Source organism: Mesorhizobium sp. ESP7-2, assembly GCF_020164715.1.
In the GTDB taxonomy this organism is placed as follows: domain Bacteria; phylum Pseudomonadota; class Alphaproteobacteria; order Rhizobiales; family Rhizobiaceae; genus Mesorhizobium.
Genome location: NZ_JAIUGQ010000003.1, coordinates 1 through 57671 on the forward strand (window position 1 = coordinate 1; position 57671 = coordinate 57671).

Genomic DNA, 57671 nt, shown 5'->3' on the forward strand with positions numbered 1-57671 from the left:
GTACAAGTTTCCCGAGACCCACCCCCAAAAGATTGCAACAAAAGCTGCGTCTCGGCAAACTTGTACTTGCTGAATGCAACGCCGCCATCGCCATAGATAAGCACCCGATCGATTGCGTACCCAAGGCGTCCGCGCACCGAACCCAGATAGTCCTGCTTGGTTTGGCAGACCGACCCAGGCGTGGCCGGACATTGACTATCGCCCTTTACGGTAGAGCCTGCGAAGTTGCCCTCAATGCCAATGACGAATTGGTTGATCTGATAGTTGTAGCCGATCTGCCCGCCGTACACGGCTCCGGACCCGTTTGTATTAAAGGGAACGAAGCCCGGAGAGCTTGCCGGCGACCAACGGCTGTCATTCCAGGCGCCACCGACTTGAGCGCCGACATAGAAGCCTGTCCACGAGTACGGCATGGCGGCCACTGGCTCAACCAAGTCGGCCGCCAGGACTGGAGAAGAGGCTGCCAGAAACGCCGCGGAACAGATGAGCCTGAGTTTCATGCCTTCGTCTCCAAATCGTCAACTTCCAGTTTGGCGCATTTTCCCATGAAAAGTCTGCGCTACTTTTGCAACAAGGTGAAATATTTACCGCCGGGGCCACGCACCGGCCGGGCGTCGCTCCGTCGCCAGGCCTTTGATCTCCTTCAATCGCATGCTTCGCCCATATTAGCGGAAGCGCATAAGGGTTGCAGCCGACGCGACTAGGCAACAGCGCCGGTTAGGCCCGGTATTTGCTGGCCGCCCCCGCTCGCGAGTGCCGGGCCGCTGCAGAGGTGACACTATGGGAACGTCGGCTTCCAGTCGCGGTTGAGCGCCTGCTGCTAGCCTTCGTAGTCAGGAGTGAGTGTGAAGAACACCGGCCGGCGGTCACGGCCCGCAGCCCTGCAATCCGAGCAGCCGAAGAGCCCGACGATCCGCGCTTGGACGAAGCGAGTACCGCGCCTGGAACGCCAGCAATGCTCCCCTTCGCAAACCGCGGTTTTGGCAACGAACTGTTCCGTAGCATACCTTGATGAGCAGCCCCTCTCCGCACATGCGGGCGAGGTAGCAGCGAGGAACGCCGATGTCGGTCAGGTCTTTTGTCCGGACTTGGCCCTTCTCGACAGCGAGCAAGACGGCGCGCTCTCAATGTCGGCTTCGGACCACCGGCAAGCCGGGTCCGCTCGGCGAGGTCGCGATCACGCTTCCCAACCCGCACGGAGGGCTTTGGCGTAGTTTTGAGGAGGATCGGCAAAGCATAGTTCGCAGTTTCCCGGCCCGGGGAGCCACTTCGAGTTGAACCTCGAACGCCGTGGGCCGCCTCTTACCCTCTCGTTTCCTCCAGACGTCCAAGAGCCCGCTGGAGCCTAGTTGTTCATCTGTACAAAACTGGCCGGTGGCGAACAGTGGATAGGCTAGCGCAAATGATCGCTCGGCAAGCGCGTATGCAATAGGGCGCGTTGAGCGGCAACTCGGCTAGTCTGTCGCAAGAACGAAAATGGAAGAGAAGCAGAACTTTCGTGTGCGATTTTTGCACACGACCTTCCGCAACCATCTGATATTACTTATCTATCTGCCCTGTCCATCATCGGGGCGATTGCGAGTTTTGCATTCAACATGTTGTTCGGATTGGTTTTCCAGGCGATCCGTCCAGGCGGATCGGGTTCTGCCGCGACATGTAGCGTATTTATTGCCGCAATCAAACTGTCTGCCGTCCTTGGTCATCAGCGTAGGTGCGGACGATTGCTTGCTGAACCAAGGAATCCTCGACCTGCCGGGTATGTCTGAGCCAATTGCGCCGGACCCCGTCTCAACAATGGAGTTACGGCGATGAGCGACCCGAGTCTGAGAAACCCGGTCTACGATCCGCAGGAGCCGTTGCTGATTGCGCGGCAACATGCGGGCGACGTCGATGGTATGACGGCGCTGTTCGAACCGGATGGGGTGATCGACTGTGGCGGTGGATGGTTTCCGCGCGGCCACGAAGCCATTCGCAGCTACTATGCCGATGTCATCGCCTCCGGCCGCAGGTTTGCCGGGGACGGCTTGCCCCGAAGCGCAGCGCAAGCGACATCGCGCCCGCAACGGGCGCGATCCACCAACAGTAAAGGCCGCGGCGGCTACCGCCGCAGCGCGTGTATGCTTGCCTTGCTGTCGCTGCCCATCGGCAGAGCCGTGTCATCGTCGAGAAGCCGCGTGATCCGGGCAAAGCCGGTGAACGCCTTTCTTGCTTCCTCCGCCGACATCTGTCCCGACAAGGCGGCCGAGCAGCAATTCAGCGCGCACTGATACACAGGCCCGCGCCGTCCTGTCGGCCATTTGCGCAAGAAAACCATCGCCTCGGCGACGCTGTCCACTTCTTCTACAGGGTACCCCTGCCCGCGCGATATTCGCACGGGCGAAAAGAAATGCAGGTAGTCCATTGTTTCCTCCGGTCGATCGAGATGCGCTCGACCGAACCCCATATAACGCGCCGCCCGGCGGTTGGTTCCATGCGAAAAACTGAATTTTTGAAGAATCTGGCGGTCGGATGGATGAGCGATGTCGCCTATACCGTCGGAAAGTGGCACGCCACCTTGCGGCCGGGCCTATACTCCCTCAGCTCCGGCCGCTCTGTGCGGCAGCGCTCAACCGCTATTGGGCATCGGGGATGGAACCGGCAGCCGGATGGCGGCTTGAGCGGGCTCGGTACGTCGCCTGTCAGGATGATCCGCTTGCGCGTCCCGCCGGGCGTAGTCTCGACGACGGGAACAGCCGAGATCAGCGCCTGGCTGTAAGGGTGGGCCGGGGCTGAAAACACCTCTTCCGCGGCCCCCTCCTCGACGATCGAGCCGAGATACATGACCGCGATGCGGCTCGAGACCTGACGCACCACGGACAGGTCGTGGGCGATGAAGACATAGGTGAGGTCCAGCTTCTCCTGAAGGTCGGCAAGCAGGTTGACGATCTGCGCCTGTACGGACACGTCGAGCGCGGAGACCGGTTCGTCGAGAACGACGAGATCGGGATTGAGGGCGATGGCGCGCGCTATGCCGACACGCTGGCGCTGCCCGCCCGAGAATTCGTGGGGAAAGCGCATGACATGGTCCGGCAACAGTCCGACGAGGTCGAAGAGTTCCGCGACGCGGTTGGTGATCTCGCGCGATGAGAGCCTGCCATGGATGCGCAACGGTTCGGCCACGAGATCGCCGACGCGCCGGCGCGGATTGAGCGAGGCCGACGGGTCCTGGAATACCATCTGCAGGCGCCGCCGCAGGGGCCTCAGTTCAGACAGCGACTTCGAGGTGATGTCGTCGCCTTCGAACAGAAGCTCACCGTCTGAAATGTCGTAGAGTCTAACCAGACAGCGCGCCAGCGTGGACTTGCCACATCCGGACTCCCCGACCAATCCGACGGTTTCTCCGCGCCGCACCGTCAGGGAGACATTGTCGACCGCGTGGACGGTTCGCCTGCCTTCGGCGGAAAAACGGGTGCCGATCGAGAAGCGCTTACCGAGCGAGCGCGTTTCGAGGATTGGACGGTCGTTGTCGATCATCGGTCCGCTCATGTCTGCGCCACCCGAAAGCAGGCCGCCGCGTGCGTGGCGGCGCCAAGCTCGGGCTTGCCGGTTAGACAGGGCTCGTACCGGACCGGGCAACGCGGGCCGAAGGCACAGCCTTGCGGCAACCGCAGCAGCGATGGCGGTGACCCGGGGATGGCTGGCAGGCGGCGGGGTTTCGCACCAGTCAGCGGCGGGATCGAACCAAGCAATGCACGCGTATAGGGGTGTCGCGGGTCGGAAAACAACTCCGTGCGGCTGCCGCGTTCGACGATGCGGCCGGCATACATGACCATGACCCGATCGGCGAGTTCGGAGACCACGCCCATGTCATGCGTGATGAAGACGACGGCCGATTTGTGCGTGGCGCGCAGCTTGCGCACGAGATCGAGAATGCCGGCCTGCACGGTGACGTCGAGCGCCGTGGTCGGCTCGTCCGCCACCAGCAGCGCCGGGTTGCAGGACAGCGCCATCGCAATCACCGCCCGTTGGCGCATGCCGCCGGAGAGCTGATGCGGATAGCGCGACATCGCTTCGTGGGGGTTGGGGAAGTTCACCTCGGCCAGAAGTTCCTCCACCCGCTCCATTGCCTTCGATTTGCTGATGTTGCGATGCGCGCGGATCTGTTCGGCGATCTGCCAGCCGATGGTGTAGACCGGCGTCAGCGCCGTCATCGGATCCTGGAAGATCATCGCGATCTCGTTGCCCCGCAGGCGCCTGAGTTCGCGCGGCGGCAGTCCGACCAACTCGCGGCCCTTGTAGCGGATCGAGCCTTCGATGATTGCGTTGGGGTCGGTGATCAGGCCCATCACCGCAAGCAGCGACACTGTCTTGCCGGAGCCGGACTCGCCGACGACACCGAGAATTTCGCTTTCCGCGAGATCGAAGGAAACGCCATCGATGGCCCTCACCAGGCCGTCATCGGTCCGGAAGGATACCCGGAGATCACGCACCGACAATATCATGATGTCCTCAGGCGCGGATCGAGAAGGATGTAAACGAAATCGACAACCGCGTTGGCGATCACCACGAACATGGAAGCGTACATCACCGTCGCCATGATCATCGGCAGATCGAGGTTCTGCAACGCGTCATAGGTGAGCTTGCCAATGCCGTGCAGGCCGAACACCACCTCGGTCAGCAGGGCCGAGCCGCCCACCAGCGCTCCGAAGTCGAGGCCGAACAAGGTTACGAAGGCGATGAGCGACGTGCGCAAGGCATGGCGCAGCAGGATGCGGGTCTCCGACAGGCCCTTGGCCCGGGCCGTGCGGATATAGTCTTCCTGCAGGGATTCGATGATGGCCGCTCGCAACACCCGCCCATAGATGCCGATGTAGAGGATGGCCAGCGTGATCCAGGGTATGACCAGCGTCAGGAACCAGCCTTTCGGATCGTCGGAAAAATTCTTGTAGCCGAGCGGCGGCACCCAGGAGAACGCCCAACTGTCGTGGTAGCGGCTCTGGGTGATCAGGTTCATCACCTCTCCCAGCCAGTAGACCGGCATGGAAATGCCGAGCAGACCCAACGCCATCAGCAGCTTGTCCAGCCAGCTGTCACGGCTGGCGGCGGCGACGATGCCGATCATGATCGAGACAACCACCCACAGGATCGCCGCTCCGAACACCAGCGAGAGTGTGACAGGGATCGAATCCATCACCGCCGGCACCACCTTCCAGCCACGATTGACGAAGGAGGTCAGATCGCCCGTGACGAAGATCTTCTCCATCATTTTCACATATTGCACGTAGAGCGGCCGGTCGAAGCCGAAGCTGTGGCGCACCGCCTCCAGCACCTCCGGGGACGCATTGCGGCCGGCGATGCGCGCCGCCGGGTCGGCCCCCGGCGTCGCGAAGAAGATCAAAAAAACGATGACCGAGATGCCGAACATCACGAACAGCATCTGACCGAAACGGCGCAGGATGGCATAGATCATCAGTCGCGCCCCAGCCGAACCTTGGAGCGTGGGTCGAGCGCGTCGCGCAGGCCGTCGCCGAAGACATTGAGCGCCATCACGGAAACCGCGATCGCCAGGCCCGGTACAAGCGCCACCAACGGCCTGGTGTAAAGCAGCGCCTGGCCGTCCTGGATGATGGTGCCCCAACTCGCCGCGGGCGGCTGCACGCCGATCGACAGGAAGGAAAGCGCCGATTCCGTCAGCATGTTCAGTGCCATCATCAACGGCACGAAGACGATCAGCGTGGTGGTGATGTTGGGCAAGATGTCGCGCCACAGGATCCGCGGCCCCGGCACCCCCAGATTGATCGCGGCGAGCACGAACTCGCTGTGGCGCAGCGACAGGACCTGCCCGCGTATCGGACGCGCCACGTAGGGTATGTAGACGATGCCGATGATGATGACCGGCAGCCACAGACTGCCGGACTCGATCTCGATCGGCCCGATCGAGATGCCTTGCGCGATGGTGACGATGGAAAGCGAAATCGCCAGGAGATAGATCGGAAACGCCCACAGCACATCCAGCAAGCGCGACAGCACCGTGTCGGTGAAGCCGCCGAAATATCCCGCGATCAATCCCGCCGCCGTGCCTAGAATCAGGGTGAAGATGGTGGCCGCCCCGGAGATCAGCAGCGAGCTCAGCCCGCCATAGAGCATCCGGGCCATGACATCGCGCCCCTGGCTGTCGGCGCCTAGGAAGTAATTGCCGAGCCGCCATGTCGGCCCGAGCGGCGTGTAGCCGAGCCCGAGCCCCTCTGTCGATTGTTCCATCACCGGAACGTCGGCGCCGTCGATCTGGATGACGGCGTCGAGCGTCGAGGCGAAGGGGTCCACGCCAGCCCATTTCGCGTAGAGAGGCGCACTAAGGCAGGCGAGGACGATGAGGAGGAACACGGCCAGGGATGCCATGGCAGCCCTGTCCGTTGCCAGCTTCGCAAACGCGACGGCCCAAGGCCCTCGCGTCTTGCGCGGCATGGCGACAGCTTCGTTCGACACGGACGTGCCCCTCCGCGGTTCGTTACTGCACCCAGGCCATTACTGTACCCAGGATTGGGTGATCATCCAGTTGAACTGCCGGTTGAACTTGAAATTGCCAACGCGCTTGCTGACGAAGTCGAGCCGCTTCGGCGTGAAAAGGCCGACGGCCGGTGCCTCGTCCGTGACTTGCCTGTCGATTTCGGCCCACAATTTGTCGGCGGCTTTCTGGTCGGTCACGCCGAGGTCCAGTGCCTTCTGCATCTTGGCGTCGATATCCTTGTCGCAGAAGCCGGCGATGTTGATCGAAGCGTCCGAACCCTCGCGGAAGGAGGCGCAGCTGAACAGGATGTTCAGGAAGTCCGAAGCCGCGGGATAGTCCTTGTACCATTGGGTGACGGACATCTGCACTTTGTTGTTGGTGTTCTGAATGTAGGTGAACTGGATGTTGGAAGAGATCGGCTTGACGTCGGCGACATAGCCGATGGTGGTCAGCACGCTCTGCAGATAGACGCCGATGGACCGTGAAATGGCCGTGTCCTCGACGATGATGGTCACCTTTTGGCCCTTGGTGCCCGATTCCTCGACGAGCTGCTTTGCCTTGTCGAGGTCAGGCGCCGACCATTTGGCGCCGGGGTTCTTGGTGAAGGGGCAGTAATCCTCGTGGCCGGGGAAGTCCGGAGGCAGGACCTGGCATACCGGCGAAGCGAGCACCTTGCCGCCAAACAGCTTGACCAGCGTGTTGCGGTCGACGGCGTAGGCAACGGCCTGGCGCGCCTTTTCATTGTCGAACGGTGCCAGCCGATTGTTGAGCGGCGCATACCACCAGGCCGAAAGCGGCGAGATGTGCAACTGGTCCATGGCCTTGGTGCCAAGTTCGCCAAGGCGATCGCTGGGCAGTGCGTCGAACATCCAGTCGGCTTCGCCGTTCTGGATCGCGGTGACGGCAGCTTCCTCGGAGAGGCCGAAATCATACTGGACGACATCAGGATAACCGTCCGGCTGGGCTTCCTCGCTCCACTGTTTGAAGTTGGGGTTGCGGGTCACCGTCATGCCTTTGTTGGGATCGAAGGCGGAGATCATGTAGGCACCGGTGCTGGGAATGGGCTTGGAGCCCATGTCTTCCGCGGGCGTGTCCGCCGGCAGCACCACGGCGTGCGGCAAGGCGAGCTTGTAGAGAATCTCGGCGTCCGGCTTGGTGAGGTTCAACGTGACGGTGCCGGCCGCTTCGTCGCCCACAACCCCGCCTTCCAGCGTGCAGCTCTTGGTGTCGGCAAGGCATTTGTCGGCGCCGACGATGCCGGCATAAAAGGTACCGGAGGTCGGTCCGGAGACCTTGAAGATGCGCTGGAAGGAAGCAACGACGTCCTTCACGCCGAGATCCTTGCCGTCGGAGAACTTGATGCCCTTGCGCAGCTTGAAGGTGAAGGTCTTTCCGTCATTGCTGACCTGCGGCAGCGCCTCGGCCAGATCGGGAACGATGGTGAAGCCGTCCATGCCCTCGGCCTTGCGGAAGGCGACCAGGCCGTCATAGATCGGCTGATACATTTGCCAGCCCTGATCGGTGTAGTTGATATGCGGATCGAGCGTTCCGGCGGCCGAGCGGGCCAGCAGGCGAATAGTGCCGCCTCGGTGTTCTTTGACATATTCGGCCTGTGCCGGAGCCAGCCACATGCCGGCCAGCAATGCCGCGGCCGACGCCGCCAAGAGCAATTTCTTCATGTCGTAGTTCCCCTTTTCTCAGTTGTCGTTGTCGTCCAGGAAGTCTCCCACCACCCGCATGCATAGATCCTGCTCTTCGACATGCGGCATATGGCTGGAATGCTCGAATATCTGCCAGCGCGATCCCTTGATGCCGTCCTTGAAGGGCTGCACTGTCGCAGGCGTGGCCTCGTCGTAACGGCCGGAGATGATCAGCGTGGGAGCATCGATGGCTGGCAAGCGGTCGATGATGCTCCAGCTCTTCAGCGTTCCGATGACGTGGAATTCGTTCGGACCGTTCATGACGTTGTAAACGGTCGGATTGCGCACGACCTGGGCGAAAGTCTCAGTCACTTCGGGCGGGAACGGCACGACCCGGCAGACATGGCGCTCGTAGAACACCATCGTCGCTGCCTGGTAGTCCGGATGATCCGTCGTGCCGGCCTGTTCGTGCCGGGTCAGCGTCTCCTGCACGTCCTTGGGCAGGTCGGCGCGTAGCCGGTTGGCCTCCTGTACCCATAGCGTCATGGACGCCGGTGAGTTTGCGATGGTCAGCGACTTCAGGCCCTTCGGTCGCGTCACCCCATATTCAGCGCCCAACATGCCGCCCCAGCTCTGTCCGAGCACGTGGAAGCCGCCTCGGATCCCGAGATGATCGACGAGGTTTTCAAGTTCGTCGATGAACAGCCTGGGCGTCCAGAAATCGGCGCCTCTGTCAGGCAGCAAGGTTGAATTGCCGCAGCCCAATTGGTCGTAGTGGATGACGGCACGGCCTGTTCGGGCAAGAAGCTTGTAGGCATCGACATAATTATGGGCGGCGCCCGGCCCGCCATGCAGGATAACGACCGGAGCCTTGCCGGCATCGAGCTCGCCGCTGACCCGATACCAAGTTTCGTAGCCGCCGAATCCGGCCCGCCCTTCCCTGGTGACGATTTCTGATGACATCCCCGCTCCTTGCGCGGTTGAAGACATGTTGCTTGTCACTAGTTCGCCTCCCGGCTGGACCGAACCCATTCTTCCAGCATCTGCACGCCGAACGCCGTGGCGCCTTGCCTGCCAAGGGGCCGATCCGTGTCGGCCAGTTCCTTGCCGGCAATGTCGAGATGCACCCAGGGCCGATCCTCGGTGAAGTGACGCAGGAACGCCGCGGCGTAGGGAGCGTCGCCGTCTTCCATGTCCTTGGCGTGATGCCGCAGGTCCGCGAACGGCGATTGCAGCCCCTCGTCATAAGCCCGGTCGAGCGGCAGCCGCCAGAACCGCTCGCCGACCGCTTCTCCGGCCGCGATCATCCGCGAGGCGATGGCATCGTCGGTGCTGAAGAGGCCGGCGAATACCGATCCGAGACCGCGCATCACCGAATAGGTCAAAGTGGCGAGGTCGACGATCACCGACGGGTTGAAACGCGAGGCGGTATAATAGAGGCAGTCGGCCAGGATCAGGCGCCCTTCCGCATCCGTGTCGAACACTTCCACGGTCTGCCCGGACGCTGTCGTGATGATGTCGCGCGGCTTGAGCGCGGTGCCCGACGGCATGTTCTCGGCAATGCCGAGCACGCCGACCACGTGCACCGGGCTGCCTTGCCGGGCCAGCGCGATCAGCAGGCCGACCACCGCGGCCGCGCCGCCCATGTCGGCCTTCATGTCGAACATCTGCTCGCCGCGCTTTATGCAGAGACCACCGGAATCAAAACAGACGCCCTTGCCGACGAAGGCCAGCGGCTGTGCGGGGCCACCCTTGCCGCGATAGCGCAGGACCGCGACGCGCGGCGGTCGCACCGAACCTGACCCCACGGCCAGGATCGCGTTCATGCCGAGTTCCCCGAGCCTTGCCGTATCGAGTATCTCGACGTCGATGCCAGCTTCGTGCAACGGCTCCAGATGATCGTGGAAATTGTCGGGATGGAGATGGTTCGGCGGCAGGTTGACCAGCGTGCGCGCATATTCGACGCCATCCGCGATGGCATTGATCCGCGCCAGTGCCGAATTCAGCTCCGAACCGCCGGCCCCGACCAGTTGCACCCGCAGGGTCCGATCCGCCCCCGCCCTTTGGCGCCGGTTGCGCATGTCGAAACGATAGCGCCGCAGCCGCATGCCAAGCGCTATTCTTGCCAGGATTTCCGCTCCCGGCAGACCTATGCCTGCAATAGGGTCCAGGACCAGGGTAGCCGCGCATTCCCCTTTGCCTTCCAGATGCGCAGCCAGCAGGCCGCCGGCGTGCGCCAAGGAGAGCGCGGTGACGGCCTCGGCCTTGCCCAGGGCAAGTACGATCACGCGACGGGCCGATACCGTCTGGGGGGCAATGACATCGATACAGGTGCCGGATTCGGCCAAGACGGTCGTATCGGCACATGCCCGGGAGAGGATCCCGCCCATTTCGGTATCCAGTGCCATTGCCCGCGGACCAAAGCCTGTCTGGGCAGTCTGCAAGATCACGACGACGGAGGTTTCCGCGGAAATCTCTTCCGCCGTTTCAAAGACCGGCACTGGCGATTGAGGCATAAGTGGGCGTTCTCCTCATTGTGGGCTTTGGCCGAAGCGCCGATTGCAGCTTGCGCAATGCTTCGCCTGCCACCGGTGGAAGCCGGTCAAGCCGGTCGCCGCCGTTGGTGGAATGGTGCCGAAGTCCCCAAATAGTCGTTTTCGTAAGAAGACTTAGTTGCTCTTCCCTCTTGGGTATCCCTGAACCGGCCAAGCGATCAAACGCCAATTTTGTCCATGTCGATTGACAAAAACTCAACTGACAATTCATGATCGGCCAATGGCCCTACCCTCACTCAATGGCATGCGCGCTTTCGAGGCCGCCGCACGTCTCGGCAGCGTCAAGGATGCAGCGGAAGAACTGCATTTGACGCCCTCTGCCATCAGCCGTCACATCCGTGCGCTTGAAAGGAATCTCGGTCAGGATTTGTTCGAGCGCGGCTTTCGTCAGATAACGCCGACCATCCGGGGCTCTTACTATGCACGCAGCCTCTCCGAGGCGTTCGAGGCCATCTGGCGCGCTACCGACGATGTCAGTCTCGCCAACGGCCCGAGCCACGGCAGGACCCAGCGTGTCCGGGTCCTGTGCGTGCCGGCAGTTCTGAACCTTTGGCTGGCGGACCGGTTGCCGAGCTTTCGCCGGCAGCATCCGGCCGTGGATCTGGAGATATCGACATCGGGCAAGCGGGCCAATTTCGATCTGGCCATCGTCGACGAGTTCGTCTACAAGGCCGGCCCGGCGCTGACGCTGCTGATCCCGCTGGTTCTGACGCCGGTCTGCGCGCCCTCGCTGCTCGACGGGCCGATGCCGCTGCGATCGCCCGCCGATCTGGTCAATCACCATCTGATCCACGAATGCGAGACCATGCGATGGAAGCGCTGGCTGGAGCAGGAAGGCGTCTTGGACACGACGCCGAAATCCAGCACGACGCTGGATGATTGCACGCTGATCATGCGCGAGGCGATCAATGGCGCTGGAATAGCGCTTGCCGACACGATGATGGCCCAGGATCTGCTGCAGCAGGGCAAGCTGGTCGCCCCGTTCAGCGCCCGCCACACCTATCCGGCCGGCATCTACCTGCATCAGCGTCGCAGCATAGGCAACAAGCCGGGTACCGGCCTGTTTCAGGATTGGCTGCTTTCCGAAGTCGAGGACCACAAGCGGGTCATGGCCATCGCCTAATGCATGTCGCGCGGAAGCGTCCTCGGTTCCGGGATTACGACATGCATAAAATCAGAAGCTTACAGCAGGTCAGGCGAATCCTATTCGCCGCGACATGCTGTAAGCAGCCGCTCTTGCCGACAGATGTTGTGAACGCGGGTTCATCCAGCCTGAAGCCGTGGATCGAAAATTCGAATCGACAGGCAGGCCTTTTGAAAAGCGGCTCACCATCATGGCCCGTCGATAATCGCGGTTCGTATTGAATATCTTTAAGGCCAAAGCCGGCAAATAGCTTGCTTGTCGGTTCCCCCGCGTCAGGCGTAACCTCTGCGGTCAACGCGTGAGGGCGCGTGATGCAAGAAGGGGACATTGCAATGACGATACAAGGCGCATCGCCTGACCTGTATAATGAAGACCTCGCTCCCGCCAAGGTTCGAAACTGGGGACCGTTCTCGATCTTCAACGTCTGGACGTCGGACGTCCATAGCCTGTGGGGCTACTACCTCGCCGCCAGCCTGTTTCTGTTCTGTGGCGGCTTCGTCAATTTCATCATCGCCATCGGCATCGGCTCGCTGATCATCTACGCGCTGATGAACATGGTCGGCTACGCCGGTGTGAAGACCGGTGTGCCCTACCCCGTGCTCGCCCGCGCCTCCTTCGGCATCTGGGGCGCCAACATTCCGGCACTGGTGCGCGCCGTCGTCGCCTGCTTCTGGTACGGCGCACAGACAGCCGCCGCCTCCGGTGCGATCGTCGCATTGCTCATCCGCTCGCAATCGTTCGCCGATTTCAACGCCAATACCCATTTCCTCGGCCATTCCGGCCTGGAGGTGATCTGCTTCGTGGTCATATGGGCCCTGCAACTGCTGATCATCCAGAAAGGCATGGAAACGGTGCGCCGGTTCCAGGATTGGGCAGGCCCCGCCGTCTGGGTGATGATGCTGCTCCTGGCCGTTTATCTCTGCGTCAAATCCGGAACCTTCGCCTTCACCAGCGACATCCCGATGGACGTGCTTCTGGAAAAGACCAAGGACGCCGGCGTGCCTGGAACGCCGGGCTCGTGGACGTCGCTGTTCGCGGTGGCCGCGATCTGGGTGACGTATTTTTCGGCGCTCTATCTCAATTTCTGCGATTTCGCCCGCTATGCGCCCAATCAGGCGGCATTGCGCAAGGGGAACATCTGGGGTCTGCCGGTCAACCTCATCCTGTTCTCGCTGGTCGCCGGCGTCACCACCATCGCCGCCTACGACGTCTACCATGAGGTGCTGCTGCACCCCGACCAGATCTCGGCCAAGTTCGACAGCTTGTTCCTAGCTGCCCTTGCCGCCTTGACGTTCGCGGTGGCGACCTTGGGTATCAATGTGGTGGCCAACTTCGTCTCACCTGCGTTCGACTTCTCCAACGTCTTCCCGCGTCAGATCGACTTCAAGAAGGGTGGCTACATCGCCGCCGTCATCGCGCTCGTTCTCTATCCCTTCGCACCGTGGGAAGGCAGTGCCGCCTCCTTCGTCAACGTCATCGGCGCGACGATGGGACCGATCTTCGGCGTGATGATGGTCGATTACTATCTGATCCGGAAGGGCGAGGTCGACGTCGAGGCGCTCTATCGCGAGGACGGCGAGTTCCGCTTCCAGGGTGGCTGGCACGTCAATGCCTTCATCGCCGCCGGCATCGGCGCCATCTTCTCCTCGATCCTGCCGAACTTCACCAACTGGCTGCCGTCCTGGTGGGGCGTTTATGGCTGGTTCTTCGGCGTGGCGATCGCCGGCGTCATCTATTACGTGCTGCGCACCGCCGCCCTGGGTGCAGGCGCCAAGATAGCAAAAGCCTGAAAGGCATTTCTGGGGCGGCGCAACGCCGCCCCAGATTTATGCCCTTGTCATCTCGGCCAGCTTGCGCACCGTATTCCAGTTGCGCGAGGTTCCGATGCCCATGCGCTTGTGATTTGCGGCCGCAAGCAGCCGCGAGCTGGGCCTCTCCCGTGAAAAGACGACCCAGATGTCGCCGCCGACCAGAAGCACCTTCTCGTCCACTGCGGCATAAGCCTGAAAGCCAGATATCGCATCCTCGGCCACGGGTTTGCGCATCACGCGCACCACGACCTGGTCGCCGGCTTCCACCGACTCGCTCGGGAATGGATTGCCGTTTGCGAGTTTGCACCAGTCTCCGGCGGCACGGACGATGATGTCGACATGGCGGCCAAAGGTCTGCTCGAAGGCGGATTCCAGCCGCTCCTCGAGTCCGGCGACCGAGATCTTCTCGCTCTCGAAAACCAGATTGCCGGTCGCCAACAGGGTGCGGACATTCTTCAGGCCAAGGCCTTCCGCCATCGCCTTGAGGTCGGACATGACGACCCGCCGCCCCTCTCCCAGGGTGATGCTGTAGAGGAGCGCCACATAGGTCCGCATGGTAGCGATCAGACCAGCCGGCTCTGCTCCACCGCCGCCTCGATGAAGCTGGCGAACAGCGGATGCGGATCGAGCGGCCGGCTCTTCAGCTCGGGATGATATTGCACGCCGATGAACCAGGGATGGTCGGGGTATTCGACCGTCTCCGGCAGCACACCGTCGGGCGACATGCCGGCAAAGACCAGCCCGCAATCCTCCAGGCGCTGCTTGTAGTCGATATTGACCTCGTAGCGGTGCCGGTGACGTTCGGAAATCTGGGTGTCGCCGTAGATATCGGCGATCTTCGAGCCCTTGGCGAGCTCGGCCTGATAGGCGCCGAGCCGCATGGTACCGCCGAGATCGCCGCTCGCCCTACGCTTTTCCAGCATGTTGCCCTTCAGCCATTCGGTCATCAAACCGACGACCGGTTCCTTGGTCGGGCCGAATTCGGTCGACGAGGCATGTTCGACGCCGGCCAGCGATCGCGCCGCCTCGATGCAGGCCATCTGCATGCCGAAGCAGATGCCGAAATACGGCACCTTGCGCTCACGCGCGAATTTCGCCGCCAGGATCTTGCCTTCGGAGCCGCGTTCGCCGAAGCCGCCGGGCACGAGGATGCCATGCACCTTCTCCAGCCAAGGCGTCGGGTCCTCCTTTTCGAAGATTTCCGATTCGATCCAGTCGAGCTTGACCTTGACGTGGTTGGCCAGCCCACCATGCGAAAGCGCCTCGATCAGAGATTTGTAGGCGTCCTTGAGGCCGGTATACTTGCCGACGATGGCGATGGTGACCTCGCCCTCCGGATTGTGGATGCGGTTCGAGACCGCCTGCCACGGCTCCATGCGCGGCTTAGGCGCCGGGTCGATGCCGAAGGCGGCCAGCACTTCCGAATCGAGACCTTCCCTGTGATAGGCCATAGGCACGTCGTAGATATGCGGCACGTCGAGCGCCTGAATGACGGCGCTCTCCCTAACATTGCAGAACAACGACAGTTTGCGGCGCTCTTCCTTGGGGATGGCACGGTCGGCGCGCACCAGAAGAATGTCAGGCGCAATGCCGATGCCCCGCAATTCCTTGACCGAATGCTGGGTCGGCTTGGTCTTCAGTTCACCCGCCGTCGGGATATAGGGCATCAAGGTCAGATGCACGTAGACAGCGTTGTTGCGCGGTAGATCGTTGCCGAGCTGGCGGATCGCCTCGAGGAACGGCATCGCCTCGATGTCGCCGACCGTGCCGCCGATCTCGCACAGCACGAAATCATAGTCGTCATTGCCGTCGAGGACGAAGTTCTTGATCTCGTCGGTAACGTGCGGGATGACCTGCACGGTCGCGCCGAGATAGTCGCCACGCCGCTCGCGCTCGATGATGTTCTTGTAGATACGCCCGGTGGTGATGTTGTCCTGCTGATTGGCGGAACGGCCGGTGAAGCGCTCGTAATGACCAAGGTCGAGGTCGGTCTCGGCACCATCATCGGTGACGAACACTTCGCCATGCTGGTACGGCGACATCGTGCCGGGATCGACATTGAGGTAGGGGTCGAGTTTTTTGATGCGTGCGCGATAGCCTCGCGCCTGCAGGAGAGCCCCAAGGGCCGCTGCGGCAATGCCTTTTCCAAGTGAGGAAACCACGCCGCCTGTGATGAATACATATCGCGCCATGGGAGTCATCGCTTAACGCGGCCTGATTGATTCCGCCAGAGAAAAAACCGCCGCGAAGGCTTTTTCCCAAAAAGGCGCTCGGACCTTGATCCCCAAAAAGTGGGATCCGGTTTTCGGACGGGATCACGACCAAACGGGTTGACCGGGACCTTAGAGCAATTCCAAGAAAAAGCGCATAGCGGTCTTCCGTCCGGAATTGACATAAAAACAAAGACTTGGAGCGGGTTGGCGATTCTACAAAACGTTGGACCGCTCCAAGCAAAACAAAAGGGCCGGCTGAGCCGGCCCTTTCGGCATGATGATGGAGACGTCAGATGATGACGACTTTGGTGCCGACCCGGACTCGGCTGTAGAGATCCATGACGTGCTCGTTCATCATACGGAAGCAGCCATTGGAGGCGCTGGTGCCGATAGACTGCGGCGCGATGGTGCCGTGGATACGCAGATGCGTGTCCTTCTTGCCGTCATAGAGATAGATGGCGCGGGCGCCGAGCGGGTTCTGGCCACCGCCGGCCATGCCGTCCTTGTACTGGCCGTAGTGCTTGGGCTCGCGCTTCTGCATGTCGAGCGTCGGGATCCAGCGCGGCCATTCCTGCTTGTCGCCGACCGCGACCGTGCCCTTGAACTGCAGGCCTTCGCGACCGACCGCGATGGCGTAGCGACGCGCGGTCGTGGACGATTCGACGAGATAGAGCCGGCGAGCGCTGGTGTCGATGACGATTGTACCGGCATCATAGCCCGTGAATTCCACGTCCTGAGGCACGAATTCCGGCTTTACCTTGAACGGCTTCTTGGCGTTCTTCTGGGCAAGTGCCGAGTCGAGCGCGCGTGTCTCGGGCAGATAACTGATCGATGAGCCAGATAAGGTTCCACCGAACAGACCAGCAAACAGACCGCCGCTCGACTGCTTCTGGCCACCGACGACCTCGCTGCGCAATTCGCCATTGTTACCGGTCAAAGCGACATTCATCGCCTCGGCCGGGATCGGCTCGGCCGACTGGATCGGCGTGACCGGTTCAATCGGCTCGATGACCTTGATGGTCTTCTTGGCCGGTTTGGCATCGGCTACTTCAGATGCTGATGCTTTCTGGCCCTTGCTGGCCAGGAATGCCTTCCGGTCCGCGTCAGCCCTGGCTTTCGCCGCTTCGCGCATCGCCAGCTTCCTGGCTTCGAGCGCCTTGGCTTTGGCGTCTTCCTTGCCAGCGGCGATCTTGGCCTCGATCTTCTTGATCTGGGCGAGATCGTCCGGTGTCGGGTTTTTCTTCTTCTTGAGAAGCTTCAACTGCGCCGCATCGCTCTTGGCCGCGACGGGGATGGCGTCAGTTTTTTCAAGCGACACCGACTGTTGTGCGGCCATGTTTGCCGGCATGCCGGCGAAGGCCGGGGAACTCATGCCGATTGCGGCGCAAAGTCCCAGGAAAATGAAGCTGCGAAGCTGCATGGCGAAGATCCGATCGTTCAATGCTTGTTGCCCACGGCGTCGCCCGACGTCCCCCAAGGACGCCGAAAATGCCGCGTGCAATCTATAGTCGAATAAGCGCGGATGCCTCAAGCGCGAGACCACACTGCCGCCCGTCGAATCTTCGTGATCGCGCAGCATTTGCCGCGACTGTGTTCAAACGATCACAGATCGCGGTTTGGAAACGTGGAGGTTACTGGTTCGGAACCTGAGGCGCCGCCGGCGCGGTGTTGGTGGTCCCATTGGTCGTTGGCGCGGTGGCCGGGGCCGTTGCCGGAGGCTTTGCCGCGGCGTCGTTTCCGGACGGCGGCGTCGGCGTGGCGTTGCCGGCGGGTGCCGGCGTGGTCTTACCCGGCAGTTGGGTGAGCACGCCCTTGCCGTCCGAGGTCGTGGGAACCCGATCGAGAATGTCGATCGGCTTCTCGCCGTAGCGGGCAATGATCGACAAGGTCAGCGAGGTCACGAAGAACGCAGCCGCCAGGATCGCCGTCGCCCGGGTCAAAGCGTTGGCGGCGCCGCGCGCCGTCATGAAGCCCGATCCGCCACCAATGCCGAGACCGCCGCCTTCGGAGCGCTGCAGCAGCACCACGCCGACAAGGGCGAGCACGACCATTAGATGGATGACGATCAGTACGGTTTGCATAGTTTATCCTGGCAAGGCCTTGCCCGGCCGCGGACACGACCGGTGAATTGGAGGCGGCTCAATACAATGCTTTCACGGCATTTCCAAGCCCGTGGCCGGAATATGGGAAGCAACGCGCCCTTTGCAACGAATTTGGACGGGACGAGAGCCGCCCATCCTCGTGAATCTCAGCCTGCAATGCTGCGATAGGCTTCGGCGATATCCAGGAAATCAGCCGCTTTCAGGCTGGCGCCGCCGACCAGCGCGCCATCGACATTCCGGACGCCCAGCAGTTCCACCGCGTTGGACGGCTTGACCGATCCGCCATAGAGAATGCGCATTCTAGCAGCGGCGGTCCCCAGCTTTTCCGACAGCTTTTCGCGGATATGCGCATGCGCTTCAGCCACATCGGCGGCGGTTGGCGTCAGGCCGGTGCCGATCGCCCACACTGGCTCATAGGCAATGACGGTGTTGGAGTGCGTCGCGCTTGGCGGCACCGAGCCGGCCACCTGGCGCGACAGCACCTCCAGCGTGGCTCCAGCCTCACGCTCCTGCCGCGTCTCGCCGATGCAAACGATGGCCACCAGCCCGGCACGCCAGGCCGCGGCGGCCTTGGCCTGGACCGTCGCGTCGTCCTCGCCCCTTTGTTCGCGGCATTCGGAGTGACCGACAATGACATGGCTCGCGCCCGCGTCCTTCAGCATCTCCGCGGAAATGCAGCCGGTATAGGCGCCGCTTTCCTTGCTATGGCAGTCCTCACCGCCGGCATGGACAGGCGTGCGTGACAGGATCTCCGCAGCATGGGAAAGCAGCGTCGCGGGAACGCAGACCAGTGCTTCGGTCTCGGCGTCGAGCCCGCTCATGAAACCGTTGCCGATCATCCTGAGCTCGTTCAGCGAGGCGCTGGTGCCGTTCATTTTCCAGTTGCCGGCGACAAGCGGGCGAATTCCTGGCGTCATGGTGTGCTTCTCCGGGCGATATCAGGCTCTGGCCCTCACTACCAAAATCAGGCCACAAAGCAATCGACAGTGGACCGGAAGGGCGCTATTGCGCTTGTTTCAGACTCGGCGCACGCGAAAATGCGCATAAATCGGAAGTAACCATGCTTGGTGTATTGAGAAACGCGGCGGGTACCTGGGTCGCGAAGACCTTGCTTTCGCTGCTGGTGGTCAGTTTCGCTGCCTGGGGCATCTCCGGACGGCTGATGGGCGGCTTTGCGGGCCACGATTCGGTGATAATCGCTGGTGGCACCAAGGTATCGATCAACGAATACCGCCTCGCCTATGATCGCCAGCTCGCTGTCATGTCGCAGCAGTTCGGTCAGCGCCTCACTCATGAACAGGCAAAGGCGCTCGGCATCGACAACCAGGTGCTCGCGCAGCTCGTTTCCGGTGCCGTCCTCGACGAACAGGCACGCAAGCTGGGCCTCGGCCTCTCCAAGGACCGGCTGGCCGAACTTACCCGCGAAGATCCGGCTTTCAAGGGTCCTGGCGGTCAGTTCGACCGAAGGACATTCGACTACATGCTGCACGAAGTCGGTATGCGGCCCGAGGATTACCTGAAGAACCGCGCCCAGGTGGCGGTGCGCCAGCAGATCGTCGAGGCGGTCTCGGACGGCCTCAAGGCCCCGGACACGTTCTTCAAGGCGGTCGCGCTCTACCGCGGCGAAGACCGCACCGTCGATTATTTGACGTTGCCGAAGACGCTGGTCGAGCCGATCGAAGCGCCGAGCGACAGCGTGCTCCAGGCCTATTTCGAGGCCAACAAGAAAACCTACACCGCGCCTGAATACCGCAAATTCTCCTATGTCCGCCTGGAACCGGTGGACATCATGGATACGACCGCGGTCACCGACCAGCAGGTCAGCGACGATTACAACAAGAACAAGGCACGCTACACCACGCCCGAAATGCGCACCATCGAGCAGCTTGTGTTCAAGACGCCGGATGCGGCCAAGGCAGCGCTCGATTCGCTCAAGGCCGGCGCCACCTTCGACAAGCTGGTGACCGCCGAAGGCAAGACTCCGGCCGACACGCTGCTTGGCACACTCGCCAAGGACAAGATCGCCGATAAGGCTGTTGCCGATGCCGCCTTCGCGCTCAACGTCAATGAAGTCAGCCAGGTCGTTCAGGGTACCTTCGGTCCAGTGCTGCTGCGCGTGACCGAGATCAAGCCCGAGGCGGTGAAGCCGCTCGCCGAAGTGTCCGACCAGATCCGCAAGGACCTGGCGCTGGGTGAGGCAAGCCGCATCCTTTTGGATGTGCATGACAATTATGAGGACACCCGTGCATCGGGCAGTTCGCTGGCCGACGCGGCCGCCAAATTGAAGCTTAAGGACATCACCATCGATGCCATCGATCGCAATGGCCTGAGGCCCGATGGCTCGATCGTCAAGGATCTGCCGGAATCACCGTCGCTTATCAAGGCAGTCTTTGATGCGGAACCCAACACCGAAAACGAGGCGCTGACCACGGCGGATAACGGCTTCGTCTTCTATGAGGTCGGTTCGATCACACCGGCCCGCGACCGCACTCTTGATGAGGTGCGCCAGAAGGTTGTCGCCGACTGGACGGCGGCCGAGACCACCAAGCGGCTCGCCGCCAAGGCGGGCGAACTCGAGAAGCGCCTCAAGGCCGGCGCCACGCTCGATGTCATCGCCGGTGACCTCAAGCTGGAAAAACAGACCAAGCGCGGCTTGAAGCGCGAAGCCGATGATGCCGATTTCGGCAAGGAAGGCGCCGCCGTGATGTTCGGCGTCGGCGAAGGCGGCACCGGCTTGATCCCCTCGCCCACTGGCGACGGCCAGATCCTGTTCAAGGTTGCCGAAGTGTTCGAACCGGCCGGCGCCGACGCCAGCTCGGTGCCGGACGAGGCGCAGAAATCATTCACCTCCGGCATGTCCGACGACCTGCTCGATCAATTGGTGGCGCAGTTGCAGACGCAGTACGACGTCCGCATCGACCAGGCCGCCGTTGCCCAAGCCTCGACAAGATGAGCGCGCTGAAAGCCCATATCGCCAAGGTCGCGACCGGTACCGCCCTGTCCTTCGAGGAGGCCTGCGAGGCCTTCGACATCATCATGTCGGGCGATGCGACCCCAGGGCAGATCGGCGGCTTCCTGATGGCGTTGCGCGTGCGCGGGGAAACGGTGAACGAGATTTCGGGTGCTGTCGCCACCATGCGCGCCAAAATGCTGCGCGTCGATGCCCCTGATGGCGCCATCGACATCGTCGGCACCGGCGGCGACAATTCGCACTCGGTCAACATCTCGACGGCTTCCGCCTTCGTCATTGCCGGCAGCGGCGTGCCGGTCGCCAAGCACGGCAACCGCGGTCTGTCCTCGTTGACCGGCGCGGCCGACGTGCTGATTGCCCTCGGCGTCAAGATCGACATCGCGCCGGAGATTATTGGCAGATGCATCTATGAAGCCGGCGTCGGCTTCATGTTCGCGCCGGCGCACCACCCGGCGATGAAGCATGTCGGTCCGGTTCGCGGCGAGCTTGGCACGCGCACCATCTTCAACCTGCTCGGCCCGCTTTCCAACCCGGCCAGCGTCAAGCGGCAGATGGTCGGCGTGTTCATGCCGGAATGGATCATGCCGGTGGCGGAGACGCTGAAGGCGCTCGGCACCGAGCATGCCTGGGTCGCCCATGGCGATGGCTATGACGAGATCACCACTACCGGCGAGACGCAGGTCGCCGAATTGGTTGGCGGCGAAATCCGCAGCTTTACGCTGACCCCGGAAGAGGTTGGACTGAAGCGCCATACCAAGGATGAGCTGCGCGGCGGCGATGCCGCCTACAATGCCAAGGCCTTGCGCGACATGCTGGGCGGCGCCGCCGGCGCCTACCGCGACACGGTGTTGATGAATGCCGGCGCCGGACTGGTGATTGCGGGCAAGGCGACGACGCTCGGTGACGGCATCGCCATCGCCGCGCAGGCCATCGACAGCGGCCGGGCGCTGCAGGTGCTCGACCGGCTGGTCGAAATTTCGAACGGGTGAACCGTGTCTGACATTCTGCGCAAGATCGAAGCCTACAAGCGCGACGAGATCGCCGCCGCCAAGGCGCGCGTGTCGCTGGCCGAGATCAAGGCACGCGCAAAAGACGCGGACGCACCGCGCGGCTTTCTCGCGGCGCTCGAAGCGAAGCGCAGATCGGGCGGCTTCGCACTGATCGCCGAGATCAAGAAGGCAAGTCCGTCCAAAGGCTTGATCCGTGCCGATTTCGATCCGCCGAGCCTGGCCAAGGCGTATGAAGAAGGCGGTGCGGCCTGTCTTTCCGTGCTGACCGATGCGCCTTCCTTTCAGGGCGCGCCGGAATTCCTCACCAGGGCAAGAGCCGCCGTCGCCCTGCCCGCGCTGCGCAAGGATTTCCTTTTCGACCCCTACCAGGTCTACGAGGCGCGGGCCTGGGGCGCGGACGCCATTTTGATCATCATGGCCAGCGTCGATGACGCCATGGCCAGCCGACTCGAATCGACCGCGTTCGAACTCGGCATGGATGCCTTGATCGAGGTGCACGACGAAGCCGAGACGGAGCGCGCGCTGAAACTGTCATCGCAATTGATCGGCATCAACAACCGCAATCTGCGGACATTCGAGACCAGCCTCGATACGTCGGAGCGGCTGCGGGCGATGGTGCCGGGTGGTCATTTGCTGGTCAGCGAAAGCGGCATCTTCTCGCATGACGATTGCCTTAGACTGCAAAGGATGGACATTACCGCCTTCCTGGTGGGCGAGAGCTTGATGCGCCAACGGGATGTGACCGCTGCAACGCGCTTGCTGCTCACGGGCAAGGCGTCCGATGCATCGGCCCGAAAATCGGAATCGATTTTCGGAGAGCACGATGCATAGAGTCAAAGTGATAGAGCGCACTTTGTGCGTCCGAATGGACGCACGTCGCTCTATGGCGATTTGACGATGGCGGCCGGCCTCACTCATCTCGGTGCGCAGGGCGAGGCCAACATGGTCGATGTCGGCGACAAGGACGAGACGACGCGCACCGCGATTGCCGAGGGTTTCGTCTCGATGCAGCCAGAGACGTTGAAGACCATCCTCGCCGGCAATGCCAAGAAAGGCGATGTGCTCGGCACCGCGCGCATCGCCGGTATCATGGCGGCGAAGAAGACGCATGAGCTTATTCCGCTCTGCCATCCTCTGCTGCTGACCAAGGTTTCCGTCGACATCGAGCCCGACCATGCGCTGCCCGGCCTGAAGGTCACCGCCCTGGCGCGCGTCACCGGCAAGACCGGGGTCGAAATGGAGGCGCTGACCGCCGCGTCCGTGGCCTGCCTGACCATCTACGACATGGCCAAGGCGGTGGACCGCGCCATGGGCATCTCAGGTATCCGGCTGGTCGAAAAGACCGGCGGCAAGTCCGGCGACTACAAGGCAGATGCCTGATGGCGCTGGTTCCGGTCGCCGAGGCGCTCGAACGCCTGCTCGACGGCGCCATGCCGCTGGCCGGCGAAAGCGTCCCTCTCATCGAGGCTGTCGATCGTGTGCTGGCGCAACCGGTCATGGCGCTTCGCACCCAGCCGCCCTTCAACGCTTCGGCCATGGACGGCTATGCAGTACGTGCCGCTGACGTGGCGTCGGTACCGTCGAAACTCTCGGTGATCGGCATGGCGCCGGCCGGGCGTGGCTTTGATGGTACGGTCGGCCAGGCACAGGCCGTACGCATCTTCACCGGCGCACCGCTGCCTGACGGCGCCGACACCATCGTCATCCAGGAAAACGTCCGGGATCTCGGCGGTGGCAATATCGAGGTGGTCGAGCCCACCGCCGAGTGGCGCAACATCCGCCGCGTCGGTCTCGATTTTTCCAAGGGCGACGTGCTGTTGGAAAAGGGGCGCGTGCTCGACTCGGCGGCACTGTCGCTGACTGCATCGGCCAATCATCCCCAAGTGAGCGTGGTGAAACGGCCGCTGGTCGCCATCATCGCCACCGGTGACGAGCTGTTGCCGCCCGGAAGCGAACTCGGGCCGGACCAGATTATTTCGTCCAACGCTTATGGCGTCGCTGCGGTGGCACAGTCGGTCGGTGCCCTCGCGCTCGATCTCGGGATCGCCGCCGACCGCAAGGACGCCATCGCCGGCCTGGTCAGGAAAGCGGTCGCGGCGGGCGCCGATGTCATCGTCACGCTGGGCGGCGCCTCGGTAGGTGACCACGACCTGATCCATGAGGTGCTGACCGGCGAAGGCATGACCCTCGGCTTCTGGAAGATCGCCATGCGCCCCGGCAAGCCGCTGATGTTCGGACGCCTCGGCGATATCAGATGCATCGGCCTGCCCGGCAACCCGGTGGCAAGCCTGGTCTGCTCGCATCTGTTCCTGAAGCCGCTTCTGGCAAGGCTGGGCGGCCGCGCCTACCGTCAGGACGTCCGTCAGGCGCGGTTGGGCATCGCAATGCCGGCCAATGATCTGCGCCAGGATTATGTGCGGGCGGTGGTCAGGGAAGACCACGGCGAACTGGTGGCGACGCCGTTCGGCATCCAGGATTCTTCGATGCTGAGGATGCTTGCCGACGCCAATGGGTTGGTCCTGCGTGCGCCTTTTGCTCCTGCATCTGTTGCAGGAGACGCTTGCAGCGTTCTGATATTGCGCTGAAGAATTTTCCCATAATAAGCTGATAACAAGACAAAAATGATCTCGGCTATTCCGAGATCAAGGTCCGCGTCAATGCGTGCGCCGGGTCGGCCAGGCCATCGACAACGTCGTAATGATGCCGATCGGGCTCGATCACGGCGCTGGTGGTGGCGCCAAGCCCGGTCCAGATATTGGCCAGCAACGCATTCTGGCGCAGGAACTCGGAACGCTCCCCGCCGCCGGCCCAGCAAGTGATGCGGACACCGTCCATGGGCCGCAGCAGTGCCGGGCTTTCCGTCAGCGCCTCATGCTCGTCGATTTTCAGCACCGTGTTCATGTCCGTGCGCATCAGCGGACGCAAATCATGCAAGCCTGAAATCGAAACGACATGGCGTATGCGCCGCGCGACATCGGCCGCCAAAGGTGTTGATGTCGTCACCATGCGGCTGGCGAGATGTCCACCGGCCGAATGTCCGGTCAGCATCAGCGGCCCATCGACTAAGGCCGCCGCCTTGGCGATCGCCGCCCCGATTTCGCTGACAATGCCGGCGATGCGTATGTCCGGGCATTGCGTATAGGACGGCATCGCCACGGCGAAGCCGTTGCCGACCCCGCCACCGGCGAGGTGCGACCACAAGCTCTTGTCGGTCTCCATCCAATAGCCGCCATGGATGAACACCACGAGTCCTCTGGGAGCGCTATTGGGAAGGAAAAGGTCGAACCGATTGCGCGGCCGATCACCATAGGCGATGTCGAGCCGTGCCCGGCCCTGCGCCGACAGTGCGTCACGAAACGCTTGCGCGGGTTCCGCCCAGGCGGCCGGCCAACGGTCGCTGCCGGCGATATTGGCGCCGTTGGCGTAGGCATTGTCCCAGTCGGCAATGCGGTGGTCGAGCATCGGCACCCTCCCCGAAGCGGCATCGTTTCAACACTAGCAATGGCCGCCGCCACGTCTTGCGTCAATGCTCCACGGCAAAACATTTTAGGCTTGAAACAAATTTCGAGTGGTGCGATCCTGCCTACGGAACAGCCGACAAAATGGGAGGTCCGCTGTGCTGTCCGAACGTGTCGATGGTCACCTTTCCGGTGGCATGTCGACAAGGTGTTTTCCGGCTGCACGAAGCCTTTCGCGAGAGACAGGAATTCAGATCCACCGCCTCTGGTCACGTGTCCTGCACGCTGGCCGGGCAGCAGACAGGGACAGCGGCGACATGCTTGGGCCTTCAGCGCATACCGACACGTTCACGCGCGATCATCTGCCGCCGCCGGACCAATGGCCGGACTTCCTGCTCGACGGCTTCGACTATCCAGAACACCTCAACGCCGGTGTCGAACTGACCGACAGGCTGGTCGAGAAGGGCCTCGGCGACCACACCGCCCTGATCGGCAATGGCCGTCGCCGCACCTACAAGGAACTGTCAGACTGGACGAACCGGCTCGCCCATGCGCTGGTCGAGAATTATGGCGTCGAGCCGGGCAACCGGGTGCTGATCCGCTCCGCCAACAACCCGGCAATGGTCGCCTGCTGGCTGGCCGCCACCAAGGTCGGCGCTGTCGTCGTCAACACCATGCCCATGCTGCGCGCCGGTGAACTCACCAAGATCGTCGACAAGGCCGAGATCACGACCGCGCTCTGCGACACCAGGCTGATGGACGAGATGACCGCCTGCGCCAAGGACAGCGCGTTCCTGAAGCAGGTGATCGGCTTCGACGGCACCGCCAACCATGACGCCGAACTCGACCGCGCCGCGCTCGATAAGCCTGTTACCTTCACCGCCGTCAGCACCGGCCGCGACGATGTCGCCCTGCTCGGCTTCACCTCGGGTACCACGGGCGTGCCGAAGGCTACCATGCATTTCCACCGCGATCTCCTGATCATCGCAGATGCCTACGCCCGTGAAGTCCTGCAGGTGACGCCCGACGACATCTTCGTCGGCTCGCCGCCGCTCGCCTTCACCTTTGGTCTCGGCGGGCTCGCCATCTTTCCCCTGCGATTCGGCGCGGCGGCGACGCTGTTGGAGCAGGCGACGCCGCCCAACATGATCCACATCATCGAGACCTACAAAGCGACCATTTCCTTCACCGCGCCGACCGCTTACCGGGCCATGCTGAAGGCCATGGACGAAGGCGCCGACCTGTCATCGCTGCGCGTTGCCGTTTCCGCCGGCGAGACCTTGCCGGCTCCGGTCTTCGAAGAGTGGACACGAAAGACCGGCAAGCCGATCCTCGACGGCATCGGCGCCACCGAAATGCTGCACATCTTCATCTCCAACCGCTTCGACGACAGGAAGCCGGCTTCGACCGGCAAGCCGGTCGGCGGCTACGAGGCGCGCATCGTCGACGACGACATGCGCGAGGTGCCGCGTGGCGAGACCGGACGGCTGGCGGTGCGCGGGCCCACCGGCTGCCGCTACATGGCCGATGACAGGCAGAAGGATTATGTGCGCGACGGCTGGAATCTCACCGGCGACACCTTCACGCAGGACGAGGACGGCTTCTTCCACTTCGCCGCCCGTTCCGACGACATGATCGTCAGCGCCGGCTACAACATCGCCGGACCTGAGGTCGAGGCGGCGCTGCTGTCGCATCCCGATGTCGCCGAATGCGCGGTCATCGGCGCCGAGGATGGCGAGCGCGGGCAGATCGTCGAGGCGCATGTCGTGCTGGTGCAAGGTGTCTCGCCGGACGCGATGACCGTCAAGCGCCTGCAGGACCACGTCAAGACAATCATCGCGCCCTATAAATACCCGCGATCGGTCAAATTCATCGCAGCCCTGCCCAAGACCCAGACCGGCAAGATCCAGCGCTTCCGGCTACGCACGGAGAAAATCAATTGAGCGAGCCCTACGATCCGGCGTCCGAAGGTGCTGAGATGTCGTTCAACGAACGCATGTCCTACAGCGACTATCTGCACCTGGAGAAAGTGCTCGACGCGCAGGCGCCGCTGTCGTCGGCGCATGACGAGATGCTGTTCATCATCCAGCACCAGACATCGGAACTCTGGATGAAGCTCGCCCTGCATGAGATTGGCGCGGCGATCCGCTCGATCCGTGCCGATCGGCTCGAGCCGAGCTTCAAGATGCTGTCGCGCGTCGCCCGCATTTTCGAGCAGTTGAACAATGCCTGGGACGTGCTGCGCACGATGACGCCCAGCGAATACACCGAGTTCCGCGACGCGCTCGGCCAGTCCTCGGGTTTCCAGTCCTGGCAGTATCGCGCCATCGAGTTCATGGCCGGCAATCGCAATCTCGCCATGCTCGGGCCGCACAAGCACCGGCCGGACCTCAGCCAGAAGCTGGAGGTGATCCTGGCCGAGCCGTCGCTCTACGACGAAGCGCTGCTGCTTCTGGCGCGCAACGGCTTCGATATTGGGGCGGACGCAAAGCGCACGGACTGGCGTGAGACGCGAACGGAAAACGAAGAGGTCCTTGTAGTCTGGCAGACGGTGTACCGCGATCCGCAACGCTACTGGATGTTCTACGAACTGGCCGAGAAACTGGTCGACTTCGAGGACTATTTCCGCCGCTGGCGCTTCAACCACGTCACCACGGTGGAACGCATCATCGGCCTGAAGCGCGGCACCGGCGGCACATCGGGCGCCTCCTATCTCAAGAAGATGCTCGAGGTGGTCCTGTTTCCGGAACTCTGGAACGTCCGTACCCGGCTCTGAACTCTTTGTTTTGCGCAATTCCTGTGGGAAAACCGCGTCACAGTTTTCCCGCAGGAATTGCGCCGACTTTTCACGTCACCGCCGTCTTGACCGCGAAGCGCGCATCCTTCCAGGCGCCGGTGCGCAGGATATCTTCCAGCACCTCGACCGCCTGCCATACATCGGCGTAACCGACATAGAGCGGTGTGAAGCCGAAGCGGATCGTCGATGGCGCGCGGAAATCGCCGATCACGCCGCGCTCGATCAGTGCCCGCATCACCTGATAGCCGTGCGGGTGGAGGAACGAAACCTGACTGCCGCGCTGCTTGCCGTCGCGCGGGCTTTCCAGCTCCAGGCCGTAGGCGCCGCATCTGGTTTCGACGAGTTGGACGAACAGATCGGTGAGTGCAATGCTCTTCTTGCGCACCGCCGCCATGTCGACATCGTCCCAAAGGTCCAGTGCTCCCTTGAGCGCCCGCATCGACAAGACAGGCTGCGTGCCGCACAGAAACCTGCGGATGCCGCTGCCGGCCGCATAACCCTGTTCGAAGGCAAAGGGCCGCGCATGGCCCCACCAACCGCTGAGCGGCTGCTGGACTCTATCGTGATGACGTTCGGCGGCGTAGATGAAGGCTGGCGCGCCCGGACCGCCATTGAGATATTTGTACGTGCAGCCGATGGCGAAATCCGCATTGGTGCTGTCGAGTTCGACCGGCAAGGCGCCGGCCGTATGGCAGAGATCCCAGACGATCAGCGCACCGACCTGATGGGCCTTGCATGTCAGCGCCGCCATGTCGCGCAGCTGGCCGGATTTGTAATTGACATGGTTGACCAGGATGACCGCAACGCGCTCGTCGATCAGTTCCTCGATAGTCGGCGCATCGACGCCCTCGAGCCGCAGCACGGTGCCGGGCCGCGTCGAGGCCACGCCTTCGGCCATATAGAGATCGGTTGGAAAACTGTCGCCCTCAGCGACGATGACCGACCGGTCCGGCCGCATGCCAAGTGCGGCATGCAGCACCTTGTAGATGTTGATCGAGGTCGTATCGCAGACCACCGTCTGGCCGGCCGCCGCACCGATCAGGCGTCCCAGCTGATCGCCAAGCGCGACCGGCATGTCGAACCAGCCGGCGGTGTTCCAGGCGCGGATCAAATCCTGCGCCCACTCCTGCGTCGCTGCCTTCTGCAGCTCGTTGAAAATCGCGGGTGCCGCGGCGCCGAGCGAATTGCCATCGAGATAGATGACGCCTTCCGGCAAAGTGAACCGGTCGCGCATGGCACGCAGCGGGTCCGCCGCGTCCATGGCTTCGACGGCTGCGAGATCGAGCGTTGCGTGCATGATCTGTGACATTCCCTGGTTATTCACGTCCTGGTTACTCACGAATGGCTTCGCGTACCGGTGCGGCTCCCCGGCTGCGCTTCAGGCTGGGCAAGGCAAGCATGGCCAGCACGAACAGGCCCGTTGCAAGCTTCAGATCAGGCGGCGGCATGCCGGCGGCGAGGCAGAACGACACCAGCTGGTAGTAGATGATCGCGCCGGCGAAGGGCGCCAGCAACTGACGCCAGACCGTCTGCTTGCCGACGACGGCCTCGCCGATCATCAGCGCGGCAAGGCCGTTGATGAGAATTCCCAGGCCCATATTGACGTCGGCGAACCCCTGCGACTGCACCATCAGCGCGCCGCTTGAAGCCGAAAAAGCGCTCGCCAACCCGACACCGCCTATGGTCGCGGCCCAGACATTGATGCCTTGCGCCTCGGCCATGTCAGGATTGGCGCCCACGGCGCGCACGGCAGTCCCCTTCTCGGTCCTGAAGAACATGTAGAGCAGCATGAAGGCGACAAGCGCGAGAAGGCCCGCTACGGCGATCTTGCTGGCGGGGAAACCCGGCCGCGCGAACGGCACCCAGTCGAACACCGTCGGCGACCCGAACACGGAGAGGTTGGACTTACCCATGATCCGAAGATTGATGCTGTAGAGCATCGTCATCATCAGGATGCCGGCAAGAAGCGTGTGGATGCGGAAGCGCAGATGGATGAAGGCAGTGCAGCAGCCCGCCGCGAAGCCGGCAACGAGGGCGGCAGCGATGCCCATCAGCGGCGATGCGCCGGCGGCAAGGAGAACGCCGCAGACGCAGCCGCCCAGCGGAAAAGCGCCTTCGCTGGTGAGATCGGGAAAATTCAGCATCCGAAACGGGATCATGATCCCGAGCACGACAAAGGCCAGGATCAGGCTTTGCGCCAGGGTGACCGGCATGATCGCGACGAAGCTGGTGAGAACGTCCTCGATAAAGCCCATGATGATCAGCTCGCCAGCAGCATGCGGTCGGTCTTGACGGAGAAATGGCCGATCAGATCGATAACCGTGACCCTCGCCTTCTCTTCACCTGTGACCTCCAGGAGGACACGGCCGGCGTCGAGCATGATCACCCGGCTGCCATAGTCGACGGCGTGTTGCATGTTGTGGGTCACCATCAAGGTCGTCAGCTTCAATGCGCTGACGGCGCGCACCGTTGCCTGCATGACGATCTCGGCCGTGCGCGGATCGAGTGCCGCGGTATGCTCGTCGAGCAGCAGCAGGTCCGGCGATCCGCCGACTGCCATGATCAGAGACAGGGATTGCCGCTGCCCGCCCGAGAGCAGGTCGACGCGCGTGTCGAGACGATTTTCGAGGCCGAGGCCCAGTATCGACAGGCGCTCCCTGTAGGACGCAAGCCGGGTGGCGTTCAGCCCCTGGCGCAAGGTGCGCTTGCTGCTGCGCAAATCAGCCAGCAGCATGTTTTCCGCGACCGTCATGCTGGCGGCGGTACCGCGCATCGGGTCCTGGAACACGCGAGCCAGTTTCGCGGCGCGCTTGTGCACGGGCATGCCAGTCACATCGGCGCCGTTGATCAGGATCTGGCCGGAATCGAGGATCAGGGCGCCGGAAATGGCATTGAGCATGCTGCTCTTGCCGGCTCCGTTGGAGCCGATGACGATGCCGAACTCGGCCGTGGCAAGCGACAGGCTGAGACCGTCCAGCGCGACCTTCTCGTCGGCCTGGCCCTTGTAGAACACTTTGCGCGCGGATCGGATCTCGAGCATCGTTCCTCCCTGACCTCAAGGTGACGGCGTCCGCGCCGTCACCCCTGCTGCCCCGATGTCAGTCGACGATGCAGCCGCAATCGGCCATCGAAGCCGGTATCTCGATGCCGAACGCCGCCATCGCCTTGCGCGAGATCGTCGCCATGTGGTCCTTGTAGGCGGGGCGCGACGGCGCGATCGTCTTGGGGTCCTTGCCCTTCAGGATCTCGGCTGCGATGTTGCCGGCGTTGATACCGACCTGCGTATAATTGACCGCGAAGCTTGCCGGCACGGTGCCGTTGCGGACCGCGCTGTCATCTGAATTGACGACCGGAATACCGGCCTGGCGGGCAGCCGCGGAGACAGCGGCGATCGCCGGCTGGATCAGGTTCGAAGCCGGGCCGTAGATCACGTCGGCCTTGCCGGCGAGCGAGGCGATGCGCTGCTGGATGTCATTGACGTTGTCGATGCCGACTTCCACGACCTCGAAGCCGGCGGCGGGTGCCGCCGCCTTGATCTTTTCGACCAAGGCAACGTCGTTGGCCTCGCCCGGATTGTAAGGCACGCCAAAGCGCTTGGCGTTCGGCAGCAGCTTCTTGGTGAAGGCCATTACCGCGGCGACGTCCTGCAGGTCGCTGGCGCCGGTCATGCCTTCGTCTCCGGAGTCCCATGACGGTACCAGCTTGGCCGCCACCGGATCCGTGACCGCGGCAAAGACGATCGGAATGCCGGAGCCCGCGAGCGCCTTCTTGGCGATCTGCGAGACCGGCGTGGTGATGGTGTAGATCAGCTTGGGCTGCTCCGCCTGCAGCTTGGCGATCATCTGCGGCACCAGCGATGCATCGAAATTCGTATGGCTCTCCGTATAGACGACGTCCTTGCCCTCGACGAAGCCATTATCCGTCAGCGCCTTCTTGAAGCCGGCTATAGCGGCGTTGAGCTGCGGATGCTCGCCGAAATTGGCAATGCCGATGCGTATCTGATCGGCAGCGGCAGTACCCGCGCTCACAATCAATGCGCCGGCCAGGAACAAACCCGACAACCAAGCGGATTTCGACTTCAACATCATTTCCTCCCAGATTTGATCAGCGCCGCTTGGAGCGCGGCTACTGCGGCGATCATGGTCAGTCCGCCGGCCCGTGTCAAATATTATATATAATTCTTGCCACGCCCCCACATCATATATAATTTTTCACTGCCAGACGACGGATGGACCGCGATGCAGGATCAAACCAGCTCCACAAAGACGGAGGCAGCCTATCAGCTGTTGCGGCGCGATATCCTGACCACGCGCCTCATGCCCGGCGCCCCGCTCAAGCTGAGTGTGCTGCGCGGTACCTATGGCGTCGGCTGGACGCCGTTGCGAGAAGCCTTGTCGCGGCTCGAGGCCGAACGCCTTGTCACCGCCATCAGCAATCGCGGCTTTACCGTGGCTCCGGTATCGCGGGCCGAACTGGAGGACCTGGCGCGCGCCAGGATGGTGGTCGAGATCCCCCTATTCCTCGAATCGATGGAGAAAGGCGGCAAGGAGTGGGAGGATGCTGTCGTCACCGCCCACTACCGGCTCTCCCGCTGCAAGACCGCGGTCGACGATCCCTCGGATGCGGCCGTCGACAAATGGGACGAGAACCACGAGGCTTTCCATGCGGCGCTGCTGAGCGCCGCCACATGCGATTGGCTGCTGCGTTTCCGCTCGACAATCTCGGATCAGCTGCGCCGGCATCATCGCTTTCTTGGTCTGGCGCCGACATTGCGGGCCGCGGCTGGCCTCAAGAATGGCTATGAAGAGGCGATGGAGGCACTGCGTGAAGCGATTGCGATCGAACACCATACCGCGATCATGGAAGCGGCACTCGATCGTGACGTCGAGCGGGCCAAGGCGCTGATGACTGCGCATATCGGCTACACCCTGCATGTCTATGTCCACAGCGAAGACAGCGGCGCGACCGAGTACGCCGCCCGCGCCGGCAGCTTGAAAGCTGTCGCCGGATGACTTCAGCGCTTCCGCGACGCCTGTTCGCACGCACTTGATCGGAGCCGGCCGGACGCCTGGATCCGTCGCTGCCCCGAAGCTACAATCGTTGGCGTTTTGGTTTCGTTTCGTTCCGCGAATAATGGATCCATAATTTTTACGATCCATCCCCGGAAAAGCCCTCAAAAAGACTGATGCCAAGCCTCGGCGGAGGATGGGCCACAGCCCATTAACCAACACGATTTCAATGTCCTTGCCGACGGCGGAAAGGGTCGATTGCCGTCCGCTGTCGCGGGCAAAAAACTTCAGACGCCTTAACAAATTCATTAAACTTTAAACGGTTGCGGAACACAACTGGAACAGATAGTGTTTGTTCTGGGTTTGTTTTTCGATTCTGGTTCAGACCTTCGTTCACTGCCTTGGGGGCCGCCATGCTGACACGCAAGCAACATGAACTGCTGATGTTCATCCACGAACGGCTCAAGGAAAGCGGGATACCGCCCTCTTTCGACGAGATGAAGGAAGCGCTCGATCTTGCCTCCAAGTCGGGGATCCATCGCCTGATCACGGCGTTGGAGGAACGCGGCTTCATTCGCCGGCTGCCCAACCGGGCGCGCGCGCTGGAAGTGCTGCGGCTGCCGGACTCGATCGCGCCGGGCCTCAATGCGGCGAAGAAGTTCTCGCCAAGCGTCATCCAGGGCAGCCTTGGCCAAGGCGGTCTCGGCCGCCAGATCAGGCCGGCGGCGGCGCCTTCTCGCCTGCCCGCGGCCGGTAACGACGACGATGCGGTTTCAGCCGTGTCCATCCCGGTCATGGGCCGTATCGCCGCCGGTGTGCCGATCGATGCCATCCAGCATCAGACGCATTCGATTTCGGTGCCGCCGGACATGATCATGGGCGGCGAGCACTATGCGCTGGAGGTCAAGGGCGACTCGATGATCGAGGCCGGTATCTTCGACGGCGACACGGTCATCATCCGCAATGCCGATACGGCAAGTCCGGGCGAAATCATCGTGGCGCTGGTCGATGAGGAGGAAGCAACGCTGAAGCGGTTTCGCCGCAAGGGCGCTTCGATCGCGCTCGAAGCCGCCAATCCAGCCTACGAAACACGCATCTTCGGGCCAGACAGGGTCAAGGTGCAGGGCAAGCTGGTCGGGCTGATAAGACGCTACTGAACCGGTTTGCCATCAGGTTTGTCAGGCTTTTTATAGGGCGGCAGCCCCCTCGCCTCGCGTGAGAATTTTCGCTGCTCGTGCCAGGGCCGGTATGGTCCGTCGACGGCGAATTCGATCGCAGCCGGGCTCGTGGCCGACTGGGGATCGAAGAAGACGGCGGCACTCCCCTTGCGGGCGAGTTGCCGTTTCGTGACGACGAGAACCAGCGGATTGTGGCAGGCGTCATAGGCGGTAGCGTCATTGACGACGATCAGGTCGGCGAAGGCGCAGGCCTTCCAGGTGTTCTTGCGATCCTCGACATAGGCGATGATTGCGCCGGATGGGTGCCTGGCAAGACACAGGCCTTCGCGGCAATAGAACGGCGATCCCTGCGGCAGGTCGGTGGGACTAGCGATGTCGAATTGCCCGTCCGTCTTGTCGAACATTTCCGGTTTGACGATTGATTCTGAGACCAGGGCGCGTTTCCAGTTTTCGGCTGCGAATTCGTTCGGACGTTCCCGGTTGACGGCCAGTTCGCCATTGCCGATCGGCAATGCGACCAGCCGCGCATCTTCCGAGATCAGCACATCGGGCGTGCGCGTGTGCGACACGGTCAACAGGCCGGCAAGCGCGAATGGCAGCGCGGCAAGCCGCAGCCAGGTCGTCGCCATCGTCGCGATGACCAGCGCGACGGTGACCAGCAGCACGGATTGCTGCGAGATCAGCCCGACCCCATCGATCGGAGAGCGCTCCGATATCCACGCCGATACGGCGATCATCGCCGTCAGGCCCTTGCCCATGAGGTAGAGAGCCGGCCAATCCAACCCGAACGGCATCAGCAACGCGCTGGCGACAGCCAGGAACATCACAACCGATACGATCGGCATGACGGCCAGATTGGCGAACAGGCTGAGCGGCGACACCCGCTGGAAATGCCAGATGGCAAACAGCGCCGTTGCGCTGCCGGCGATGATGGATGTCACGGCCAATCCACCTGTCGCCAAGAGGAACTTTCGCGTCAGGAACCCGGGCAGGGATCGCTTTGGCGGCGGTGGCCTCGTCTTTCCCGCATGGTGGTCGGCCCAGCCGGCATAGGCGCCTACCAAGGCCGCTGTCGCAGCGAACGACATCTGGAAGCTCGGGCCGACGACCTCGTGCGGGGAAACCAGGATGACGGCGATCGCCGAGATCGCCAGGTTGCGCATGGTCAGTGCCGCGCGATCGAACAAGACGGCGACCAGCATCACCGCCAGCATGATGAAGCTGCGCTCGGCGGCGACGACGACGCCGGAAATGACGAGATAGGCGGCGACAGAGAAAAGTGCGGCGGCGGCCGCGTATTTCTTCACCGGCCGGCGCGCGGAAAAGCCTGGAAACAGCGCGAAGACGCCGCGTAACAGACCCATGATGGTGCCGGCCACCAGCGCCATATGCAGTCCCGAAATGGAGATGATGTGATAGATGCCGGTACGCCGCATCGCTTCGTTGATTTCATTGGGAATGCCGGCGCGCACGCCAACGATCAGCGCCGCCGCGATCTCGCCTTCGGCGCCGCCAATGCTGCCCCTGATATGGTCGGCGATGGCTTCGCGGGCATCTTCGATGCCAGAAAAAAGGCGTGTCGGCAGCGGCATCTCACCGTCGTCGGCGGAGACAACGGTTGGATTGCCGAGAAAGAAGCCGCTGCCGCCGATGCCGGCGAAATAGCTCTCGAAGGAGAAGTCGTAGCTGTCCGGCCGCACCGGACCGGTCGGCGGCAGCAGTTTGGCATAACCTGTGACAAGCGAGCCGGCGGTCATTTCCGGCGGTATCTTGCGTGCCGAGAGCCGGACCCTTTCCGGCGCATAGCGCAGTTTCGGGCGGGCCGTCGAAATCACGTCCATGGTCAGCCGGATGCGGCCGGTCTCCATTTCTTCGATCGAGACCACGCGGCCGGTCAGCTGCGTCGATATCTCCGAGCCCAGCATCCGGGTTCCGGCTCGCCATGTTTCGACCTTCGCCGCGAGCAGGCCAAGCACACACAACAGCACTGCCATGAAACACAGATGGGTTTTCGGCCAAGAGCGGGAGACGAATGCACAGATCGCCGCCAGCATCACGGCAGCGACGGGCCTTGCAAAATCGGGCTCGGACGCCAGCGAAAAGTAGCCGATCGCCCCAACGGCCAGGCAGACCGGCACCAGCAGGAAGGCGATGCCCCGGTCGAGTTCCAGCTCCGCCGCCTTGGCCACGCCGTGACGCAGGCGAGGCAAGGCAATCAGGCCGATTTGCCGGCGCACGCGCACAATCCCGCGCGCGGCGGGAGACGGAGTTGGCGCCGGGCTGTCCGCCTGCGGCGGCTGGGTTGCGGGCGCAGCCACGAGCGGCGATGGCAGTGGGATCGCCGGAGGCGTTGTAAACAGGGACCGCTCGCTGACGCCGACAATGGCGCCCTCGCCCCGATCCGAGCCCCGGCCTCGTCCAGTCATCGGGTCTGCCCCTTGCGCCCTCGACACCCTATGCTACATGAACGCGCGACGCGCGAAAGTCCGCGCACTCCGCACCCAGCTTCAGACGTTTTCCGAGAGTTTCATGCCCGACAAGGTCATCACCCGTTTTGCCCCCTCGCCGACCGGCTATCTGCACATCGGCGGCGCACGCACGGCGCTGTTCAACTGGCTCTATGCCAAGCACACCGGCGGCACGATGCTGTTGCGTATCGAGGACACCGATCGCGAGCGCTCGACCGAGGCGGCCACATCAGCCATTCTGGACGGACTGACCTGGCTCGGCCTGTCATGGGACGGTGAAGCGGTCTCCCAATTCGAGCGCGCGCCGCGCCACCGGGAGGTCGCCGAGGAACTGGTGCGGCTGGGCAAGGCCTATTACAGCTACGAGACTTCAGCCGAGCTCGAGGCGATGCGCGAGGCGGCCCGCGCCAAGGGCCTGCCGCCTCGCTATAACGGCCACTGGCGTGACCGCGTCCCGTCGGAGGCGCCCGCCGGCGTCAAGGGCGCCATCCGCATCAAGGCACCGACCGAGGGCGAGACGGTGGTGCAGGACCGGGTCCAGGGCGAGGTGCGCTTCCCCAACAAGGATCTCGACGATTTCATCATCCTGCGCTCGGACGGCAACCCGACCTACATGCATGCCGTCGTCGTCGACGATCACGACATGGGCGTCACCCACATCATCCGTGGCGACGATCACCTGACCAACGCCGCGCGCCAGACCGTGATCTACAACGCCATGGGCTGGGACGTGCCTTCGATGTCGCATATCCCGCTCATCCATGGCGCCGACGGCGCCAAGCTGTCGAAGCGCCACGGCGCGCTTGGGGTCGAGGCCTATCGCGCCATGGGCTATCTGCCGGAGGCGCTGCTCAATTACCTGGCGCGGCTCGGCTGGAGCCATGGCGATGACGAGATCATGTCGATCAAGGACATGATCTCCTGGTTCGATATCGGCGACGTCAACAAGGGCGCGGCGCGCTTCGACTTCGCCAAGCTCGAGGCGCTGAACGGCGTCCATATGCGCCGCATGGCCGATATCGAATTGTTCGACATCTTCATCGCCACCTTGCCTTATCTGGAGAGTGGCCCGGCGATGGCGGCGCGCCTCGACGAGAAGAACAAGGCGCAGTTGCTGGCAGCGCTCCCAGGCCTGAAGGAGCGCGCCAAGACGCTGGTCGAGCTCGTCGACGGCGCCGGCTTTCTGTTTGCCACGCGGCCACTGCCGATCGACGACAAGGCGGCTCTCCTGCTCAATGACGATGCCCGCAAGATCCTGCGTGGCGCTCACGAAGCTTTGAATGCGCTGTCCGGCGACTGGACAGCGGCCACGGCCGAGGCCGCGATCCGCGACTATGCGCTGGCCGGCGGCTACAAGCTTGGCGCCGTGGCCCAGCCGTTGCGGGCCGCTTTGACCGGTAAAAGCACCTCGCCAGGCGTCTTCGACGTGCTGGCCGTGCTGGGGCGCGAGGAAAGCCTCGCGCGCATAGCGGATCAAATCGATTAGGAGCAAACTGGCCCAAGAAGAAACTGGCCCAAGAAGATTGGCATTGAAAGGCGCGTTTCGCAGTGCAACATTAGGCCCTGGCCCAATCTGGCACGCACCTCCTAAAATGCGGTGGCGAATACGCGCATTGCGGTGATTTCGACGTGTCGCCCTGCGGAATTTGCCTTTGCCGGCATGAGGAAACAAGAAGGAGTTTGCAATGACCGAAGCTGCGAAAAAATTGGATGTAGGCGGCCAGGAGGCCACGGCAACGCTGGAATTCGCCGGCAAGACCCACGAATTCAAGGTGCGAAGCGGCTCGGTCGGACCTGACGTCATCGACATCGCCTCGCTCTACAGCACCACCGGCGCCTTCACCTATGACCCCGGCTTCACCTCGACGGCAAGCTGCGAGTCGGAGATCACCTTCATCGATGGTGATGCCGGCATCCTCCTGCATCGCGGCTACCCGATCGACCAGTTGGCCGAACACGGCGACTTCCTCGAGGTCTGCTATCTCCTGCTCTACGGCGAACTGCCCACCAAGGCGCAGAAGGACGATTTCGATTATCGCGTGACGCGCCACACCATGGTGCACGAGCAGATGTCGCGCTTCTTCACCGGCTTCCGCCGCGACGCGCACCCGATGGCGGTGATGTGCGGCGTGGTCGGCGCGCTGTCGGCCTTCTATCACGACTCGACCGACATCTCCGACCCGTACCAGCGCATGGTTGCCTCCATGCGCCTGATCGCCAAAATGCCGACGATCGCGGCCATGGCCTACAAGTACCACATCGGCCAGCCCTTCATTTACCCGAAGAACGAGCTGAATTTCGCCGCCAACTTCCTGCATATGTGCTTTGCCGTGCCCTGCGAGGAATACAAGATCAACCCGGTGCTGGCGCGGGCCATGGAGCGCATCTTCATCCTGCATGCCGATCACGAGCAGAACGCTTCGACTTCGACCGTTCGTCTCGCCGGCTCCTCGGGCGCCAACCCCTTCGCCTGCATTGCCGCCGGCATCGCTTGCCTGTGGGGCCCGGCCCATGGCGGCGCCAATGAAGCGGCGCTCAACATGCTGGGCGAGATCGGCCATGTCGATCACATCCCGGAATTCATCGCCCGTGCCAAGGACAAGAACGATCCGTTCCGCCTGATGGGCTTTGGCCACCGCGTCTACAAGAACTATGATCCACGCGCCAAGATCATGCAGAAGACGGCGCATGAGGTCCTGGGCGAACTCGGCATCAAGGACGATCCGCTGCTCGACATCGCGATGGAACTGGAAAAGATCGCGCTCACCGATGCCTATTTCATCGAGAAGAAACTCTATCCGAACGTCGATTTCTATTCCGGCATCACACTGAAGGCGCTGGGCTTCCCCACCACCATGTTCACCGTGCTGTTCGCGGTCGCCCGCACGGTCGGCTGGATCGCGCAGTGGAAGGAAATGATTGAGGATCCGCGCCAGAAGATCGGCCGCCCGCGTCAGCTCTACACCGGCGCGCCGGAGCGCGACTACGTGCCGATCGCCAAGCGCTGAGACAAGTTAGTGGTGAGTAGTGGGTAGTGAGATTGGAGAATGTGCTAACTCACTACTCACTACTCACTACTCACTACTCACTACTGCCTACTCACTCTCTTCCTCTCTTCACGCACCCCATCACCACCTGCGCTGCGATCTCACCAGACGGCTTGTCCGTCGCCATGCGCCGTGAGATCTCGGCAAACCCGTCTTTCTGCCACGCGCGCATGCCACTGTCGGCCAACAGCGCTTCCAGCTGGCGCGCCAGGTTGTTCGGTTTGACATACTCGTTGTAAAATTCCGGGATCAACGCGCGATCCGAGATCAGGTTGGGCAGCAGGGCCGACCAGACGGAAACGAGATACGGCGCGACGACGCGCGCGACCGGGTCGAGCCGGTAGCTAGAGATCATCGGCACCCCGGACAATGCCAATTCCAGGGACACGGTGCCGGACGCGATCAATGCGGCGTCGGCCTTGCCGAAGGCCTGCCATTTGCGCTCAGGCTCAAGGATGATCTCGGGTTTCTCGTCCCAGCGCGTGACCGCGGACCGCACGGTATCCGCGACATGCGGCACCGTCGGGAGCATCAGGCGGAGCCGATGCCCGCGAGCCCGCAACATCGACACTGTCTCGCCGAACGGCTCGAGCAGCCGCCGCACCTCGCCGCGCCGCGAGCCGGGCAGGACAAGCAGCGTCTTCACGCGGTCTGGTGAAAGATCACGCGGCTGGGCCTGCGCCTTGGCGGCCGACAGCACGCCCGGATCATGCGTCAGGCGATGCCCGACATAGGTACCGGGCGGACCACCCAGCCGATCGAGTTCCTTCACCTCGAATGGCAGGATGCACAGGATGTGGTCGACATAGGGCTTCATCGCCACCGCCCTGCCCGGCCGCCATGCCCAGACGCTCGGGCAGACATAGTGGACGATCGGGATCGACGGGTTGGCCGCGCGCACCTTTTTGGCGACGCGCAGCGAAAAATCGGGGCTGTCGATGGTAACGAGGCAGTCAGGCTTGGCGTCCGCAACGATCCCCGCCAGCTGGCCGATCCGCTGGACCAGGCGCGGCAGGTCACGCAGGACGGCACTGAACCCCATCAGCGCGACCTCGCCGGCGTCGAACGGCGAAATCAGCCCGAGCGCCTGCAGATGGCGGCCGCCGAGCCCGACGAGTTGCACCTCGCGACCTGTTGTCTGGCGGAGCGACTGGACGATGTCGGCGCCAAGCAGGTCACCCGACTCCTCGCCCGCGACGATCGCGATCTTCAGCGCCCTGTCAGCCATGTCCGGACTCCGCTGCGGCCAGGCCGACGATGAACAGCCCAAGGTCATTGGCACGCGAGAAAGTTGCGGGGCCTTCGAGGATCAGGGAGCGTCCCGCCTCGACGGCAATGCCGGCAAGCCCCGCGGCATGCGCTGCCTCTACCGTCTGTGGCCCCATGGAAGGAAGATCCGCGCGCAACTCCTGGCCAGGCTTGGCGCATTTGACCAGAACGCCGCGCGTCTTGCCGGCGATGCGGCCGTGGCCGCGCAGCACCCTGGCGCGGTCCAGCAATCCGGCCGTGCCCTCGATACCTTCAAGCGCAATGGTCCGGCCGCCGATCGCGATCGCCGCCTGGCCGATATCCAGCGCCCCGATGGCCTTTGCCGCCGCGAAACCCGCCTCGATGTCGCGCCAGTCCGATTTCAGAGGCTTAGTCTTGGTCAACACCCCTTCGGCTGCGACAAGGTTCGGCACGATCTCGTGGGCGCCCACGACCTTTATCCCCCGAGCTTCTAGCCCGCGCGCCACCACCTTGAGCAGCCCATCGTCGCCACGCGCCAACGCCATGACAACGAGGGGTACCACGGCGAGCAGGCTGAGGCTTGGACGCAGATGTGTCAGTCTTGGCCTGCGCTTTATCTCGCCGGCAAGCACCAGATGGGTAATCCGGTTGCGCTTGAGCAGCGGAACGAGCGATCCTATCGCCTCCAGGGCAAGGGTCTCATGCTCGTACTGGCGCAACTCGGCAAGGCGGTCGGCCTCACCGTCCATGAGCACGATGAAGGGCGGATGACCCTGTTCGGCCAAACCGGCAGCGACTTCGACCGGAAGGCTGCCGCCGCCGGCAATGATGCCGACCCTGGCATCAGGCGGGAGACCAAGACCAGCCGCGGCTGTCTCAGCCTTCGTCATCGGTATCGTCGCCATCGCCGCCCTTGAGCGATGGCACCGCATAGTGCCGCTTGCCGCGACTGCTGATGAAGTCGATGATCTTCATCGCTGTCGGCGACGAGGCGAACTCCGCCTTGGCGAACTCGGTGTTCTCGCCGACGGTGCGGGAGCGGTCGAAGATCGTCTTGTAGGCCTTGCGCAGTAGATAGATCTCGGAACGCGGCAGACCGGCGCGCTTGAGGCCGATGATGTTCAAGCCGCGCAAGCTGGCGCGGTTACCGACCGCGATGGCATAGGGAATGACATCACCGACAAAAGCCGAGCACCCGCCAAGAAAGGCGTTGTCGCCTACACGCACGAATTGATGAACGGCGCTGAGGCCACCGATATAGACATTGTTGCCGATCTCGCAGTGGCCGCCCAATGTCGCCCCATTGGCGAAGGTAGCGTTGTTGCCGACGACGCAGTCATGGGCGATATGGGCGTAGGCCAGAAAATTGCCATTGTCGCCCACCGTCGTCTCGCCGCGGCTGGTGTCGGTGCCGACATGCATGGTCACGCCTTCGCGGATGGTGCAGTTGGCGCCGATGACGAGTGTGGTGCGGCCGCCCTTGTGCTTGGTATTCTGCGGCGGTCCGCCCAGGATCGCCATCGGATAGGCCTTGGTCGACGCTCCGATAGTGGTCGCGCCCATCACCGAGACATGGCTGACCAGTTCGACACCGTCACCGATCACAGCGTCGCCGCTGACATGGCAGAACGGCCCAATGCGCACACCCTGGCCGATTTGGGCGCCTTCTTCCACGATGGAGGAAGGATGGATTGACGTCTTGATTTTCATAAGCACTCGATCGTCAGTCGCCGGTGACCATCATGGCTGAAATCTCGGCCTCGGCCGCCTTGGTACCTTCGACCAGGGCTTCGCAGGCGAATTTGAGCAGGTTGCCGCGCTTCTTGATTTTCTTGACATGGATCTTCAACTGGTCGCCGGGAACGACCGGTTTGCGGAATTTGGCGTTGTCGATGGTCAGGAAATAGACCAGCGACGGTTTCGACGCCCCGAGGCTTCGGATGCAGATGGCGCCGGCCGTCTGCGCCATGGCCTCGACGATCAGTACGCCCGGCATCACCGGCTGCTCCGGGAAATGCCCCTGAAAATGCGGCTCGTTTATGGTCACGTTCTTGATGCCGATGGCGGATTCGTCGCCATCGATGTCGACGATGCGGTCGATCATGAGGAAGGGATAACGGTGCGGCAGGAGCTTCATCAGCCCCAGTATGTCGACCGCTTCCAGCGTTGTCGCCGCCACCATGTCAGCCATTGTCCTTGCCCTGCTTGCGTGCCCTGGCCATCGTGCGCAACATGGCTATCTCTCGCATGGCTTCCGCCATCGGCTGTGCCGGATAGCCACCCCATATCTCGCCGGCGGGAACATTGCTCATAAATCCACTTCTGGCGGCAAGCTTGGCACCTGAACCAATCGTCAGATGATCCGCAAGCCCGACGCCGCCGCCCATGGTGACATTGTCACCCACCACGACGGAACCGGAAATACCTGAAAGCCCGGCTACTATGCAATTGCGGCCGATGCGGACGTTATGGGCGATCTGCACGAGATTGTCGATCTTAGTGCCTTGCCCGATGATCGTATCGGACATGGCGCCGCGATCGACTGTGGAATTGGAGCCGATCTCGACATCGTCCTGGATGATAACCCGTCCGATCTGTGGAACACGTTCCGGCCCCTTGGCGCCGCCGACAAAGCCGAAGCCGTCCTGGCCGATCCTGGCGCCACCATGGATGATGACCCGATTGCCGATCAGCGCGTACTGGATACTGGCGGCCGGGCCGACATAGCCGTCACGGCCAATCTGGCAGGACTGTCCGATGACGGCGTTCGGCGCAATGACGGTGCCGCCGCCGATCGAGACGCCTGGGCCGATGACCGCGCCGGCCTCGATGATAGCGCCGGCTTCGACATGCGCGGTCGGATCGATATGGGCATGCGGCGAAACGCCGGTCTCACCGGTCATTGGCCCCGGCGTGGCGGCTGTCGGGAACAAGAGGCGCCCAACCAGCGCGAAAGCCTGTTGCGGCCGTGGATGGATCAGGACAGCGATGCCGGCAGGCGCCTTGTTTGCGAAGTCCGCCGGACACAGAACCGCCGCCGCCCGCAGCGACGGCATCAGCGCAGAATTGCGTTTGCCGTCGACGAAGACGAGCGCGTTGGCGCCACCTTCATGAGCTGGCGCCAACGCTTCGATCGAAACGTCGGATTGGCCGGAATCGACAAGCACCGAGCCGGTCAGATTCGCGACTTCGGCCGCCGTATACCGGCGTGATGGCGCGAAGAACACCGGATCGGTCATTCCAGAAGCTATATCCAGCTAGGTCGGAACATTTCTCCCGGATCCAAAACCCGGGAGCATCGTTGGCCGCCGATCAGAAGCGGGTCGATATGCCGAAGTTGAATTCCTGCACGTCGTCTTTGGCTTCCTTCTTGACCGGGATCGCATAGTCGATACGGATCGGCCCGAACGGCGAGGCCCACATCAGGCCGACACCCACCGAGGCACGAAGCTTCATGTCGAGAGAAGCCTGGTCGACCGTCGTGCTGATCTTGCTGCCATAGAGCGTCGCAGCGTCCGCAAACACGGCGCCGCGGAGACCGAAGCTCTCGGGAATAACCGGCAATGGGAACTGAGCTTCGGCCGAGGCATTGAAATAGGTCACGCCACCCAGATGGTCACCCGTATTCGGGTCCACCGGACCAATGCCGTTATAGGCAAAGCCACGGATCATGCGGTCGGTGCTCTGGAACTGATCGAAGATGCGCAGAGTACCGTTGTTGCCATAACTCTCGACATGACCGGCGCCACCTGAAATCAGCCCGACCAGATCAAGCTGCTCGGACAGCGTCTGATAGATGCTGCCGCGCCCGGTAAGCTTCACGAACTTAGCATCACCACCAAGTCCGGCCACTTCGACGGTCGTGTTGGCGTAGATACCCTCGTGCGGGTTCTTCATGTCGTCGATCGTGTTGTAGACCAGCCCCAGGCTGATCGAAGACTTGATCCACGGACTTTGCTCGATGCCATCCAAGATGGCGGGCGAAATTGTACAACCGGCGTCAGGAATCCCGTCGCCATTGGCATCGCAATTGCTGTCCAGCTTGTACTTCTCTTGCGAGATGTTGTACGCCAGCTGGGTCGTGATGCTGTTGGTGATAGGCAGCCCGAAGCGCACCGTCGCACCCGTGGTATCGCTGTCGTAGTTGCTTTTGTATTGCCTCGTCGACTTGTAGATGTCGAAACCGGCAGCGATGCGCCGCCCGAGGAAATAGGGTTCGGTGAAGGACAGGCTGTAATCGCGCGAGTTCTTGCCGCCGCCGGCGGACACCTTGATGAATTGGCCGCGACCTAGGAAGTTGCGCTCGGTGATCGATCCTTCGACGGACGGTCCGGCCGTATCGCCACCGGTCGAATAGCCGGCACCAACCGAGAATTCACCCGTCGACTTCTCGACCACATCGACCACCAGCACGACCTGATCAGGGGCCGAGCCAGGCACGGTCGAAATGTCGACTTTGTCAAAGTAATTGAGGTTTTCCAGGCGCTTCTTCGCGCGCTGGATGAGCACCTGGTTGAACGCGTCGCCTTCGCTGACGTCGAATTCGCGGCGAATGACATAGTCGCGTGTACGGTCGTTGCCGCGGATCTCGATGCGCTCGACATAGGCCTTGGTGCCCTGGTCGACCGTGTAGACCACCGAAATCGTATGGTTCTCGAAATTGCGGTCGCCACGCGGCGTCACCTGCGCGAACGCGTAGCCGGAACCGGCCACCTTCTCGGTCAGGGCAATGATGGAGTCTTCGACATTCTTGGCATTGTAGACATCGCCCTTGCGGGTTTCGACCACCGATTCCAGAGACTTGGAGTCCACTTCCGGGATCGTGCTTTCGACGCTGATGTCGCCAAAAGTATAGCGCTCGCCTTCCTGGACGGTAATGGTGACCGTGTACTTGTTAGTCGCATTGTCGAGCTCGCCGACAGCGGACACGACCTGGAAATCGGCGTAGCCGTGATTGAAGTAGAAGCGGCGCAGCAGTTCCTGGTCGGCGCGCAGCTTGTCTTCATCATAGACGTCGTCGCGCAGGATGAACGAGACCCAGGATGAGCGCTTGGTGTTGATCACGTCCGACAGGCGGCGGCTCGAATAGGCGCTGTTGCCGACGAAATTGATTGCCGCGATCTGCGTGCGATCGCCTTCGGTGATGTGGAACACCACATTCACGCGGTTGTCGCCGAGCTCCATGATCTGTGCGGTCACGCCGGCATCGTCACGGCCGATGCGCCTGTAAGCGGCCTTGACCGCCTCGACGTCCGAATCGAGCGTAGCCTGAGAGAACGTGCCGCGCGGCTTCAGCTGAACTGCCGCCTGAAGCGCGTTGTCCTTGAGCTTCTTGTTGCCCTGGAACAGCACCTGGTTGACGACCTTGTATTCCGAAACCTTGACCACCAGGGTCGAGCCGACCTGGTTGATCTGGACATCCGAGAACAGTCCGGTGCCGAACAGCGCCTTGACCGCGCTATCGACATCGGAGCTGGAGAAGGCCTTGCCGGGCTTGATGGTGATGTAGTTGCGGATGGTATCGGCGTCGACACGCTGGTTGCCGCTCACCTCCACCCTGCTTACGACAGCGGCTTCGGCCGCCGATGTGGCAACGAACTGCACTGCGAACGCACCGGGTACGACCAGAGCGGCGGACAGTGCCGCCGCTGACGCGGCGTTTAGAAACTTGGATGCTGCCTTCATCGGGCTTAATAACCTTTTCTCGTAGTCCCCACGGCGAGAAAACCGGACGTGCGGTCATTTCCCCTACCGTATTAACCGGATTTTCCCTACACGCAAGGCTTCTGGTTAATTTGTATTTACTTAACCCTGTTGCGTGGCTTTCGCGTCACTCATATCCCCGTGCATGGTAAACGGCGTCTCAACATCGACCATGCCCGGGCCAAATTCCTTCATGATTTCAGCACCCAAAGAGATCGTTCCAGAACACGAACCCCATGAAGCACAGCACCAGAAGCAGACCGGCCCGATAGGCCATTTCCATCATCCGTTCCGACACCGGCCGGCGGATGACGGCCTCCACCCCGTAGAACAACAGGTGGCCGCCGTCGAGGGGGGGAATCGGCAAAAGGTTTAGAATGCCTATCCCAACGGAGAGCAGCGCGACGAGCTGCACCAGCCACTCGAAACCGAGTTTGGCAGCCTTGCCGGCCATGCCTGCGATCTTGACCGGGCCACCCAGCTGGCACTTGTCCTCGCGCCCGACGACGAAGCGCTGCAGAAACTGGCCAGTGCGCTCGATGACGTGGCCCGTTTCCTCAACGGCCGCCGCAACGGCTCCCACCGGAGTGTATGTGATGAGACGAGGCTGGCCGAGTTCCTTGTTGTTGACGACGCCGATTACCGCGACCTTGATCTTGTTGCCGAGCGCGTCCTCCTGCTCCATCAGCTGCGGCGACGCGGTCACCGTGACCTCCTTGCCGTTGCGCAGCATGACGAAGGTGATGGTATCGCCTGCGCGGCCCGAGACCAGCCGCTGCACGTCGCCGAAGGTTTCGACCTTGCTGCCGTCGACGCTGACGAATCGGTCTCCAGGCAAAATGCCGGCCTTGGCCGCGGGACTGCCTGTTGTAACCTCCGCCACCATTGGCTCCGCGACATAACGCCCATAGGAGGCAAACAGCACGGAAAAGACGACGATCGTCAGCAGGAAGTTGAACAGCGGCCCGGCCACCACCGTTGCCGCGCGCTTCCAGATCGCCTGGGTGTGGAAGGCAACCTTGCGTTCCTCGTCGGTCAGCGTTTCGAGCTCATCCGATGTCGGCTTGCTGGAGGTGGCGCTCATGTCGCCGACAAACTTGACATAACCGCCTAGCGGTATGGCGCAAAGCTTCCAGCGCGTACCGTGCCTGTCGTTGAAGCCGACGAGCTCCGGACCGAAGCCGATCGAGAAGGCCCTGACCCCGATGCCGCACCAGCGGCCGACGAGGTAGTGGCCCATCTCGTGAACGAACACCACCACGGTCAGTACAAAGAGAAACGGCACGAGCGTGCCGAGAAAGAGGCCTTCCGTGCTGAAAATCGCGTGAAGAATCTCGTTCAACTCAAGCCCTCAAATTCTTCCGCGGTCGCTGCATGACTGTGACATCAATACAGGCGAATCCAAGGCACGTTCGCGCCAGATCGTGGAATGACACCGTTCAAATGGGAAACAGCCCCTGTGCCGGATGATCGGCGCCCACCAAAATCCAACCGATGACGTATAGGGCAAGAGCGGCCGCGACAAGCCCGTCGACACGATCCATGATGCCGCCATGGCCAGGAATGAGCACGCCCGAATCCTTGCGGTCGTGCCGCCGTTTGACCCAGGATTCGAACAGGTCGCCAGCCTGGGCGACAACGGACAGCACCAGCGCCACAAGACCGAGCAACGCCAGGTTGGCGGCGCCGGCAAAGGCTGCCAGCAGAAGTCCCGCGACGACGCCACCGACCGCCCCGCCGAGCGCGCCGCTGCGCGTCTTGCCTGGCGAAATCGACGGCGCCAGTTTGGGCCCGCCGACGGCGCGCCCAACGAAATAGGCGAAAATGTCGGTCGCCCAGACGACAGCGAACAGGAACAGGATGGCGATGAGGCCCGAATGATCGCCGTCGCGCAGCAGGGCAAGCGACAGGCCCGACACGCAGGCATAGGCAAGACCGCCGGCGTCCCACTGGCCGATCTTGCGGATTCCCGCGGTGGCTGCCGCTATCGCAACCAGAATCACCACGAGCGGCAGCAGCCAAAATGCGGACAGGCCGGCAATCAGGGCGCCTACGAAAATGACCATCAGCGCTTCCGGCAGGAAACCAAGCCCGTCGGCCGCGGCGGGCCGCGCCATGCGTGTCCACTCATAAAAGATCATTGCCGCCATCGCGGCGCACAGCAGCCGGAAAGGCAGGCCGCCAAGCCAGGTCAGGCCAAGGGCGACAATGGCCAGCACGACCGCCGAAATCACACGCAGCTGAAGGTTGCTCATCCCGCGGCCGGTCGCGAAGCGACGTCTTGCGGGCCCAGTCCGCCGAAGCGGCGCTCGCGGCCGGCATATTCACGCAAGGCCTCGGCGAAGTGCTCACGGTTGAAGTCCGGCCAGTAGCACGGCAGGAAGACGAGCTCGCTGTAGGCGGCCTGCCACAAGAGGAAGTTGGACAGGCGAAGCTCGCCGCTGGTGCGGATGACCAACTCCGGATCGGGAATGCCTTGCGTGTCGAGAGAGCCGGCAAAGCTTTCGGCGGTGATCGCCTCGCTGTCGATTTCACCGCGCGCCACCGCCTCGGCGAGCTTGCGCGCCGTGCGGACGATCTCGTCGCGCCCGCCGTAGTTGAAGGCAATCACAAGCGTCAGCGAGGTGTTGTGGATCGTCAGCGATTCGGCTTCGTCGAGCAGCCCTCTGATGTCCGCCTGCAGCCCTGCCCGGTCGCCGATGATCCTGACCCGCACGCCGCTCTGGTGCAGCTCGGCAAGGTCGCGACGAATGAACAGCTTCAACAGACCCATAAGGTCGCTGACCTCGGACTTCGGCCGTGACCAGTTCTCCGACGAGAAAGCATAGACGGTCAGGAAGGAGATGCCGAGACCAGGGGCGGCACGCACAGCCTTGCGCAGCGCCTCGACGCCGGCGCGATGACCCGCGAGCCTCGGCATACCGCGCGCCTTGGCCCAGCGTCCATTTCCATCCATGATGATCGCGACATGCGCGGGCGTTGTCATGATCTCGCTTTCGGGTCAGCCAAGGGCCAACCCTAAACCTGCATGATTTCAGCTTCCTTGTCGGAAAGCAGATGATCGATAGTGCTGATGGTTTCGTCGGTAAGTTTCTGGACCTGGTCGGAACGCTTGCGCTGATCGTCCTCGCTGATGTCGCCGTCCTTCTCCGCCTTCTTCAGGAAATCCATGCCGTCACGGCGCACATGGCGCGCGGCGACACGCGCGTTCTCGGCATAGCCGTGCGAAATCTTGACCAGCTCCTTGCGGCGCTGTTCGTTGAGCTCCGGCAGCGGAATCCTCAGGTTGGTGCCGTCGACGATCGGGTTGAAGCCCAGATTGGATTCCCGGATCGCGCGGTCGACCGCACCGACCATCGACTTGTCCCAGACCGAGACCGAGATCATGCGGGGCTCCGGCACGGTAACGTTGGCCACCTGATTGATCGGCATGGTGGTGCCATAGGCTTGCACCTGGATCGCGTCGAGCAGGTTGCTGGAGGCGCGACCGGTCCGCAGCGAGGCCAGATCATGCTTGAACGCCGCGATTGCCCCATCCATGCGTCGCTTGAGATCGTCGTACTCACCACTCATGTTAGTCTCCTCGACCCGTCTGCCGCGGGTTCACTGCTTCGGGGCAAAGCCCCGTGTTCGAGCCCGATTTCGAAATCCGGTTTCCCTTCTTCGGGCCCGGATCACTCGTCCGCGACGACCGTACAGCGGCCGCCGCCCCTCAGAATATCGCCGAAACCACCTTTTTCGTGGATCGAATAGACGATTATCGGAATGTTGTTTTCGCGCGCAAGTGCAATCGCAGCCGTATCCATGATCGAAAGCCCTCGATTTATGACCTCGGCATGGCTGATGCGCTCGAAACGTGTCGCATTCGGGTCCTTTTTCGGGTCGGCAGAATAGACGCCGTCGACTTGCGTGCCCTTGAACAGCGCGTCCGCGCCGATCTCGGCCGCGCGGAGCGCGGCAGCCGAATCAGTGGTGAAGAACGGATTGCCGGTGCCACCGGCGAAGATCACCACCTTGCCCTGGTTCATGTAGGCGGTCGCCTGGCGCTGCGAAAAGCTCTCGCAAAGCTCGGGCATGGCAATCGCGGACAGCACGACGGCGTCGACGCCGATCTTGTTCAGAGACGTGCGCAGTGCCAGCGAATTTATGACCGTGGCAAGCATGCCCATATGGTCGCCGGTGACGCGGTCGCCGCCCTTGGAGGCGACGGCCACGCCGCGAAAGATATTGCCACCGCCAATGACGACACCCACCTCGATGCCCAGCGCGCGCGCCTCGGCGATATCGGCGGCGATGCGGTCCACGACCGAGACGTCGATGCCGAAATGCTGTTCGCCCATCAACGCTTCGCCCGAAGCTTTGAGCAGAACACGTCGGTAGAGGGGCTTCGCCGTCATCTGGTTCCTCGAAAATCCCGGCGCGGCAAGCTCCGAAGGCGAAAGAGGCCTCCTGGTTCGCCGGCGGTGCTGTCATGACGGGTTGACCGGATACACGAAGGGCGCAGCGATGTCACGCCGCGCCCTTGTGCAAAATTCCAGGCTTTTTGGATCAGTTGCTGCTGATGGCAACGGCCTCGCCTTCGACCACGACCGGCAATGCATAACCGGACGGCTTGTCGCCGGTCACGACACCGCCGGCGACACGAACCTGGATCTCGGGACCGAAATACGAATGCGGGAATGGCGCCGGCGTGCCGCTCACCTTGTCCAGCCGCTGACGAAGCGCTGGCGGTATGGAGAAATCGAGCGCCGCAAGATTGTACTGCAACTGCGAAAGCCGCGTTGCCCCAAGGATGACAGTGGCGATTCCCGGCTGTGTCGCCACCCAGTTGAGCGCCACTTGAGCCATGCCGCGGCCGAGTTCGGCGGCGACTTTTTCCAACTCCGCCACGACAGTCCAGTTGTGCTCGGTGAATTTCTGGAAGCCCGGATGGGTGGTGTTGCGGAAACCGTCGAGCCGGCCGGCATTGCCCGCTTGCACCGGGCGGTATTTGCCACTCAACAGCCCGCTGGCCAGCGGGCTCCAGACCATGATGCCGGCGCCATGGCGTGTCCCGAACGGCACGAATTCATGCTCGATGGCACGCTCCGCCAGCGAGTATTCGAGTTGCAACGCCGAGATCGGCTCATAGCCGCGCAGTTCGGCGATCGCCTGCGCCCGCCCGGCATACCAGGCCGGCACGTCGGACAGGCCGAGGTGACGTATCTTGCCTGCCCGAACCAGATCGTCGAGCGTACGCAGCACCTCCTCGGCCGGCGTCAGCTTGTCCCAGATATGCATGAGATAGAGATCGATGTAGTCGGTACCCAGCCGCTTCAGCGAGGCGTCGACGGCACGCATGATGTTCTTGCGGCCGTTGCCGCCGGCGTTCGGATTGCCGGGGTTCGAGTTCATGGTGAATTTGGTGGCGATCACCGCCTTGTCGCGCAAGCCCCGCTCGGCCACGAATTCACCGAGCCAGGTCTCGGCGGTGCCGCCGGTATAAAGGTCGGCGGTGTCGAAGAAATTGCCGCCGGCCTCGACATAGGCGTCGAACATCGTTCGCGCCGTGTCCCGGTCCGCGCCCCAGCCCCATTCCGTGCCGAAGGTCATCGTGCCCAGTGCCAGCCGGCTGACGCGCAGGCCGCTGTTGCCGAGTGTGTAGTAGCTCATCGTCATTGTCTTCTCCGATCCTGATCCGGTTGACGCGGGCGTCATTGGCCCGGGGTCGTCTTGACCCAGGGATTGCCGCGTTCATGCGTCATGCGGAAGGTGAAGCCGTCGACCTTCCAGGCTGTGCCGGAACGTGTCAGGTGGTGCTCATATGTGCCCCAGACTTCCCAGAGTGGATCGCCATTGCCCTCCATTCGGTTCCAGGCATAGCCGTTCGACAGAACAGTCGCCGTGTCCGCCCCGAGGACGACCTGGTGATTGGTGCGCAGGTGAAGGCTGGTCTTGCTGCCCTTGAGGTTACCGGCCCAGGCGCCGATCAGATCGTCGGAGGCAATGTTGGCCGCGGGCTGACCCGACAGGCTGCTGAAGTCGGCGGTGACCCGGTCGGCGAAATAGCTGCGCGCGCGTTTCCAGTCCTGCGCGTCGACGGCGCGATCGATGGCATCGGCGATACGAATGACGGCGCGTTCATCGGCAAGGGCCTGCCAGCCGGTCGGTTCGGCACCACCGGCATCGACGGGTGCCAAGGCAAGGCCTGCGGCGAAGGTAACGTGTTTCAAGGCATTCATGTCTCTTCTCCTTTGTGCCACCAGCCCGATCGCCGATGTGTTGGCGACAATGTGGACCTCTGCCTCGGCGTCGATAAGATTGCATGATCTGCATGGACTATGCGATGTAGGTCATGAATGGACCGGGACCTGCTCGCCCACCTGCCTGTCATCGTTGCCGTCGCCCGGCGCGGCGGTTTCGCGCTTGCCGCGGCTGAACTCGGCATGAGCCCTTCGGCGGTCAGCCATGCGGTGCGCCTCGTCGAGGAGCGGATCGGCCAGCCGCTGTTTGCGCGCACGACTCGCAGCGTTTCGCTCACCGAGGCCGGCAAGGCGCTGGTGGAAACGGCGGCCCCTGCCCTCCAGGATATTGCCGAGCGGATGGAGCGTATCCGCAGCGTCAAGGGCAGGCCGTCCGGCCTGCTCAGGATCAACGCCTCCAACATCGCGATCCCATTGGCTGTGACGCAGGTCGTCGCCGCGATGGCCGAGCGCTATCCAGACATTACGGTCGAGATTTTTGCCGATCAGGGATTGGTCGACATCGTCGGCGAAGGCTTTGACGCCGGCATCCGGCTCGGCGAGATGATAGCGCAGGACATGGTGGCGATCCGACTGACGCAGCCCTTCAAGGTCGTCATCGTCGCCTCTCCCGCCTATATCGGGCGACGTGGCCGTCCGCGCCGCGTAGCCGATCTCGCGAACCATAATTGCATCGGGTACCGGCTTGTCCGTTCGGGCGCTCTCTATCGCTGGGATTTGACCGAGGATGGCAAGGATGTGGTCATGGAGACCAGCGGTACGGCCATCGTGACGGACTCGCTCGCCGCCATTGATCTGGCGCTCGCCGGCGTCGGCCTCGCCTATATGTTCGAGCCGCTGGCGCGCGCGGATCTTGCGGCCGGGCGCCTGGTGCAGGTCCTGCCGCAATCGGCGATCGAGGAACCCGGCCTTTTCCTCTACTTCCCGCGCCGCGCGGCAATGGCGCCGAAGCTCAGGGCCTTCATCGACACCGCAAACGAAATCGGCCGGGCATCCCCGCGGACGCCCGGCCGAAAAACACAGTCGCAATAATGCGGTAGGACGCTTACTTCTTGACCGCCGCCGCGACTTCCGCGGCGAAATCGGACTCTTCCTTCTCGATGCCCTCGCCAAGCGCGAAGCGCAGATAAGCCGTGATCTTGGCCGGCGCGCCGATTTCCTTTTCGGCATCCTTCAGCGCCTTCTCGACGGTGATGTCGGGATTGAGCACGAACGCCTGCTTCAAGAGCACGACTTCCTCATAGAACTTGCGCAGGCGACCCTCGACCATCTTTTCGATGATGGCTTCCGGCTTGCCCGACTGACGCGCCTGGTCGGAGAAGATTGCCTTCTCGCGCTCGACAGCTGCCGGGTCGATCTGCTCTGCGGTCAGCGCCATCGGGTTGGTGGCGGCGACATGCATGGCGACCTGGCGGCCAAAGGCGTTGGCGGCGTGCTCATTGCCCGTGGTCTCGATCGCGACCAGCACGCCGAGCTTGCCAAGGCCGTCGGCAACCGAATTGTGGACGTAGGTAGCAACCGCGCCGTGCGGAACGGTCAGCTTGGCCGAGCGGCGAAAGCCAAGGTTCTCGCCGATGGTGCCGACAGCGTCCTTGATGGTGTCCGTGACCGACTTGTCCGAACCCGGATATTTCGCGGCGGCCACAGCTTCGGTCGTGCCATAGGCAAGCGCGACCTTGGCGACGTTGGCGACGATTTCCTGGAAGGCGGCATTGCGGGCGACGAAATCGGTCTCGGAATTCACCTCGACGACGGCGGCTTCACGCACGCCGTTGTCGACGCCGATCAGGCCTTCGGCGGCGGTGCGGCCAGCCTTCTTGTCGGCCTTGGAAATGCCCTTCTTGCGCAGCCAGTCGACGGCCTCTTCCATGTTGCCGTTGGTCTCGTTCAACGCCGCCTTGCAGTCCATCATGCCCGCGCCGGTCAAGTCGCGGAGTTCTTTGACCTGTGCAGCCGAAATGCTCATTGTCGCCTCTTTGTTTCAAATGCGCCGACGCACCATCGAATCTCGACGGTGCGTCTGTTTAGCGTGCCAAAATATGAGAAAGATGAAGGCCGCAAGCCGGCCTTCGATTATCAAGCCTCGGGGGCTTCCGACGCCGGAGCCGGATCGAGCGCCGGTTCGACCGGAGCTTCGACGGAAGCGCCGATGTCGACGCCGAGCGCGCCCTGCTGACGGGCGATGCCGTCGATCGCAGCCTTGGCGATCAGGTCGCAATAGAGCTGGATGGCGCGGGCCGCGTCGTCATTGCCGGGGATCGGGAAGTCGATCTTGTCCGGATCGCAGTTCGAATCGATGATAGCGACCACCGGTATGCCCAGGCGCTTCGCCTCGAGGATGGCGATCGCCTCCTTATTGGTGTCGATCACGAACATCAGGTCGGGCGTCGAGCCCATGTCCTTGATGCCGCCGAGCGCCTTGTCGAGCTTCTCGCGCTCGCGGTCGAGGTTCAGGCGTTCCTTCTTGGTCAGGCCTTGCGCCTCGCCGGCCAGCATCTCGTCGAGCTTGCGCAGGCGCTGGATCGAGTTCGAGATCGTCTTCCAGTTGGTCAGCATGCCGCCGAGCCAACGCGAATTGACGTAGTACTGGGCCGAACGCTGCGCCGCATCGGCGACGATGTCCGACGCCTGGCGCTTGGTGCCGACGAACAGCACGCGGCCGCCCTTGGCAACGGTGTCTGAAACCTGCTTCAGCGCCTGGTGCAGCAAAGGCACCGTCTGCGAGAGGTCGATGATGTGGATGTTATTGCGGGCGCCGTAGATGTAGGGCGCCATCTTCGGGTTCCAGCGGTGGGTCTGGTGGCCGAAGTGAATGCCAGCTTCCAAAAGCTGACGCATGCTGAAATCAGGCAGTGCCATTCTCATTTCCTTTCCGGTTAGCCTCCACGGACACAGGCATTTTTGGACCGAAGTCCTTGAACGCCACCGGAGGTTTCAGCCGGATTTCTCCCGGGCAGACACCAAAGTCCGTGTGTGGAATGAGCGGGCATATAGAGGGGAAGTGCGCTAAACGCAAGCGCCGCGGCATCCGTGGCGTGACATGCGACGATACGGCCCTGTCCTCAGCGCTTTACCTTTCCGTTGGGTACCCGCACGCGCCTGAAGATCGCGACGATCTCCTCGCGGCTGCATTCGATGGCGCCGAGCCTCACCGCGCGGTCGCGCTCGAAGCCGGTTATGTCATAGTGTGGCGCCGATGTCCTGGGCGGCCCCTGGTAGGACGAGCGCTTCACGCCAAGCTGGGCTGCGAACCGATGCAACTCTTCGGTGTCGTCGGCCATCAGATGGCACCAGCGATGGCCTGCCCACTTCCAGATCGCCGCATCGACATAGACCGCCATCAGGCCCGCCGCGGTCAACTCAGTTGCGCATCGTTGCTATTTCGATACCGGACAAGGCTTTGTCTGGTCGAACAGCGACAGGTTGACCAGCTTGCCGGTCATGGAGAAGTCGCCATAGTCCATGACGAGATCACGGGTGATGCCGTTCTCGTGCAGCTTGAAGCTGATCCGGTATTCCGGCACTTCCTCGCCCTTCTGGGCGCTGTCGTCGAAATAGGCGATGTCGACAGGCCAATAGTTGTCGGTGGCAAGCTTCGCCAGAGCCGGCGCTTCCGGATCGGCCTTGTCGGCTTCGGTCTTCTTGCCGACGACAACCGTGGTCGTCATCACTTTGTTGGCGTCCTCCGAGCCGTCGAACAGGTTGGTCTGGTAGAAGGTTTCGCCTTTTTCGGCCTTGCCGATCAGCTCGACCAGATGCTGGGTCGGAAACTGGGTGGCAGCGAGTTCAAGACTGTTCTTCTCCGGCTTGTCGATATCGACCTTCAGCCCCTTGGCATTCTTTGTCGCGACGCCCTTGACCTCCTTGTCGAGGTTCTGGTCGACGAAGGACTTCGTCACGAAAGAAAACATCTTGCCTTCCGCATCCTCGAAGGTGGTGGTCTGCTGGTCGGTCAGCTTCGTGTTGTCGCTGGTCGCGATCTGCGTGACGAAACGGAATTTCACCGTATAGCCCTCGCAGGCGGAGCCGTTGAACTCGTAGACCATACGGCCGGTGATACCGGTGATGCCGGATCGATCATCCGCTTTCTTGAGGGTGAGATCGTAGACGGCGCGATGCGCCTGCAGCGCCGGTACGGCGAAAGCGGAGCCCACAGGAAAGAGCGCCGACAACAGAACGGCGTGGAATGCAAGGCGCGCTGCGCGCATGAGGTACTCCAATCGTCGCGGCTGATGGCAGACCGCAGGGAAAGATGGTCCAGCTTAAAAAAAGTCATGGCGGAAGCGAGGCAAAAATAGCAATTTCGGCCCAGCCAGCGCGGCACCTTCCAGCAATAGGGAAAAGCAATGAGTGAAACAATCGAAAAGCGGCTAAGCGATCTCGGCGTGACGCTTCCTGTTGCCGCCGCGCCTGCCGCCAACTACGTGCCCTATTGCAGGACCGGCAACTTGCTGTTCACGGCAGGACAATTGCCGCTCAAGGACGGCAAGCTGCAGGCGAGCGGCCTGCTCGGCCGCGACGTCGACACGGCAAGCGGCAAGGACGCGGCGAAATACTGCGCCATCAACATCCTGGCGCAAGCCAAGGCGGCACTTGGCGACCTCGA

The 57671-nt window shown here is 62.5% G+C and carries 52 protein-coding genes (1 of these 52 running past the window's edge); 15 read left to right on the forward strand and 37 right to left on the reverse strand.

Annotation, left to right across the window (positions count from 1 at the left end; all coding sequences use genetic code 11):
* The 9 genes from LB543_RS04050 to LB543_RS04090 form a co-directional block, all read right to left on the reverse strand.
* Positions 1 to 500: outer membrane protein (locus LB543_RS04050; RefSeq protein WP_224613137.1), on the reverse strand; the 500-nt coding region annotated here is incomplete at its 3' end.
* A 1598-nt stretch (positions 501 to 2098) separates the two neighbouring features.
* Positions 2099 to 2443 carry a DUF982 domain-containing protein gene (locus LB543_RS04055; RefSeq protein WP_318012951.1) on the reverse strand — a complete coding sequence of 115 codons (345 nt, stop codon included), beginning with the start codon at positions 2441 to 2443 and terminating at the stop codon, positions 2099 to 2101.
* Positions 2444 to 2526: 83 nt separating this feature from the next.
* On the reverse strand, positions 2527 to 3513 hold the full coding sequence (locus tag LB543_RS04060) for an ABC transporter ATP-binding protein (RefSeq protein WP_224613329.1): 987 nt from the start codon (positions 3511 to 3513) through the stop codon (positions 2527 to 2529).
* 8 nt (positions 3514 to 3521) lie between these two features.
* Positions 3522 to 4481, reverse strand: coding sequence for an ABC transporter ATP-binding protein (locus tag LB543_RS04065; protein ID WP_224613138.1), 960 nt, complete (start codon positions 4479 to 4481; stop codon positions 3522 to 3524).
* On the reverse strand, positions 4478 to 5449 hold the full coding sequence (locus tag LB543_RS04070) for an ABC transporter permease (RefSeq protein WP_224613139.1): 972 nt from the start codon (positions 5447 to 5449) through the stop codon (positions 4478 to 4480). The genes LB543_RS04065 and LB543_RS04070 overlap by 4 nt, the downstream gene beginning before the upstream one ends.
* The gene (locus tag LB543_RS04075; RefSeq protein ID WP_140808424.1) at positions 5449 to 6465 is read right to left on the reverse strand and encodes an ABC transporter permease; all 1017 of its coding nucleotides are present in this window, start codon (positions 6463 to 6465) and stop codon (positions 5449 to 5451) included. Before LB543_RS04075 ends, LB543_RS04070 begins: the two co-directional genes overlap by 1 nt.
* Positions 6466 to 6504: 39 nt before the next feature.
* Positions 6505 to 8166 (reverse strand): ABC transporter substrate-binding protein, encoded by a 1662-nt coding sequence (locus LB543_RS04080; protein ID WP_224613140.1) that lies wholly within the window; start codon positions 8164 to 8166, stop codon positions 6505 to 6507.
* Between the two features lie 18 nt (positions 8167 to 8184).
* A complete protein-coding gene (locus LB543_RS04085) occupies positions 8185 to 9090 on the reverse strand; it encodes a proline iminopeptidase-family hydrolase (RefSeq protein ID WP_224613141.1) in 906 nt (301 codons plus the stop codon).
* A 38-nt stretch (positions 9091 to 9128) separates the two neighbouring features.
* Positions 9129 to 10643 carry a leucyl aminopeptidase gene (locus LB543_RS04090; RefSeq protein WP_224613142.1) on the reverse strand — a complete coding sequence of 505 codons (1515 nt, stop codon included), beginning with the start codon at positions 10641 to 10643 and terminating at the stop codon, positions 9129 to 9131.
* A gap of 259 nt (positions 10644 to 10902) precedes the next feature.
* On the opposite strand from LB543_RS04090, the gene LB543_RS04095 reads away from it, so the two are divergent.
* Both LB543_RS04095 and LB543_RS04100 read left to right on the forward strand, forming a co-directional pair.
* Positions 10903 to 11805: a LysR substrate-binding domain-containing protein gene (locus LB543_RS04095; RefSeq protein ID WP_140757435.1), complete on the forward strand. Its 903-nt coding sequence runs from the start codon at positions 10903 to 10905 to the stop codon at positions 11803 to 11805.
* 353 nt (positions 11806 to 12158) lie between these two features.
* A complete protein-coding gene (locus tag LB543_RS04100; RefSeq protein WP_224613143.1) occupies positions 12159 to 13616 on the forward strand; it encodes an NCS1 family nucleobase:cation symporter-1 in 1458 nt (485 codons plus the stop codon).
* A 36-nt stretch (positions 13617 to 13652) separates the two neighbouring features.
* Here the strand turns inward: LB543_RS04100 and LB543_RS04105 are convergent, their stop codons facing one another.
* From LB543_RS04105 to tpiA, 5 genes are all read right to left on the reverse strand, one after another.
* On the reverse strand, positions 13653 to 14192 hold the full coding sequence (locus tag LB543_RS04105; protein ID WP_224613144.1) for a DUF1697 domain-containing protein: 540 nt from the start codon (positions 14190 to 14192) through the stop codon (positions 13653 to 13655).
* 8 nt (positions 14193 to 14200) lie between these two features.
* Positions 14201 to 15838: a CTP synthase gene (locus LB543_RS04110; protein ID WP_140757438.1), complete on the reverse strand. Its 1638-nt coding sequence runs from the start codon at positions 15836 to 15838 to the stop codon at positions 14201 to 14203.
* A 301-nt stretch (positions 15839 to 16139) separates the two neighbouring features.
* Positions 16140 to 17270: a L,D-transpeptidase gene (locus tag LB543_RS04115; protein ID WP_224613145.1), complete on the reverse strand. Its 1131-nt coding sequence runs from the start codon at positions 17268 to 17270 to the stop codon at positions 16140 to 16142.
* 211 nt (positions 17271 to 17481) lie between these two features.
* The gene (secG, locus tag LB543_RS04120; RefSeq protein WP_224613146.1) at positions 17482 to 17931 is read right to left on the reverse strand and encodes a preprotein translocase subunit SecG; all 450 of its coding nucleotides are present in this window, start codon (positions 17929 to 17931) and stop codon (positions 17482 to 17484) included.
* A gap of 167 nt (positions 17932 to 18098) precedes the next feature.
* On the reverse strand, positions 18099 to 18869 hold the full coding sequence (tpiA, locus tag LB543_RS04125) for a triose-phosphate isomerase (RefSeq protein ID WP_140757441.1): 771 nt from the start codon (positions 18867 to 18869) through the stop codon (positions 18099 to 18101).
* A 143-nt stretch (positions 18870 to 19012) separates the two neighbouring features.
* On the opposite strand from tpiA, the gene LB543_RS04130 reads away from it, so the two are divergent.
* From LB543_RS04130 to glp, 5 genes are all read left to right on the forward strand, one after another.
* Positions 19013 to 20905: a SurA N-terminal domain-containing protein gene (locus tag LB543_RS04130; protein WP_224613147.1), complete on the forward strand. Its 1893-nt coding sequence runs from the start codon at positions 19013 to 19015 to the stop codon at positions 20903 to 20905.
* Entirely contained in the window at positions 20902 to 21912 is a 1011-nt protein-coding gene (trpD, locus tag LB543_RS04135; RefSeq protein ID WP_224613148.1) for an anthranilate phosphoribosyltransferase, read from the forward strand. The genes LB543_RS04130 and trpD overlap by 4 nt, the downstream gene beginning before the upstream one ends.
* Before the next feature lie 3 nt (positions 21913 to 21915).
* A complete protein-coding gene (trpC, locus tag LB543_RS04140; RefSeq protein ID WP_224613149.1) occupies positions 21916 to 22764 on the forward strand; it encodes an indole-3-glycerol phosphate synthase TrpC in 849 nt (282 codons plus the stop codon).
* Between the two features lie 66 nt (positions 22765 to 22830).
* On the forward strand, positions 22831 to 23313 hold the full coding sequence (gene moaC / locus LB543_RS04145) for a cyclic pyranopterin monophosphate synthase MoaC (RefSeq protein ID WP_224613331.1): 483 nt from the start codon (positions 22831 to 22833) through the stop codon (positions 23311 to 23313).
* Positions 23313 to 24518 (forward strand): gephyrin-like molybdotransferase Glp, encoded by a 1206-nt coding sequence (gene glp, locus LB543_RS04150; RefSeq protein ID WP_224613150.1) that lies wholly within the window; start codon positions 23313 to 23315, stop codon positions 24516 to 24518. The genes moaC and glp overlap by 1 nt, the downstream gene beginning before the upstream one ends.
* A gap of 46 nt (positions 24519 to 24564) precedes the next feature.
* Here the strand turns inward: glp and LB543_RS04155 are convergent, their stop codons facing one another.
* A complete protein-coding gene (locus LB543_RS04155; protein WP_224613151.1) occupies positions 24565 to 25395 on the reverse strand; it encodes an alpha/beta hydrolase in 831 nt (276 codons plus the stop codon).
* Between the two features lie 313 nt (positions 25396 to 25708).
* Between LB543_RS04155 and LB543_RS04160 the strand changes: the two genes are divergently transcribed.
* Positions 25709 to 27334: an AMP-binding protein gene (locus LB543_RS04160; RefSeq protein WP_224613152.1), complete on the forward strand. Its 1626-nt coding sequence runs from the start codon at positions 25709 to 25711 to the stop codon at positions 27332 to 27334.
* Positions 27331 to 28167, forward strand: coding sequence for a tryptophan 2,3-dioxygenase (gene kynA, locus LB543_RS04165; protein ID WP_263498590.1), 837 nt, complete (start codon positions 27331 to 27333; stop codon positions 28165 to 28167). Before LB543_RS04160 ends, kynA begins: the two co-directional genes overlap by 4 nt.
* A 70-nt stretch (positions 28168 to 28237) precedes the next feature.
* On the opposite strand, the gene kynU is transcribed toward kynA, so the two are convergent.
* From kynU to LB543_RS04185, 4 genes are read right to left on the reverse strand one after another with little or no spacing between them, the layout of a single operon-like run.
* The gene (gene kynU, locus LB543_RS04170) at positions 28238 to 29485 is read right to left on the reverse strand and encodes a kynureninase (RefSeq protein ID WP_224613333.1); all 1248 of its coding nucleotides are present in this window, start codon (positions 29483 to 29485) and stop codon (positions 28238 to 28240) included.
* A gap of 34 nt (positions 29486 to 29519) precedes the next feature.
* Complete coding sequence (locus LB543_RS04175; protein WP_140757450.1) at positions 29520 to 30443, reverse strand: ABC transporter permease; 924 nt, start codon at positions 30441 to 30443, stop codon at positions 29520 to 29522.
* Positions 30444 to 30448: 5 nt separating this feature from the next.
* Entirely contained in the window at positions 30449 to 31228 is a 780-nt protein-coding gene (locus tag LB543_RS04180) for an ABC transporter ATP-binding protein (RefSeq protein ID WP_224613153.1), read from the reverse strand.
* 58 nt (positions 31229 to 31286) lie between these two features.
* Positions 31287 to 32273: an ABC transporter substrate-binding protein gene (locus LB543_RS04185; RefSeq protein ID WP_224613154.1), complete on the reverse strand. Its 987-nt coding sequence runs from the start codon at positions 32271 to 32273 to the stop codon at positions 31287 to 31289.
* A 153-nt stretch (positions 32274 to 32426) separates the two neighbouring features.
* Here LB543_RS04185 and LB543_RS04190 point away from each other — a divergent pair, with 153 nt between their 5' ends.
* Both LB543_RS04190 and lexA read left to right on the forward strand, forming a co-directional pair.
* Positions 32427 to 33200 carry a GntR family transcriptional regulator gene (locus LB543_RS04190; protein ID WP_224613155.1) on the forward strand — a complete coding sequence of 258 codons (774 nt, stop codon included), beginning with the start codon at positions 32427 to 32429 and terminating at the stop codon, positions 33198 to 33200.
* Between the two features lie 410 nt (positions 33201 to 33610).
* Positions 33611 to 34354, forward strand: a complete 744-nt coding sequence (lexA, locus tag LB543_RS04195) for a transcriptional repressor LexA (protein ID WP_140757454.1) — start codon at positions 33611 to 33613, stop codon at positions 34352 to 34354.
* Here the strand turns inward: lexA and LB543_RS04200 are convergent.
* Positions 34348 to 36801, reverse strand: coding sequence for a ComEC/Rec2 family competence protein (locus LB543_RS04200; RefSeq protein WP_224613156.1), 2454 nt, complete (start codon positions 36799 to 36801; stop codon positions 34348 to 34350). The two genes, lexA and LB543_RS04200, sit on opposite strands and share 7 nt — an antisense overlap.
* Before the next feature lie 103 nt (positions 36802 to 36904).
* On the opposite strand from LB543_RS04200, the gene gltX reads away from it, so the two are divergent.
* Both gltX and gltA read left to right on the forward strand, forming a co-directional pair.
* A complete protein-coding gene (gene gltX, locus LB543_RS04205; RefSeq protein WP_140808458.1) occupies positions 36905 to 38329 on the forward strand; it encodes a glutamate--tRNA ligase in 1425 nt (474 codons plus the stop codon).
* A 199-nt stretch (positions 38330 to 38528) separates the two neighbouring features.
* Positions 38529 to 39851 (forward strand): citrate synthase, encoded by a 1323-nt coding sequence (gene gltA / locus LB543_RS04210; RefSeq protein ID WP_224613157.1) that lies wholly within the window; start codon positions 38529 to 38531, stop codon positions 39849 to 39851.
* A gap of 91 nt (positions 39852 to 39942) precedes the next feature.
* On the opposite strand, the gene lpxB is transcribed toward gltA, so the two are convergent.
* The 13 genes from lpxB to LB543_RS04275 form a co-directional block, all read right to left on the reverse strand.
* On the reverse strand, positions 39943 to 41118 hold the full coding sequence (lpxB, locus tag LB543_RS04215) for a lipid-A-disaccharide synthase (RefSeq protein WP_224613158.1): 1176 nt from the start codon (positions 41116 to 41118) through the stop codon (positions 39943 to 39945).
* Positions 41111 to 42025 (reverse strand): LpxI family protein, encoded by a 915-nt coding sequence (locus LB543_RS04220; protein WP_411908738.1) that lies wholly within the window; start codon positions 42023 to 42025, stop codon positions 41111 to 41113. The genes lpxB and LB543_RS04220 overlap by 8 nt, the downstream gene beginning before the upstream one ends.
* Complete coding sequence (gene lpxA / locus LB543_RS04225) at positions 41997 to 42830, reverse strand: acyl-ACP--UDP-N-acetylglucosamine O-acyltransferase (RefSeq protein WP_224613160.1); 834 nt, start codon at positions 42828 to 42830, stop codon at positions 41997 to 41999. The genes LB543_RS04220 and lpxA overlap by 29 nt, the downstream gene beginning before the upstream one ends.
* Before the next feature lie 13 nt (positions 42831 to 42843).
* On the reverse strand, positions 42844 to 43311 hold the full coding sequence (gene fabZ, locus LB543_RS04230; protein WP_140757460.1) for a 3-hydroxyacyl-ACP dehydratase FabZ: 468 nt from the start codon (positions 43309 to 43311) through the stop codon (positions 42844 to 42846).
* Positions 43304 to 44359: a UDP-3-O-(3-hydroxymyristoyl)glucosamine N-acyltransferase gene (gene lpxD, locus LB543_RS04235; protein WP_140757461.1), complete on the reverse strand. Its 1056-nt coding sequence runs from the start codon at positions 44357 to 44359 to the stop codon at positions 43304 to 43306. The genes fabZ and lpxD overlap by 8 nt, the downstream gene beginning before the upstream one ends.
* Positions 44360 to 44432: 73 nt before the next feature.
* On the reverse strand, positions 44433 to 46805 hold the full coding sequence (bamA, locus tag LB543_RS04240; protein WP_224613161.1) for an outer membrane protein assembly factor BamA: 2373 nt from the start codon (positions 46803 to 46805) through the stop codon (positions 44433 to 44435).
* A 217-nt stretch (positions 46806 to 47022) separates the two neighbouring features.
* Positions 47023 to 48165, reverse strand: a complete 1143-nt coding sequence (gene rseP / locus LB543_RS04245) for an RIP metalloprotease RseP (protein ID WP_140808470.1) — start codon at positions 48163 to 48165, stop codon at positions 47023 to 47025.
* Positions 48166 to 48262: 97 nt separating this feature from the next.
* Positions 48263 to 49078 carry a phosphatidate cytidylyltransferase gene (locus LB543_RS04250; protein ID WP_224613162.1) on the reverse strand — a complete coding sequence of 272 codons (816 nt, stop codon included), beginning with the start codon at positions 49076 to 49078 and terminating at the stop codon, positions 48263 to 48265.
* Complete coding sequence (locus tag LB543_RS04255) at positions 49075 to 49809, reverse strand: isoprenyl transferase (RefSeq protein WP_140757465.1); 735 nt, start codon at positions 49807 to 49809, stop codon at positions 49075 to 49077. The genes LB543_RS04250 and LB543_RS04255 overlap by 4 nt, the downstream gene beginning before the upstream one ends.
* A 32-nt stretch (positions 49810 to 49841) precedes the next feature.
* Complete coding sequence (frr, locus tag LB543_RS04260) at positions 49842 to 50396, reverse strand: ribosome recycling factor (RefSeq protein WP_027142617.1); 555 nt, start codon at positions 50394 to 50396, stop codon at positions 49842 to 49844.
* A 101-nt stretch (positions 50397 to 50497) separates the two neighbouring features.
* Positions 50498 to 51220 (reverse strand): UMP kinase, encoded by a 723-nt coding sequence (pyrH, locus tag LB543_RS04265; protein WP_140808474.1) that lies wholly within the window; start codon positions 51218 to 51220, stop codon positions 50498 to 50500.
* A gap of 151 nt (positions 51221 to 51371) precedes the next feature.
* A complete protein-coding gene (locus tag LB543_RS04270; protein WP_224613163.1) occupies positions 51372 to 52481 on the reverse strand; it encodes an aldo/keto reductase in 1110 nt (369 codons plus the stop codon).
* A 35-nt stretch (positions 52482 to 52516) separates the two neighbouring features.
* Entirely contained in the window at positions 52517 to 53044 is a 528-nt protein-coding gene (locus tag LB543_RS04275; RefSeq protein ID WP_224613164.1) for a nuclear transport factor 2 family protein, read from the reverse strand.
* Positions 53045 to 53161: 117 nt separating this feature from the next.
* On the opposite strand from LB543_RS04275, the gene LB543_RS04280 reads away from it, so the two are divergent.
* A complete protein-coding gene (locus LB543_RS04280) occupies positions 53162 to 54097 on the forward strand; it encodes a LysR family transcriptional regulator (protein WP_140808479.1) in 936 nt (311 codons plus the stop codon).
* Positions 54098 to 54110: 13 nt separating this feature from the next.
* On the opposite strand, the gene tsf is transcribed toward LB543_RS04280, so the two are convergent.
* The 4 genes from tsf to LB543_RS04300 all read right to left on the reverse strand — a co-directional run bounded on the left by tsf (position 54111) and on the right by LB543_RS04300 (position 57273).
* Positions 54111 to 55031: a translation elongation factor Ts gene (gene tsf, locus LB543_RS04285; RefSeq protein ID WP_027142611.1), complete on the reverse strand. Its 921-nt coding sequence runs from the start codon at positions 55029 to 55031 to the stop codon at positions 54111 to 54113.
* A gap of 110 nt (positions 55032 to 55141) precedes the next feature.
* The gene (rpsB, locus tag LB543_RS04290) at positions 55142 to 55924 is read right to left on the reverse strand and encodes a 30S ribosomal protein S2 (RefSeq protein WP_023777441.1); all 783 of its coding nucleotides are present in this window, start codon (positions 55922 to 55924) and stop codon (positions 55142 to 55144) included.
* A 203-nt stretch (positions 55925 to 56127) separates the two neighbouring features.
* Positions 56128 to 56406 (reverse strand): DUF4031 domain-containing protein, encoded by a 279-nt coding sequence (locus LB543_RS04295; RefSeq protein WP_140808480.1) that lies wholly within the window; start codon positions 56404 to 56406, stop codon positions 56128 to 56130.
* A 36-nt stretch (positions 56407 to 56442) separates the two neighbouring features.
* Positions 56443 to 57273: a cell envelope integrity EipB family protein gene (locus LB543_RS04300; protein WP_224613165.1), complete on the reverse strand. Its 831-nt coding sequence runs from the start codon at positions 57271 to 57273 to the stop codon at positions 56443 to 56445.
* Between the two features lie 138 nt (positions 57274 to 57411).
* Between LB543_RS04300 and LB543_RS04305 the strand changes: the two genes are divergently transcribed.
* Positions 57412 to 57671, forward strand: the 5' portion of a protein-coding gene (locus LB543_RS04305) for a RidA family protein (RefSeq protein WP_224613166.1). 208 nt of this gene lie beyond the right edge of the window; the window shows 260 of its 468 coding nt (coding positions 1-260); its start codon is at positions 57412 to 57414; its stop codon lies beyond the right edge, outside the window.

Excerpts from the sequence above, each read along its gene's own strand:
- LB543_RS04055 (WP_318012951.1), bottom strand. The coding sequence starts at position 2,443 with ATGGGGTTCGGTCGAGCGCATCTCGATCGACCGGAGGAAACAATGGAC.
- LB543_RS04060 (WP_224613329.1), bottom strand. The coding sequence starts at position 3,513 with ATGATCGACAACGACCGTCCAATCCTCGAAACGCGCTCGCTCGGTAAG.
- LB543_RS04065 (WP_224613138.1), bottom strand. The coding sequence starts at position 4,481 with ATGATATTGTCGGTGCGTGATCTCCGGGTATCCTTCCGGACCGATGAC.
- LB543_RS04070 (WP_224613139.1), bottom strand. The coding sequence starts at position 5,449 with ATGATCTATGCCATCCTGCGCCGTTTCGGTCAGATGCTGTTCGTGATG.
- LB543_RS04080 (WP_224613140.1), bottom strand. The coding sequence starts at position 8,166 with ATGAAGAAATTGCTCTTGGCGGCGTCGGCCGCGGCATTGCTGGCCGGC.
- LB543_RS04085 (WP_224613141.1), bottom strand. The coding sequence starts at position 9,090 with ATGTCATCAGAAATCGTCACCAGGGAAGGGCGGGCCGGATTCGGCGGC.
- LB543_RS04090 (WP_224613142.1), bottom strand. The coding sequence starts at position 10,643 with ATGCCTCAATCGCCAGTGCCGGTCTTTGAAACGGCGGAAGAGATTTCC.
- LB543_RS04095 (WP_140757435.1), top strand. The coding sequence starts at position 10,903 with ATGGCCCTACCCTCACTCAATGGCATGCGCGCTTTCGAGGCCGCCGCA.
- LB543_RS04100 (WP_224613143.1), top strand. The coding sequence starts at position 12,159 with ATGACGATACAAGGCGCATCGCCTGACCTGTATAATGAAGACCTCGCT.
- LB543_RS04105 (WP_224613144.1), bottom strand. The coding sequence starts at position 14,192 with ATGCGGACCTATGTGGCGCTCCTCTACAGCATCACCCTGGGAGAGGGG.
- LB543_RS04110 (WP_140757438.1), bottom strand. The coding sequence starts at position 15,838 with ATGACTCCCATGGCGCGATATGTATTCATCACAGGCGGCGTGGTTTCC.
- LB543_RS04115 (WP_224613145.1), bottom strand. The coding sequence starts at position 17,270 with ATGCAGCTTCGCAGCTTCATTTTCCTGGGACTTTGCGCCGCAATCGGC.
- secG (WP_224613146.1), bottom strand. The coding sequence starts at position 17,931 with ATGCAAACCGTACTGATCGTCATCCATCTAATGGTCGTGCTCGCCCTT.
- tpiA (WP_140757441.1), bottom strand. The coding sequence starts at position 18,869 with ATGACGCCAGGAATTCGCCCGCTTGTCGCCGGCAACTGGAAAATGAAC.
- LB543_RS04130 (WP_224613147.1), top strand. The coding sequence starts at position 19,013 with ATGCTTGGTGTATTGAGAAACGCGGCGGGTACCTGGGTCGCGAAGACC.
- trpD (WP_224613148.1), top strand. The coding sequence starts at position 20,902 with ATGAGCGCGCTGAAAGCCCATATCGCCAAGGTCGCGACCGGTACCGCC.
- moaC (WP_224613331.1), top strand. The coding sequence starts at position 22,831 with ATGGCGGCCGGCCTCACTCATCTCGGTGCGCAGGGCGAGGCCAACATG.
- glp (WP_224613150.1), top strand. The coding sequence starts at position 23,313 with ATGGCGCTGGTTCCGGTCGCCGAGGCGCTCGAACGCCTGCTCGACGGC.
- LB543_RS04155 (WP_224613151.1), bottom strand. The coding sequence starts at position 25,395 with ATGCTCGACCACCGCATTGCCGACTGGGACAATGCCTACGCCAACGGC.
- LB543_RS04160 (WP_224613152.1), top strand. The coding sequence starts at position 25,709 with ATGCTTGGGCCTTCAGCGCATACCGACACGTTCACGCGCGATCATCTG.
- kynU (WP_224613333.1), bottom strand. The coding sequence starts at position 29,485 with ATGCACGCAACGCTCGATCTCGCAGCCGTCGAAGCCATGGACGCGGCG.
- LB543_RS04175 (WP_140757450.1), bottom strand. The coding sequence starts at position 30,443 with ATGGGCTTTATCGAGGACGTTCTCACCAGCTTCGTCGCGATCATGCCG.
- LB543_RS04180 (WP_224613153.1), bottom strand. The coding sequence starts at position 31,228 with ATGCTCGAGATCCGATCCGCGCGCAAAGTGTTCTACAAGGGCCAGGCC.
- LB543_RS04185 (WP_224613154.1), bottom strand. The coding sequence starts at position 32,273 with ATGTTGAAGTCGAAATCCGCTTGGTTGTCGGGTTTGTTCCTGGCCGGC.
- LB543_RS04190 (WP_224613155.1), top strand. The coding sequence starts at position 32,427 with ATGCAGGATCAAACCAGCTCCACAAAGACGGAGGCAGCCTATCAGCTG.
- lexA (WP_140757454.1), top strand. The coding sequence starts at position 33,611 with ATGCTGACACGCAAGCAACATGAACTGCTGATGTTCATCCACGAACGG.
- LB543_RS04200 (WP_224613156.1), bottom strand. The coding sequence starts at position 36,801 with ATGACTGGACGAGGCCGGGGCTCGGATCGGGGCGAGGGCGCCATTGTC.
- gltX (WP_140808458.1), top strand. The coding sequence starts at position 36,905 with ATGCCCGACAAGGTCATCACCCGTTTTGCCCCCTCGCCGACCGGCTAT.
- gltA (WP_224613157.1), top strand. The coding sequence starts at position 38,529 with ATGACCGAAGCTGCGAAAAAATTGGATGTAGGCGGCCAGGAGGCCACG.
- lpxB (WP_224613158.1), bottom strand. The coding sequence starts at position 41,118 with ATGGCTGACAGGGCGCTGAAGATCGCGATCGTCGCGGGCGAGGAGTCG.
- LB543_RS04220 (WP_411908738.1), bottom strand. The coding sequence starts at position 42,025 with ATGGCGACGATACCGATGACGAAGGCTGAGACAGCCGCGGCTGGTCTT.
- lpxA (WP_224613160.1), bottom strand. The coding sequence starts at position 42,830 with ATGAAAATCAAGACGTCAATCCATCCTTCCTCCATCGTGGAAGAAGGC.
- fabZ (WP_140757460.1), bottom strand. The coding sequence starts at position 43,311 with ATGGCTGACATGGTGGCGGCGACAACGCTGGAAGCGGTCGACATACTG.
- lpxD (WP_140757461.1), bottom strand. The coding sequence starts at position 44,359 with ATGACCGATCCGGTGTTCTTCGCGCCATCACGCCGGTATACGGCGGCC.
- bamA (WP_224613161.1), bottom strand. The coding sequence starts at position 46,805 with ATGAAGGCAGCATCCAAGTTTCTAAACGCCGCGTCAGCGGCGGCACTG.
- LB543_RS04250 (WP_224613162.1), bottom strand. The coding sequence starts at position 49,078 with ATGAGCAACCTTCAGCTGCGTGTGATTTCGGCGGTCGTGCTGGCCATT.
- LB543_RS04255 (WP_140757465.1), bottom strand. The coding sequence starts at position 49,809 with ATGACAACGCCCGCGCATGTCGCGATCATCATGGATGGAAATGGACGC.
- frr (WP_027142617.1), bottom strand. The coding sequence starts at position 50,396 with ATGAGTGGTGAGTACGACGATCTCAAGCGACGCATGGATGGGGCAATC.
- pyrH (WP_140808474.1), bottom strand. The coding sequence starts at position 51,220 with ATGACGGCGAAGCCCCTCTACCGACGTGTTCTGCTCAAAGCTTCGGGC.
- LB543_RS04270 (WP_224613163.1), bottom strand. The coding sequence starts at position 52,481 with ATGACGATGAGCTACTACACACTCGGCAACAGCGGCCTGCGCGTCAGC.
- LB543_RS04275 (WP_224613164.1), bottom strand. The coding sequence starts at position 53,044 with ATGAATGCCTTGAAACACGTTACCTTCGCCGCAGGCCTTGCCTTGGCA.
- LB543_RS04280 (WP_140808479.1), top strand. The coding sequence starts at position 53,162 with ATGGACCGGGACCTGCTCGCCCACCTGCCTGTCATCGTTGCCGTCGCC.
- tsf (WP_027142611.1), bottom strand. The coding sequence starts at position 55,031 with ATGAGCATTTCGGCTGCACAGGTCAAAGAACTCCGCGACTTGACCGGC.
- rpsB (WP_023777441.1), bottom strand. The coding sequence starts at position 55,924 with ATGGCACTGCCTGATTTCAGCATGCGTCAGCTTTTGGAAGCTGGCATT.
- LB543_RS04295 (WP_140808480.1), bottom strand. The coding sequence starts at position 56,406 with ATGGCGGTCTATGTCGATGCGGCGATCTGGAAGTGGGCAGGCCATCGC.
- LB543_RS04300 (WP_224613165.1), bottom strand. The coding sequence starts at position 57,273 with ATGCGCGCAGCGCGCCTTGCATTCCACGCCGTTCTGTTGTCGGCGCTC.